59 protein-coding genes (1 of these 59 running past the window's edge) are annotated in these 57,671 nt (G+C 34.6%); 34 read left to right on the top strand and 25 right to left on the bottom strand.

The window, feature by feature from the left end; translation table 11 throughout:
* On the bottom strand, positions 1-471 hold the 5' portion of the coding sequence (gene ribH, locus WFZ85_RS05645) for a 6,7-dimethyl-8-ribityllumazine synthase (protein ID WP_342695312.1). Its footprint begins 12 nt before the window's first position; the window shows 471 of its 483 coding nt (coding positions 1-471); the start codon lies at positions 469-471; its stop codon lies off the left edge, out of view.
* An 80-nt stretch (positions 472-551) separates the two neighbouring features.
* Positions 552-1,340, bottom strand: a complete 789-nt coding sequence (locus WFZ85_RS05640; RefSeq protein ID WP_342695311.1) for a tetratricopeptide repeat protein — start codon at positions 1,338-1,340, stop codon at positions 552-554.
* A gap of 179 nt (positions 1,341-1,519) precedes the next feature.
* On the opposite strand from WFZ85_RS05640, the gene recF reads away from it, so the two are divergent.
* The 11 genes from recF (at position 1,520) to WFZ85_RS05585 (ending at position 12,737) form a co-directional block, all read left to right on the top strand.
* On the top strand, positions 1,520-2,599 hold the full coding sequence (gene recF / locus WFZ85_RS05635; protein ID WP_342695310.1) for a DNA replication/repair protein RecF: 1,080 nt from the start codon (positions 1,520-1,522) through the stop codon (positions 2,597-2,599).
* Between the two features lie 39 nt (positions 2,600-2,638).
* Positions 2,639-3,334 (top strand): rhodanese-like domain-containing protein, encoded by a 696-nt coding sequence (locus WFZ85_RS05630; protein ID WP_342695309.1) that lies wholly within the window; start codon positions 2,639-2,641, stop codon positions 3,332-3,334.
* Positions 3,335-4,009 carry a DUF2461 domain-containing protein gene (locus WFZ85_RS05625; protein ID WP_342695308.1) on the top strand — a complete coding sequence of 225 codons (675 nt, stop codon included), beginning with the start codon at positions 3,335-3,337 and terminating at the stop codon, positions 4,007-4,009.
* A gap of 7 nt (positions 4,010-4,016) precedes the next feature.
* Positions 4,017-5,081 (top strand): glycosyltransferase, encoded by a 1,065-nt coding sequence (locus WFZ85_RS05620; RefSeq protein ID WP_342695307.1) that lies wholly within the window; start codon positions 4,017-4,019, stop codon positions 5,079-5,081.
* Positions 5,082-5,084: 3 nt separating this feature from the next.
* A complete protein-coding gene (gene asnB, locus WFZ85_RS05615) occupies positions 5,085-6,932 on the top strand; it encodes an asparagine synthase (glutamine-hydrolyzing) (RefSeq protein WP_342695306.1) in 1,848 nt (615 codons plus the stop codon).
* Positions 6,933-6,970: 38 nt separating this feature from the next.
* Positions 6,971-7,984: a UDP-N-acetylmuramate dehydrogenase gene (murB, locus tag WFZ85_RS05610; RefSeq protein ID WP_342695305.1), complete on the top strand. Its 1,014-nt coding sequence runs from the start codon at positions 6,971-6,973 to the stop codon at positions 7,982-7,984.
* A gap of 95 nt (positions 7,985-8,079) precedes the next feature.
* Positions 8,080-8,688 carry an FMN-binding negative transcriptional regulator gene (locus WFZ85_RS05605; protein WP_342695304.1) on the top strand — a complete coding sequence of 203 codons (609 nt, stop codon included), beginning with the start codon at positions 8,080-8,082 and terminating at the stop codon, positions 8,686-8,688.
* Positions 8,689-8,766: 78 nt separating this feature from the next.
* On the top strand, positions 8,767-9,873 hold the full coding sequence (locus WFZ85_RS05600; RefSeq protein ID WP_342695303.1) for a glycosyltransferase: 1,107 nt from the start codon (positions 8,767-8,769) through the stop codon (positions 9,871-9,873).
* Positions 9,864-10,415: an RNA polymerase sigma factor gene (locus WFZ85_RS05595; protein WP_342695302.1), complete on the top strand. Its 552-nt coding sequence runs from the start codon at positions 9,864-9,866 to the stop codon at positions 10,413-10,415. The genes WFZ85_RS05600 and WFZ85_RS05595 overlap by 10 nt, the downstream gene beginning before the upstream one ends.
* Positions 10,416-10,586: 171 nt before the next feature.
* Positions 10,587-11,390, top strand: coding sequence for an energy transducer TonB (locus WFZ85_RS05590; RefSeq protein WP_342695301.1), 804 nt, complete (start codon positions 10,587-10,589; stop codon positions 11,388-11,390).
* 123 nt (positions 11,391-11,513) lie between these two features.
* Positions 11,514-12,737 carry a serine hydrolase domain-containing protein gene (locus WFZ85_RS05585; RefSeq protein WP_342695300.1) on the top strand — a complete coding sequence of 408 codons (1,224 nt, stop codon included), beginning with the start codon at positions 11,514-11,516 and terminating at the stop codon, positions 12,735-12,737.
* Here the strand turns inward: WFZ85_RS05585 and WFZ85_RS05580 are convergent, their stop codons facing one another.
* Positions 12,738-13,568 (bottom strand): CvfB family protein, encoded by an 831-nt coding sequence (locus WFZ85_RS05580; RefSeq protein WP_342695299.1) that lies wholly within the window; start codon positions 13,566-13,568, stop codon positions 12,738-12,740.
* A gap of 606 nt (positions 13,569-14,174) precedes the next feature.
* Between WFZ85_RS05580 and WFZ85_RS05575 the strand changes: the two genes are divergently transcribed.
* The 4 genes from WFZ85_RS05575 to WFZ85_RS05560 all read left to right on the top strand — a co-directional run bounded on the left by WFZ85_RS05575 (position 14,175) and on the right by WFZ85_RS05560 (position 17,108).
* On the top strand, positions 14,175-14,669 hold the full coding sequence (locus WFZ85_RS05575) for an RNA polymerase sigma factor (protein WP_342695298.1): 495 nt from the start codon (positions 14,175-14,177) through the stop codon (positions 14,667-14,669).
* A 5-nt stretch (positions 14,670-14,674) separates the two neighbouring features.
* Positions 14,675-15,313: a hypothetical protein gene (locus tag WFZ85_RS05570; protein WP_342695297.1), complete on the top strand. Its 639-nt coding sequence runs from the start codon at positions 14,675-14,677 to the stop codon at positions 15,311-15,313.
* 1 nt (position 15,314) lies between these two features.
* On the top strand, positions 15,315-16,169 hold the full coding sequence (locus WFZ85_RS05565; RefSeq protein WP_342695296.1) for a TraB/GumN family protein: 855 nt from the start codon (positions 15,315-15,317) through the stop codon (positions 16,167-16,169).
* Positions 16,170-16,739: 570 nt separating this feature from the next.
* Positions 16,740-17,108: a hypothetical protein gene (locus tag WFZ85_RS05560; protein ID WP_342695295.1), complete on the top strand. Its 369-nt coding sequence runs from the start codon at positions 16,740-16,742 to the stop codon at positions 17,106-17,108.
* 450 nt (positions 17,109-17,558) lie between these two features.
* On the opposite strand, the gene WFZ85_RS05555 is transcribed toward WFZ85_RS05560, so the two are convergent.
* The 3 genes from WFZ85_RS05555 to WFZ85_RS05545 all read right to left on the bottom strand — a co-directional run bounded on the left by WFZ85_RS05555 (position 17,559) and on the right by WFZ85_RS05545 (position 20,013).
* Complete coding sequence (locus WFZ85_RS05555; protein ID WP_342695294.1) at positions 17,559-17,951, bottom strand: hypothetical protein; 393 nt, start codon at positions 17,949-17,951, stop codon at positions 17,559-17,561.
* Between the two features lie 535 nt (positions 17,952-18,486).
* Complete coding sequence (locus tag WFZ85_RS05550) at positions 18,487-19,323, bottom strand: lysophospholipid acyltransferase family protein (RefSeq protein ID WP_342695293.1); 837 nt, start codon at positions 19,321-19,323, stop codon at positions 18,487-18,489.
* 45 nt (positions 19,324-19,368) lie between these two features.
* Positions 19,369-20,013 (bottom strand): NUDIX hydrolase, encoded by a 645-nt coding sequence (locus tag WFZ85_RS05545; protein ID WP_342695292.1) that lies wholly within the window; start codon positions 20,011-20,013, stop codon positions 19,369-19,371.
* 60 nt (positions 20,014-20,073) lie between these two features.
* Here WFZ85_RS05545 and WFZ85_RS05540 point away from each other — a divergent pair, with 60 nt between their 5' ends.
* Positions 20,074-20,517 (top strand): DUF4268 domain-containing protein, encoded by a 444-nt coding sequence (locus WFZ85_RS05540; RefSeq protein WP_342695291.1) that lies wholly within the window; start codon positions 20,074-20,076, stop codon positions 20,515-20,517.
* Here WFZ85_RS05540 and WFZ85_RS05535 read toward each other — a convergent pair.
* From WFZ85_RS05535 to WFZ85_RS05525, 3 genes are all read right to left on the bottom strand, one after another.
* The gene (locus tag WFZ85_RS05535) at positions 20,514-20,810 is read right to left on the bottom strand and encodes a DciA family protein (protein WP_342695290.1); all 297 of its coding nucleotides are present in this window, start codon (positions 20,808-20,810) and stop codon (positions 20,514-20,516) included. The genes WFZ85_RS05540 and WFZ85_RS05535 overlap by 4 nt on opposite strands.
* Positions 20,811-20,857: 47 nt before the next feature.
* Positions 20,858-21,274 (bottom strand): hypothetical protein, encoded by a 417-nt coding sequence (locus tag WFZ85_RS05530; protein ID WP_342695289.1) that lies wholly within the window; start codon positions 21,272-21,274, stop codon positions 20,858-20,860.
* A gap of 95 nt (positions 21,275-21,369) precedes the next feature.
* Positions 21,370-22,452 carry a site-specific DNA-methyltransferase gene (locus tag WFZ85_RS05525; RefSeq protein ID WP_342695288.1) on the bottom strand — a complete coding sequence of 361 codons (1,083 nt, stop codon included), beginning with the start codon at positions 22,450-22,452 and terminating at the stop codon, positions 21,370-21,372.
* A 122-nt stretch (positions 22,453-22,574) separates the two neighbouring features.
* Between WFZ85_RS05525 and WFZ85_RS05520 the strand changes: the two genes are divergently transcribed.
* Positions 22,575-23,648 carry a serine hydrolase domain-containing protein gene (locus WFZ85_RS05520; RefSeq protein WP_342695287.1) on the top strand — a complete coding sequence of 358 codons (1,074 nt, stop codon included), beginning with the start codon at positions 22,575-22,577 and terminating at the stop codon, positions 23,646-23,648.
* On the opposite strand, the gene WFZ85_RS05515 is transcribed toward WFZ85_RS05520, so the two are convergent.
* From WFZ85_RS05515 to WFZ85_RS05455, 13 genes are all read right to left on the bottom strand, one after another.
* Complete coding sequence (locus tag WFZ85_RS05515; RefSeq protein ID WP_342695286.1) at positions 23,649-23,828, bottom strand: hypothetical protein; 180 nt, start codon at positions 23,826-23,828, stop codon at positions 23,649-23,651.
* Between the two features lie 4 nt (positions 23,829-23,832).
* Entirely contained in the window at positions 23,833-25,080 is a 1,248-nt protein-coding gene (locus WFZ85_RS05510) for a hypothetical protein (RefSeq protein ID WP_342695285.1), read from the bottom strand.
* Positions 25,081-25,113: 33 nt separating this feature from the next.
* Entirely contained in the window at positions 25,114-26,067 is a 954-nt protein-coding gene (gene ftsY / locus WFZ85_RS05505) for a signal recognition particle-docking protein FtsY (RefSeq protein ID WP_342695284.1), read from the bottom strand.
* A 124-nt stretch (positions 26,068-26,191) separates the two neighbouring features.
* Complete coding sequence (locus WFZ85_RS05500) at positions 26,192-26,344, bottom strand: DUF4295 domain-containing protein (RefSeq protein WP_342695283.1); 153 nt, start codon at positions 26,342-26,344, stop codon at positions 26,192-26,194.
* Positions 26,345-26,412: 68 nt separating this feature from the next.
* Positions 26,413-26,595, bottom strand: a complete 183-nt coding sequence (rpmG, locus tag WFZ85_RS05495; protein ID WP_035126304.1) for a 50S ribosomal protein L33 — start codon at positions 26,593-26,595, stop codon at positions 26,413-26,415.
* Positions 26,596-26,620: 25 nt separating this feature from the next.
* Positions 26,621-26,857 carry a 50S ribosomal protein L28 gene (rpmB, locus tag WFZ85_RS05490; protein WP_121313180.1) on the bottom strand — a complete coding sequence of 79 codons (237 nt, stop codon included), beginning with the start codon at positions 26,855-26,857 and terminating at the stop codon, positions 26,621-26,623.
* A gap of 153 nt (positions 26,858-27,010) precedes the next feature.
* Positions 27,011-28,270 (bottom strand): CinA family nicotinamide mononucleotide deamidase-related protein, encoded by a 1,260-nt coding sequence (locus tag WFZ85_RS05485; RefSeq protein WP_342695282.1) that lies wholly within the window; start codon positions 28,268-28,270, stop codon positions 27,011-27,013.
* Between the two features lie 141 nt (positions 28,271-28,411).
* Entirely contained in the window at positions 28,412-28,756 is a 345-nt protein-coding gene (locus WFZ85_RS05480) for an Hpt domain-containing protein (RefSeq protein ID WP_342695281.1), read from the bottom strand.
* Positions 28,756-29,367 (bottom strand): fumarylacetoacetate hydrolase family protein, encoded by a 612-nt coding sequence (locus WFZ85_RS05475; protein ID WP_342695280.1) that lies wholly within the window; start codon positions 29,365-29,367, stop codon positions 28,756-28,758. Before WFZ85_RS05475 ends, WFZ85_RS05480 begins: the two co-directional genes overlap by 1 nt.
* A 65-nt stretch (positions 29,368-29,432) precedes the next feature.
* Positions 29,433-30,203, bottom strand: coding sequence for a 3'-5' exonuclease (locus tag WFZ85_RS05470; protein ID WP_342695279.1), 771 nt, complete (start codon positions 30,201-30,203; stop codon positions 29,433-29,435).
* Between the two features lie 126 nt (positions 30,204-30,329).
* On the bottom strand, positions 30,330-30,857 hold the full coding sequence (locus WFZ85_RS05465; protein WP_342695278.1) for a hypothetical protein: 528 nt from the start codon (positions 30,855-30,857) through the stop codon (positions 30,330-30,332).
* A gap of 209 nt (positions 30,858-31,066) precedes the next feature.
* A complete protein-coding gene (locus tag WFZ85_RS05460) occupies positions 31,067-32,377 on the bottom strand; it encodes a dihydrolipoamide acetyltransferase family protein (RefSeq protein WP_342695277.1) in 1,311 nt (436 codons plus the stop codon).
* 72 nt (positions 32,378-32,449) lie between these two features.
* Positions 32,450-33,580 (bottom strand): glycosyltransferase family 2 protein, encoded by a 1,131-nt coding sequence (locus WFZ85_RS05455; RefSeq protein ID WP_342695276.1) that lies wholly within the window; start codon positions 33,578-33,580, stop codon positions 32,450-32,452.
* Between the two features lie 94 nt (positions 33,581-33,674).
* On the opposite strand from WFZ85_RS05455, the gene WFZ85_RS05450 reads away from it, so the two are divergent.
* The 9 genes from WFZ85_RS05450 to WFZ85_RS05410 all read left to right on the top strand — a co-directional run bounded on the left by WFZ85_RS05450 (position 33,675) and on the right by WFZ85_RS05410 (position 44,817).
* The gene (locus WFZ85_RS05450) at positions 33,675-35,525 is read left to right on the top strand and encodes a CocE/NonD family hydrolase (RefSeq protein WP_342695275.1); all 1,851 of its coding nucleotides are present in this window, start codon (positions 33,675-33,677) and stop codon (positions 35,523-35,525) included.
* 99 nt (positions 35,526-35,624) lie between these two features.
* A complete protein-coding gene (locus tag WFZ85_RS05445; protein ID WP_342695274.1) occupies positions 35,625-37,493 on the top strand; it encodes an ABC-F family ATP-binding cassette domain-containing protein in 1,869 nt (622 codons plus the stop codon).
* A 70-nt stretch (positions 37,494-37,563) separates the two neighbouring features.
* Positions 37,564-38,340 (top strand): O-methyltransferase, encoded by a 777-nt coding sequence (locus WFZ85_RS05440; protein ID WP_342695273.1) that lies wholly within the window; start codon positions 37,564-37,566, stop codon positions 38,338-38,340.
* Between the two features lie 91 nt (positions 38,341-38,431).
* Positions 38,432-39,130 (top strand): ABC transporter ATP-binding protein, encoded by a 699-nt coding sequence (locus WFZ85_RS05435; protein ID WP_342695272.1) that lies wholly within the window; start codon positions 38,432-38,434, stop codon positions 39,128-39,130.
* Positions 39,131-39,150: 20 nt separating this feature from the next.
* Positions 39,151-39,720: a cob(I)yrinic acid a,c-diamide adenosyltransferase gene (locus tag WFZ85_RS05430; protein ID WP_342695271.1), complete on the top strand. Its 570-nt coding sequence runs from the start codon at positions 39,151-39,153 to the stop codon at positions 39,718-39,720.
* A gap of 198 nt (positions 39,721-39,918) precedes the next feature.
* Entirely contained in the window at positions 39,919-40,140 is a 222-nt protein-coding gene (locus tag WFZ85_RS05425; RefSeq protein WP_002986941.1) for a DUF2795 domain-containing protein, read from the top strand.
* A 102-nt stretch (positions 40,141-40,242) separates the two neighbouring features.
* On the top strand, positions 40,243-43,581 hold the full coding sequence (secA, locus tag WFZ85_RS05420; RefSeq protein WP_342695270.1) for a preprotein translocase subunit SecA: 3,339 nt from the start codon (positions 40,243-40,245) through the stop codon (positions 43,579-43,581).
* A gap of 151 nt (positions 43,582-43,732) precedes the next feature.
* Positions 43,733-44,185, top strand: coding sequence for a DUF4440 domain-containing protein (locus WFZ85_RS05415; RefSeq protein WP_342695269.1), 453 nt, complete (start codon positions 43,733-43,735; stop codon positions 44,183-44,185).
* Positions 44,186-44,235: 50 nt separating this feature from the next.
* On the top strand, positions 44,236-44,817 hold the full coding sequence (locus WFZ85_RS05410) for a hypothetical protein (protein WP_342695268.1): 582 nt from the start codon (positions 44,236-44,238) through the stop codon (positions 44,815-44,817).
* Positions 44,818-45,084: 267 nt separating this feature from the next.
* Here the strand turns inward: WFZ85_RS05410 and WFZ85_RS05405 are convergent, their stop codons facing one another.
* Positions 45,085-46,488 (bottom strand): FAD-binding oxidoreductase, encoded by a 1,404-nt coding sequence (locus WFZ85_RS05405; protein ID WP_342695267.1) that lies wholly within the window; start codon positions 46,486-46,488, stop codon positions 45,085-45,087.
* 232 nt (positions 46,489-46,720) lie between these two features.
* Positions 46,721-47,932, bottom strand: coding sequence for an MFS transporter (locus WFZ85_RS05400; RefSeq protein WP_413789731.1), 1,212 nt, complete (start codon positions 47,930-47,932; stop codon positions 46,721-46,723).
* Positions 47,933-48,034: 102 nt separating this feature from the next.
* On the opposite strand from WFZ85_RS05400, the gene meaB reads away from it, so the two are divergent.
* The 8 genes from meaB (at position 48,035) to WFZ85_RS05360 (ending at position 57,423) form a co-directional block, all read left to right on the top strand.
* Positions 48,035-49,117 (top strand): methylmalonyl Co-A mutase-associated GTPase MeaB, encoded by a 1,083-nt coding sequence (gene meaB / locus WFZ85_RS05395; RefSeq protein WP_413789727.1) that lies wholly within the window; start codon positions 48,035-48,037, stop codon positions 49,115-49,117.
* Between the two features lie 152 nt (positions 49,118-49,269).
* Positions 49,270-49,497 carry a helix-turn-helix transcriptional regulator gene (locus tag WFZ85_RS05390; RefSeq protein ID WP_342695264.1) on the top strand — a complete coding sequence of 76 codons (228 nt, stop codon included), beginning with the start codon at positions 49,270-49,272 and terminating at the stop codon, positions 49,495-49,497.
* Entirely contained in the window at positions 49,497-49,823 is a 327-nt protein-coding gene (locus WFZ85_RS05385; protein WP_342695263.1) for a HipA N-terminal domain-containing protein, read from the top strand. Before WFZ85_RS05390 ends, WFZ85_RS05385 begins: the two co-directional genes overlap by 1 nt.
* The gene (locus WFZ85_RS05380; RefSeq protein ID WP_342695262.1) at positions 49,810-50,835 is read left to right on the top strand and encodes a HipA domain-containing protein; all 1,026 of its coding nucleotides are present in this window, start codon (positions 49,810-49,812) and stop codon (positions 50,833-50,835) included. The genes WFZ85_RS05385 and WFZ85_RS05380 overlap by 14 nt, the downstream gene beginning before the upstream one ends.
* A 386-nt stretch (positions 50,836-51,221) precedes the next feature.
* Positions 51,222-51,590, top strand: coding sequence for a hypothetical protein (locus WFZ85_RS05375; protein ID WP_342695261.1), 369 nt, complete (start codon positions 51,222-51,224; stop codon positions 51,588-51,590).
* 98 nt (positions 51,591-51,688) lie between these two features.
* Positions 51,689-52,810: an efflux RND transporter periplasmic adaptor subunit gene (locus tag WFZ85_RS05370; RefSeq protein WP_342695260.1), complete on the top strand. Its 1,122-nt coding sequence runs from the start codon at positions 51,689-51,691 to the stop codon at positions 52,808-52,810.
* Between the two features lie 15 nt (positions 52,811-52,825).
* Positions 52,826-55,942, top strand: coding sequence for an efflux RND transporter permease subunit (locus WFZ85_RS05365; protein ID WP_342695259.1), 3,117 nt, complete (start codon positions 52,826-52,828; stop codon positions 55,940-55,942).
* Positions 55,943-55,989: 47 nt separating this feature from the next.
* Positions 55,990-57,423, top strand: coding sequence for a TolC family protein (locus tag WFZ85_RS05360; RefSeq protein WP_342695258.1), 1,434 nt, complete (start codon positions 55,990-55,992; stop codon positions 57,421-57,423).
* 156 nt (positions 57,424-57,579) lie between these two features.
* Here WFZ85_RS05360 and WFZ85_RS16460 read toward each other — a convergent pair.
* Positions 57,580-57,671, bottom strand: a 92-nt coding sequence (locus WFZ85_RS16460; RefSeq protein ID WP_413789730.1) for a fasciclin domain-containing protein, incomplete at its 5' end; no start/stop codon positions are given.

Raw genomic sequence — 57,671 nt, 5'->3', positions numbered from 1 at the left:
TGCCACCATTTTAATCGCCGCAATAGCAGCTTCGGTGCCTTTATTTCCGTGCTTTCCTCCACTTCTATCAATAGATTGTTGTTCCGTATTGTCAGTCAACACACAAAATATCACTGGAATTTCACCTTCTGCATTCAGTGCTGCAATGCCATTAGTAACACCTTGGCATACAAAATCAAAATGCATAGTTTCGCCTTTTATCACAGAACCAATGGTAATAATAACATCAAAATTGCCCGTTTTCATTAGTTGCTTGGCCCCAAAAATCAACTCAAAACTACCAGGAACATTTTGCCTCACAATATTTTGGGGTAAAGCACCACAATCCAATAATGCCGCTTCGGCACCGTGATACAAACCATCGGTAATATGACTATTCCAATCAGAAACAACAATCCCAAACCGAAAATCTCTCGCGTCTGGGATTGTATTTTTGTCGTAATTCGATAAATTTTTATTTGCCGTCGCCATGTTTAATAAGTCTCCAGTTACCAGTTGTTAATGTTCAGTAAGAATTTAACTGCCAACTCAACACTGAATACTGTTTGCTACTATTGTGCTAATCCAATCAAAGCATCAATTTGTTGCGCTTCAGGAGAACTATCAAAAGTTTCTTTTATTTCTGTAAAGTACTTAAGTGCATCTGCCTTGTTACCTAATGCTAAGGTTGTTTTTCCTGCCTTTAGTAAATATCTTGGTCTAGTAAAATTGTTTTGGCTTGCGTCAGCAGCTTTAACATAAAAGTCTAGTGCTTCCTTTGGTTTGTTTTGTTGCGAATAAGCATCACCTATTGCACCATTTGCTAATGTGCTTAGCATTACATCCTTTGACGAAAATTTTTCTAAACTAGTAATAGCTTCCGCATATTTTCCGGTATTTAAATAAGCAATTCCTGCATAATAATTGGCTAAGTTTCCTGCGTCAGTTCCTGAATATTCTTCGGCAATTTTAACTACGCCAAATTTTCCTTCTGAACCTTTAAGTACTAGATTATACAAAGAGTCCGCTTTATTAGAAGTATCATCAACCGCCTTTTGAAAATTTTGTTGTGCAACAAATAATTCTTCAGCAGCTTCTTGTTGTTTTGGTTCATTTATAAACTTGTCATAAGCAAAATAACCTACTACTATAACAACTACAGCAGACAATGCTCCTAAGATATATTTTTGGTTTTTAGCAATGAAATCCTCCGCTTTAGAAGCTGTTTGGTCTAAAGCATCAAAGGCTTTTGCGGTTGCACTATCTTTTTCATCTACATTTACATCTTCAATAAAATTGTTGTCTTGCTTTTCTGCTTTTTCTTTTGGTGCTTTATATCCTCTTTTGTTAAAAGTTGCCATCTATTTTTAATTTAGTGTGCGCAAAAATAAAATTTTATTCCTATTTAAAAGCTATTTTTGTGGATATTTTTGAATATTTTGCACCTTCTATTTTCGGAAATTTAGGTTTAATCTTGATGAATATCTTTTTTTCTGCGTAAATATCAATATCAAATCATTAATTGTAAAAGAATACTACTTTGTTTTTAAAACGAATTTATATACTTAATTATAAAAATTTTTCGGATTCTACTTTTGAATTTGATACAAAAATCAATTGTTTCGTTGGCAAAAACGGAATTGGAAAAACAAATATAATTGATGCTATTTACCATTTAGCCAATGGGAAAAGCTATTTCAATCCATCTGCGGTGCAAAACATCAAACATGGTGAGGAGTTTTTTTTTATTGATGGTGAATTTCAAATAAAAAATAGAGTTGAACAAATTATTTGTAGTTTAAAAAAAGGACAAAAGAAAACACTAAAAAGAAACAATAAGCAATATGAAAAGTTTTCTGAACACATAGGTTTAATTCCTCTTGTGATTATTTCACCTGCTGATAGAGACTTGATAATTGAAGGAAGTGAAACGCGAAGAAAATTTATAGACAATGTTATTTCACAGCTAGACTCTACTTATCTACAAAAACTCATTCATTACCAAAAAATCATTAATCAACGTAATGCTTTATTGAAGTATTTCGCATTGAACCACGTTTTTGATAAAGAAACACTTACCATATATAATGAGCAGTTAAATTCTTTGGGTGACATTATTTTTCAAAAAAGGAAAAATTTTTTAGTCGATTTCATTCCCATTTTTAATCAATATCATCACATTATAACAAATTCATCAGAAACAGTACAAATAGTATATCAGAGCGATTTATTTGAAAAAGACACGTTAACGTTATTGGAAGATAATATACAAAAAGACAGGGCTTTACAGTATACTTCTGTGGGAGTTCACAAAGATGATTTATCATTTGAAATAGATAACCACCCAATAAAAAAATTTGGTTCTCAAGGACAACAGAAATCATTCTTAATCGCCCTAAAACTAGCCCAATTTGAATTTGTTAAAAAGAAAAGTGGCGAGAAACCTATCTTGCTTTTTGATGATATATTTGATAAGCTAGATGAGTTTAGAGTAAGTAAAATTATTGAAATGGTAAATAACGCGGAATTTGGTCAATTATTTATTTCAGATACACATCCTGAGCGAACAGAAAACATAGTAAAATCAACACATCAGAGTTATAAAATATTTAATCTATAATGTGCTACTTATTTGTAATTTTACAAAAAAATTCAACCCATGAAATCAAAAATATTTTTATTGTTTAGTATCAGCTTTTTGTTTTTTAGCTGTCAAGGACAACAATCGGATACAATTCAAACTGTAGATGTTAAAACTTTTGCAGAAAAATTAAAAACTACAGAAAACCCACAACTTGTGGATGTAAGAACACCCGAAGAATATAGTGGTGAACATATTGAAAATGCAACAAATGTGAATTGGAATGGAAGTGATTTTACAACAAAAGTTGCAAAATATGATAAATCAAAACCTATTTTTGTCTATTGTAAGGTCGGTGGAAGAAGTTCGCAAGCAGCAAATAAGTTAGCTGAGTTAGGTTTTAAAGAAATCTACAACCTCGATGGTGGGATTATGAAATGGTCGGCAGCTGGAAATTTAAAACCAATCGAAAAAACTGTCGGTATAAACCAGCAAGAATATACAAAGCTGACTCAATCAAGTGACCGCGTAATGATTGACTTTAATGCTAAATGGTGTGCACCTTGCAAAAAAATGAATCCTTATATTTTAAAATTTCAAAGCGAAATGGCTGATAAAATAAAAATTGTTCAGTTAGATGCTGATAAAAATAAAACGATTGTTGAGCAGTTAAAATTAGATGGTTTGCCAGTCCTTATTATTTATGAAAAAGGAAAGGAAGTTTGGAGAAACGTTGGATATATTTCAGAAGAAGACTTAAAAAAACATTTGTAAATGATTTCTGCAGAAGCACTTCAATTTCTTGAAGATTTAGTAGCCAATAACAATACCGATTGGATGCATGCCAATAAAAAAAGATATGAAAACTATAAGAAAGATTATCACAGTTTTATTGCGTCAATCTTGGCCGAAATGAAACCCTTAGACCAATCATTGGAACCATTGGAAATAAAAAACTGTACCTTTCGCATCAATCGTGATATTCGCTTTTCGAAAGATAAATCGCCCTATAAAACCAATATGGGTGTTTGGCTCACGCAAAATAAATTCCGAAAAAACAGTTCTGGTTATTATATTCATTTTGAAAAAGGAAACTCATTTATTGCCGGTGGAGTTTGGTGTCCAGAGGTTAATGAATTAAAAAAAATCAGAAAAGAAATTTCATTTTTCTACGATGACCTAAATGAAATTTTATCCAATAAAACATTTAAATCCATTTTCGGGGAATTAACAAGAGAAGAAGCAAATACGTTAAAAAAAGCACCAAAAGATTTTGACCCTAATCATCCCGCTATTGAATTTTTGAAATTAAAAAGCTTTACTGCATCGCAAAAAATTGATGAAAAACTTTTTACAGATAAAGATTTTAGTAAAATTATTTCACAAAAATTAATTGCACTAAAACCATTGAACGATTTTTTAAATCGTGCTTTAGAAACTGAAGACTAACGTTCCAATGAAAAAAAGAAGAATTCTGTTTCTTGGCGAAACCTATCGCGCTGATGCTATCACTTGGATGAAAGGACTCGAGGAATTTGGCGACTTTGAAATCGTCAGTTGGGAATTAAAAAATAGCAACAACGGAATAAATCGATTTAGTAGGCTACTAGAATTGGCAAAAGCATTTTTAACTATAAAAAGTATTGCGAAAAAATTCAATCCAGATATGGTTATTGCTGAGCGAACCACAAGTTATGGTTTTTTAGCAGTGTTATCTGGTGTAAAACCAACCGCAATTGCACAACAAGGTATTACTGACTTGTGGCCTGAAAATGCTCCTTCCTACAGATTTAAAAAAATAATTCAACACTATGCCTTTAAAAAAGCGGATCTAATTCACGCATGGGGAAATGCCATGGCTATTCAAATGGAGAAAAATGGCGCTGATATGTCAAAGGTAATGGTGTTACCCAAAGGTATAAATTTATCTCTATTCCAGTATAATGAAGATAAAAACGATGAAGCAATACACGCTATCGTAACACGTTCTCTCTACCCAGAATATAAGCAAGATGTTATCTTAAGAGCTTTTGCAAAAATTAAATTAGAAAAAATACCATTTTCGCTGACGCTAGTCGGCGACGGTCCAGAATTAAACTCTTTAAGAAAATTAGCTAGTGAACTCAATATTGAAAAAGAGGTCTTTTTTTTAGGAAAAATTGACAATAACGAAATTTCAAATTATTTACAAAAAGCTAACTTCTACATCAGTATGCCTGTAACTGAAGGAGTGTCAGCCTCACTTTTTGAAGCAATGGCTTGTGGGTGTTTTCCCATAATTAGTGATTTAATTGGCAATAGACATTGGATACAACAAAAAGTAAACGGAATACTTGTAGAATCAGAAAATGAAAGTAAATTAGCCGAAGAAATTCAATGGGCATTTCACAATTTACATTTCACAAAAAAGGCGATTAAAGAAAACAGAAAATTTGTGGAAGAAAATGCCAACTATGAAAAAAACATGAAAATAATTGCCCAAACTTATCATGAATTAATAACCAAATCGATTACTTCGTAATTCATGTGCGGCATTAACGGAATTTTTCATTTAAACTTCAAACAAGTTGATCAAAATCAACTTGAAAAAATGCGAGATATTCTGGAACATCGCGGTCCAGATGATAAAGGCATTTTCCTGAATAACAATATCGGATTAGGCCATAGAAGATTGTCTATAATTGACACAACCTCGGGCGGACATCAACCCTTTATTTCAGAAAATGGTCGATACACCATCGTTTTCAATGGAGAAATCTATAATTATCAGTCTTTTTATCCAGAACTAAAAGGCAAAGGAATTTCCTTAAAAACTAGCTCAGACACCGAAGTTTTACTCAAGTTATACGAACTCTATGGCATGGAAATGCTTGGTAGACTAAACGGAATGTTTGCTTTTGCGATTTGGGATGATGTTGAAAAAAAATTAATACTTTGTAGAGACAGAATGGGTGTAAAACCCTTGTATTATGCCATTTATAAAGACACATTGTTTTTTGCCTCAGAACAAAAAGCACTATTTACCGCCGGAGTTCCACTTGAGATTTCTAACGATGGCATGGAAGAATATATTTTCAATCGATTTGTTGCCGGAGAAAATACTTTGTACAATCAGGTAAAAAAAGTTTTACCTGGACATTACCTAATCATTGATGAAAAAGGAAAAATTACAACCACAAGATGGTGGAATTTAAAAGAAGAAATACAAAATCATCCAAAGATCAGCAACCCTAAAAAATGGTTTGAAGAAACTTTTTTTGAGTCAGTAAAGCTCAGAATGGTTAGTGATGTTCCTGTTGGTGTTTTGCTAAGCGGAGGTTTAGACTCATGCTCTATTTTATCATCTTTATACCATCAAAATTTTAAAAATATTGAGACTTTTAATATTAGTTTTTCCGAAACAGAACACAATGAATATCATCTTGCAAAAAAAATTACCCAAGAATACCAATACCATTTCAATCATACACAGCTAGATAACGATACTTTGTATCAAAATCTTATTGAGACGTCCTATTTTCAAGATGAACCCATAATGCATCTTAATGAGCCACATCTTTTAGCCATTGCAAAATTAGCAAAACCAAAGGTAAAAGTACTACTTTCTGGCGAAGGCGCCGATGAATTAATGGGTGGATATGTTCGCTACAAAGCTTTGAAAAGTCCGTCTTTATTAAAGATAATTTCTTTTCTTTCAAAATTAGAAACTTTCAATAAAAAACCCCGTTTTGACAAACTATTTCGGTATTCTAAAATTAATAGCGATAGTGATTTGGTCATATTTAACGGTTCCAATGTGTATCCTGAAGATATTAATTTGTTTTATGGAAATATCAAAAAACCCGTGAACGAATATCGTCATCAAATCCTAAAAGAAGCACAAGAACTTTATCCAAAAAATTTGCAGCGGCAAGCGTTGTATTTTGACCAACACACATACATGTGTTCGCTTCTAGACAGAAATGATCGATGTACTATGGGAACTTCAATAGAATGTAGAGAACCTTTTTTAGACCAACGTTTGATTGCAGGATTGGGCACACTCGATAACAAATGGATGTTTACAGGCAAAAAAGGAAAATTTATTCTCAAATCAACAATGGAAAATATGCTTCCAAAAGAAATTTTAGATTTTAGAAAAATAGGATTAAGCGCACCATGGGGAAGTTATTTACTAAGTTTTCCCAAGTTTAAAGATGAGCTAGAAATTTTTGCAACAAGCGATATTTTTAACATGCCAATTCTCGAAAACATAGACGGAAGAAAACTAGTTACTGAGATACAAAAAGGAAATACTAAAATTTTACCCTACGTAATGCCACTATTCATGCTTCACAAATGGCAAAAAAATTATTACACTAAATTCGTTTAAAAAGTTTACTACTTTTGTCAGTAAATCAAAAAGTAAACATGAAAATCCAACACGATTTTTCTTTAAAAAATTACAATACGTTTGGAATCGAAGCCAAAGCCAAGCAATTTATTGCAGTACATTCAATAGAGGAACTAAAAACTGTCTTGGCAGAAAACCAAAACCAAAAAAAGTTTATTTTGGGTGGCGGAAGCAATATGTTGTTGACAAAAGATATTGATGCGCTGGTAATTCATATTGATTTGAAAGGAAAAAAAATCCTGAATGAAGACGACGATTTTGTTTGGGTTGAAAGCATGGCAGGTGAAAATTGGCACGAATTTGTACTTTGGACCATTGACCAAAACTTTGGTGGACTAGAAAACATGTCGCTTATTCCAGGAAATGTTGGAACAACACCAGTTCAAAATATTGGTGCTTATGGTGCTGAAATAAAAGATACTTTTGTTTCCTGTGATGCTGTTACTATTGTATCCAATGAAATAAAAACATTTACCAATAGCGAATGTAAATTTGGCTACCGAGAAAGTATTTTCAAACACGAAGTAAAAGACAAATACATCATAACTTCGGTTACTTTTAAGCTGAAGAAGCACCATCATGACATAAATATTGGTTATGGTGATATTCAAGCAGAATTGGCGAAAAACGAAATTACAAATCCAACTATAAAAGACGTTTCTAATGCCGTAATTGCCATTAGAAATACCAAATTACCCAATCCAAAAGAACTAGGAAACAGCGGCAGTTTTTTTAAAAATCCAATAATTTCACGTGAACTTTTCTTAAAAGTACAAGCAAATTTTCCTGACATCAAACATTTTGATGTTTCACCAACGCAAGTAAAAGTGCCAGCAGGTTGGCTTATTGAAAAAGCGGGTTTCAAAGGAAAACGTTTTGGTGATGCCGGAATTCATAAAAACCAAGCGCTGGTTTTAGTCAACTATGGTAATGCCACGGGACAAGAAATTTTGAATGTTTCAAAGGATATTCAAGCCACAATTTTAAAGGAATTTGGCATTGCTATTGAAGCAGAAGTAAATGTGATTTAGAAAGACGAAAAAGGGATTAGAGAAAAGGGATAAGTTCTCTAAAAACCACATATTAAACTTGTGCCTTATCCCTATTAACTTATCACTTAAACAAAATGTACATCCCAGAACTCTACAAAAACGAAAACCAAGAGGAAATTCAAAGTTTCATTTATCAAAATGGGTTTGGGATTTTAGTCAATCAAACTAATGGTAAGCTCTGGGCTACTCATATTCCGTTGCTGTTGGAAGAAAAAGACGGAAAGCAAATTCTTGTAGGACACATTTCGAAAGCCAATCCACAAGCCGATAGTTTCAAATCTAATGATGACGTTCTGGCAATATTTCACGGTGCACATTCTTATATTTCATCTTCTTGGTATGACCACGAAAATGTGCCTACTTGGAACTATTTGGCGGTTCACGTGTATGGAAAACTAGCAGTTTACAATCATGAACAAGCAGTTGATTCTTTAAAAAGATTAGTGGATAAATACGAAGTAAAATCAAAAAATCCTATTCGAGTAGAGGATTTATCCGAAAAAACAATGCGAGAAGCAAAAGGCATCATTGCTTTTGAAATTGAAGTCACCGCAATTGAAGCGCAGAAAAAATTATCTCAAAATCGCGACGATAAAAACTACAAAAATATCATTTCAGAACTAGAAAAAACCAATGACAATCACTCGATTGCTATTGCCCATGAAATGAAAAAAAACCGATAGGAATTTGTTAAAAATACCTTGTCATTTGCCCTCAGAATAACTACATTTGCAAACCTTTTTAAAAGCTAAAAGCGTCTTATGTTAGTATCTATTTTCTTCATATTCATTGCTGTAATAATCATTCAATTTTTATATTATGTTGTGATTTTTGGAAAATTTTCATTTGCCAAACTACAACCTGCTACGCCAAAAAGAATTCCAATTTCAGTGATTGTATGTGCTAAAAATGAGGAAGAAAATGTAAAAAAGTTTATTCCTTTACTTGCCGAACAAAACTATCCACAATTTGAAATAGTGCTAATAGATGACGCCTCGAGTGATAATACGCTAGAAATATTTGAAGAATTTGAAAAACTTTATTCAAATATTAAATTAGTCAAAGTCGAGAATAATGAAGCTTTTTGGGGTAACAAAAAATTTGCCTTGACACTTGGTATTAAAGCAGCAAAATATGAGTATTTACTCTTTACTGATGCCGATTGCTATCCAAATTCAAAAGAATGGATTACCACTATGAGTTCGCAGTTTACGGCTAAAAAAACTATCGTTTTAGGTTATGGTGCATATGAAAAAATAGCCAGCTCGTTTCTAAATAAAATCATTCGCTACGAGACGTTGATGACAGCGACACAATATTTTTCGTGGGCAAAAATAGGAAAACCCTACATGGGCGTTGGCCGAAATATGGCTTATAAACGTGAAGAATTTTTTAAAGTTCGTGGTTTTATGGATCACATGAAAATACGTTCAGGCGACGATGACTTGTTTATCAATCAAGCGGCAAATAAATCGAATACTACGATTTGCTTTTCACCTGAAAGCTTCACTTATTCGCAACCAAAAACTTCGTTCAAAGATTGGTTTACCCAAAAAAGACGTCATGTTTCAACGGCTAATCATTATAAACTATTTGATAAAAACCAATTGAGCGTTTTTTACGTCAGTCAGCTATTGTTTTTCATTTTATCTATTGTTTTATTACTCTTTCAATTTCAATGGATTGCTGTAGTTAGTATAATTGGTTTCCGTTATTTATTTGCTTGGATTGCGATGGGATTTGCCGCAGGAAAACTCAAAGAAAAAGATGTCATGTACTGGTTTCCAATAATAGAATTAGTGCTAACCTTGACCCAATTAAATGTTTTTATTACCAATACATTTTCAAAACCAGTACATTGGAAATAATTAATTACATAGAAAAAGCCAAAACGGGAGATCAAGCTGCTTTCACCTTTTTACTCGACCATTATTGGAACGATGTATACGGTTTTATGCTTAAACGCACCGAGAACGAAACCGACTCAGAAGATATTACCATAGAAACATTCTCTAAAGCTTTTGATAAAATTGCTACTTACAATCCTGACTTTCAATTTAACACGTGGTTAATTGCCATTGCAAAAAATGTACATGTTGACCTACTTCGTAAAAAAAAATCCACTGTTTTTGTAGAAATTACTGATGAAGAAGATCAGCAGGCATACAATATTGCCGACAGTTCACCATCAGCAGAAGATGTTCTAATTACGGAACAAAATTTATCCCGACTTTTACAATTTATAAAAGAATTAAAACCTCACTATCAGGAAGTGATACAACTTCGTTATTTTCAAGAATTAAGTTATCAAGAAATTGCAGAGCAACTAAATGAGCCATTGAGCAACGTAAAGATTAAACTACTTCGTGCCAAAAAACTATTGGCAGAAATCATAAAAAACACCAACTAGTTTTCATTTCTTTTTAAAAAATTCATCAATAAACCCAATAGTTTAGTGATACCTTATACTTTTTATTAAAATATCCTATTTTTTACATACTGATTCTGTTTTTCTTGCGTTATGTTTAAAAAAACAATTGGCTTATGTAATATAAATACTTAACTCTAAAAACAAGTAATTATGTCAAATGTTAGTATTCATGAAAAAAACTGGATTGATCTAGTTTTTGAAGGTAAAAACAAAAATTATGGTGCGTATCAGTTACGCCAAGATAATTCACGAACCACTTTAGTCTCTTTTTTCATTGGTGTCGTATTTCTTTTATCAGTCTCAGGATTAGGTTTATTAGTTTCATCATTTAGCGATGATACTATTATTCATCCCACAATTCCGCTAGGTCCAACAATTACACCAGTTGACTTAACCGAAATTCCTACCGTTCAACCAATTCAAAAGGAATTACCACGACAAAACCCCAATCCGGTTGAGCCAACAAATCTTTCAAACATGGTTGTTGCGCCAACGATACAAGCGGTTGTTGCCGTTCCTACCAATACGCAACTGACAAGCGAACCCATAGCATCCACAGGAACAATTGGCGGAACTGGACTAGAACCAAATACAACGGGAAACAATGGCAGTCCAACTACAAATGGTATTGAAAATAGTCCAACGCCTGCAGTATTATTAGATAAATTACCTGCTTATCCTGGCGGAATTAATAAATTTTATCAATATGTTGGTAATAATTTTGAAAGACCATCCATCGAAGAGCGAACAATAATTACGGTGTTAGTTTCCTTTGTTATCGAAATTGATGGCAGCATTACCGACATCAAAATATTACGAAATCCAGGATATGGCATGGGTGATGAAGCTATCAGAGTTCTAAAATCTTTGAAAACAAAATGGTCGCCAGGAATAATGAATGGCGAAAAAGTGAGAACGCTGTATACACTGCCGATAAAAGTACAATCAGAGTAAAAATCAAGCCACTTTATGAGTGGCTTTTTTGTTCATTTATCCCTTGATAACTTTGTGAATTATTGGGAAAACAAAATTTTAATTTCAATTTAATATTGGTATTATTGTAATCATTTTACAATTATGAAGATTACCCTAATCACCTTTTTTTTATCAGCGTTATTTTATATTTCTAGTCCAAAAGCGGTACTTTCCGACGTATTTTCAACTTCTAGAATAACGGAAGATAGTTTGACGATAAAAATACCTTTTCCATTAAAACTTGGTGCTGTATCAGATACATACATCAATGAAAAGCGAGTAAAAATAGATTCCTTTTATAATAAAAACATCAACTCTCCTTATTATAGCGGTTCATTCATTGTGGCAAAAAACGGCCATATAATTTATGAAGATTATAAAGGATATGCTAACGTAAAAACCGGAAAAAAAATTGATGCAGCAACACCCATTCATCTGGCTTCTATAAGTAAAGTGTTGACTGCTACTGCTATTTTAAGATTAGTACAACAAGACAATATTACCTTGGACCAAAAAGTAACAGATTGGCTTCCCAAATTTCCCTACAAAAGCACCACTATTAGAACCTTACTTAATCACCGAAGCGGTTTGCCACATTATGCCAATTTTCCTGCGTTGATGAAAAAAAGTTGGAACCGAAAAAAAGTACTGACTAATCAGGAGGTTTATGAAATTTTAGCCCAAAAAAAATTGAAATTACTTTCAGCAAATGATACTCGTTTTGACTACTGCAATACCAATTATGTGATTTTGGCTCTCATTATTGAAAAAGCAACGGGATTAAATTATCGAAAAGCGATGCAAGAGCTAATTTTTAAACCTTTAGGTATGAATAATTCGTATGTTTTTAATTTTGATACGGATAAAGAAACAGCATCACAATCCTATAGAGGAAATACTATTTTCCCGTGGGATCAATTTGATAATTTGTATGGCGATAAAAATATTTATTCCACACCGCGAGATTTGGTCAAATTTGATTTAGGCACTTATTCCCCTGAATTTATTAATCAAGAACTTTTGCAAGAAGCCTATTTTGGTTACAGTGCAGGCAATGTGAAAAATGCGGTGAAAGATTACGGATTAGGAATGCGGATGCGTTTTTTACCGCCAACGGGAGAAAAAATGGTTTACCACAATGGTTGGTGGCATGGCAACAATACTTCATTTATTCCCGTAAAAAAAGATACGGTCACCGTAATTTGCTTAGGAAATAAATATTCAAACAGACCATATGCTACTTTAAGCATGGCAAGCAGCTTGTTTTATAAAAAGGAAACCGCCATAGAAAAACCGCTGCCGCCAGAAACGGAATGTGAGGAATAATTAAGAAGTAATCAAATAAATCCCGTCGTCTTTAATCTCGATAAGCTTGTCTTTATAGAGCGAACCAATCGCTTTTTTAAACGTTTTTTTGCTCATTTTCAGAACGGTTTTTATATCCTCGGGATGACTGTTATCGTTTAATCTCAGAAAACCCCTACTCGCTTTTAGTTCATCAAGAATTTTTTCGGCATTGGGTTCCACATTTCTGTAACCAAATTTGTGCAGCGTAACATCTATTTTATTATCGGGACGAATCGCTTTGATGTAACCCGTCATTCTATCGCCCGTTCTGATTTCGTCATACACTTGATCTTTGTATAACAGTCCTTTATGAATATTGTTGATAATCACATTAATTCCCACTTCGGTGATGTGTGAAATAATTAAATCTACTTCATCGCCCACAGCTACACTCAAATTTTCGTTATTCAAAAACTGATTGGTTTTACTCGAAGCCACTATTCTATTGGTCTTTTCATCAATATAGGCAAATACTAAATAGCGCTTACCTTTTTCCATCGGTCGGGCTTGTTCTTTAAACGGAACGAACAAATCTTTTTCTAAACCCCAATCTAAGAAAGCACCAAATTTGTTGACATAATTTACTCGAAGTAACCCAAATTCATCCATCAAAATATAGGGTTCCAAAGTAGTAGCAACTGGTCGTTCTTCGTGGTCAAGATAGACAAATACAATTATTTCATCGCCAACGGTGTATTCTTTGGGAACATATTTTACAGGAAGCAAAACATCTGTTTTGCCATCGGTTAAAAAAAGTCCCACTTTGGTTTCGCGAGCTATCGTTAGCGTATTGTAATGTCCTAGTTTCATTTTAGTAAGCATTTTTGAAGCGCAAAGGTAAAAAATAGTAAGCAGTAGCAGTCAGCAGTGGGCAGATTTTATGATTTAAAAATTTACCACATAGAAACATAAAAAAAAGTGAAATAAACCAGCACGTGGTTCTCATAGCTATGAATTACTAGAGTGAAGTGAAACGCCTTTTTCGCTGCAATAAAATCTATGTCTCTATGTGGTTAAAATTAACACTTTAGAACTAAAAATTAAACACATAATAACATAGAAAAAAAGAGTTGGATAGACCAATTCTTGGTTCTCATAGCTATGGTTTACTGATATTATTTAGTTAAAAGATAATTCACCTCATATTGTCATTCCGAGGAACGAGGAATCTTTGTAAACACTAAAATATATGAGATTCCTCCTTCGTCGGAATGACAAAAAAACGCTTAATTTAATAACATTAATCGCTCATATGTTGACTTCACACAGCTATGATTTACTATTCTAAAGTGAAACGCCTATTATAAATTATAAAAACCTATGTATCTATGTGTTTAAAAAGACCATCATCCCGCAAACTAAAATTTGTACTTTTGAAAATGTAACAAAACCTGCATTCCTTATACTAACGAAAACATGAGTGACCACTTAGAACAATCATTTGTAAAGCAGCTTAAGGATAATCAAAACATTATCCATAAAATATGCCGATTGTATACAACCGGACAAGACGCACATAACGATTTGTTTCAAGAAATCACCATACAGCTCTGGAAAGCATTCCCAAAGTTTAGAGGCGATTCTAAGTTTTCAACATGGGCTTATCGCGTGGCACTAAACACGGCTATTACTTTATATAGAAAAAGTACCCGAAGTGTTTCCACCATCTCCTTCGAAGGGCAGTATCACTTTATTAATCCAGAGGATTACAACCACGAAGAAGAAGAACAAATCAAACTGATGTATCAAGCGGTGCAGCAGCTCAACGACATCGAGAAAGCCCTAGTTTTCTTATATCTAGAAGATAAAGATTATACCGAAATATCAGAAACACTGGGAATAAGCGAAGTCAATGCCAGAGTGAAAATGAACAGAATAAAAGGAAAATTAAAAAAAATATTAAATCCCTGAGGATTATGGAAGAGTTGGATTTACTAAAAAAAGCTTGGAAAAAAGAAAACCATTCTTTTGAACAAGTATCTGAAAAAGAAATTTATAAAATGCTACATAAAAAATCATCGTCTATTGTAAAATGGATTTTGATTATAAGCATTTTAGAAATTATTTTATGGTCGGGAATTGGCATCCTTTTTAATACCGATGATGCCATAAAAAGCCTACATGCGGAAGATTTTTTAATCTATTTAAAAATATTAACCTATGTAAACTATCTTGTTGTTGGCGGATTTATTTATCTTTTCTATAAAAATTATACCAAAATTTCTACCATCACTTCCACCAAACAGTTGATGTCTGATATTTTAAAAACCCGAAAAACGGTGCAAAACTACGTATGGTATAACTTAAGTATGATTTTTTTCTGCACACTGCTAGGTTTTGCCATCGGTTTTCTGTACAACCCCGACATGAGTGCGCTGAAAGAAAAGATGGCTCACGACCAAAGCCATTGGATTTTGATTAAAGTAATTTTGATTTTAGGCTTTGCACTTGTGATATTAATTAGTGCCTTTTGGCTATTTTACCGACTACTCTACGGCATTTTACTGAGAAAACTCAATGCCAATTACAAAGAACTTAAAAAAATAGATTTATAAAATGACAAAAGTAGCACTTCTTATCGCAGCAGTAATCGTCAATCTGACGAATGCCCAAAACAATAACAATTCGTTGTTGTGGAAAATTTCTGGAAACGGACTTTCAAAACCCTCCTATTTGTTTGGAACCATCCACATTACTTGTGATGCCGCTCTATCCGACAAAGTAAAAAAAGCACTAGACAATACAGAACAGCTATGTTTAGAACTAGACATGGATGATGCCAACATGCAAGCCCAGATGATGCAAGGAATGATGATGAAAGACGGTGTAACCATGAAATCCTTAGCGCCTGCCGATGATTTTAAAATTGTGGATGATTTTCTGAAAGCACAATTGGGTTACTCCGCAGAGATGTTAACTACCCTAAAGCCATTTATGGTATCGGCCATGTTATATCCAAAAATGTTGCCTTGCGAAGCCCAATCAGTGGAAACAGAATTAATGAAAATTGGGAAAGCCCAAAACGAAGAGGTTATTGGTTTAGAAACCATAGCCGAGCAGATGAATGTTTTTGACGCCATATCCTATCAAGACCAAATGGACGAGCTAGTGAAAACCGCCAAAAGCAATTTAAAAAGAGACATTGCAGAAATAAACGACATGTTGGCGCTCTACAAAACCGAAGATATTGAAGCCATATATGATTTTACCCAAAAATCAGAAAACGTAATGACGTCAAAATATACCGATGTGATGCTGAACGACCGCAATAAAAACTGGATTAGCCGAATTGATAAAATTGCGAAAGAAAAACCAACCTTTTTTGGAGTGGGTGCAGCCCATCTCGGCGGCGAACAAGGAGTTGTTAAACTACTGCGAAAAGCAGGATATACAATAGAACCAGTAAAATAAGTAACAAGTAAGCCCCAAGAGATTGGGGCTTTTTATTTCATTAAGGAAAGATTTCGCTTAATTGAAAAGGGAAATTATTAACTACATTCGAAAAATAAAGTGAAACAAAACTATGTTGTTTGAGTATGAAATAATTTCAAAATCAAATCGTGAATTAAAATTATGAATTACACATTTCCCTGACAGTATGTATGACAAAAATTAAACTAACAGAAACAGAACTTGAAAACGTTAGAAAAAAGGGTTCAACTTTAATTAAAAAGTCAAACCCCATTATTTTTTAACTTACACACTTTGCGGGATAGTGTCATTATTTTGAAAATAAGTCGCTTTTTTTACAAACTGAAAGGGATTTTTTTGTTTTGCACATCTTGCAGCATCGTGTCAAAAAGTTAACCGATCACTGCTTAAATTAAGCTTTTATTCCTTAAATTAAGCTTTAAGTCGTTAAATTAAGCTTTTACTCCTTAAATTAAGGGTCACTACTCTTAATAACAGGCTTTTTGCTTCTTCGAAGAGGTTTTTTGCTTCTTCGAAGAGGTTATTTGCTTCTTCGAAGAGGCTTTTTGCTTGTTCGAAGAGGTTTTTTGCTTCCTCGACGAGGTTATCTACTTCCTCGAGGAGGTTATTTACTTCCTCGAAGAGGTTATTAACTTCCTCGAAGAGGTTATTAACTTCGCCAGCGGAGTTTTGAGGAGCAACTTTGAAGTTATTTACTTCCTCGAAGAGGTTATTTACTTCCTCGACGAGGTTATTTACTTCCTCGAAGAGGTTATTAACTTTCTCGAAGAGGTTATTAACTTCGCCAGCGGAGTTTTGAGGAGCAACTTTGAAGTTATTTACTTCCTCGAGAGACTGGACAGAATTTTGTGTAAACTCAAAAAATGCTTAATGTTTTATTTTGCATCTATTACCAAATATAATCAAAAACTGGTTTAAAATTAAACCTCAAGGTCACGAGACTTTGTGCAACAATGCAACCCAAACAACCTTTGGTGCAACTCGAATAACCCAATCGCACAGATTTGTAATACATGTCCAAAAACAAAATAAAAAAGTAATATACGAAGTTCGCAACTGACGAGAATCGGCTGAACGTTGGCGGTAACTCTAAAACGAAAGCAGAAAATTAGAACATTTTTTTAACAATTATCATCTATCCACTTGTACAGATAGTCAATAGTTAAACCCATACTAAACAGGTTAGTTCTTAGATGCAAAGAAGGTATATCTTTGTCTTTTTCACGATGAGTGATTGTACGCATACATCCTGGACATTTATAATGGTCATGAGATGCTTTTGTTCGCAGATACTTGCAGTCATGAGCTTTAAGGAATGCAACCCAATCCTTTGTTTTTACTGGTCTATTATTACCCATTCACAAAAAATTAGCAAGCAACTTTGTATTGCTTATTTTTTTTAATGGTTACGTTCTGTAGACCTTGTATTAGGCCATTTTCATCAACGTACAATTTGGAGAAATTTTTAGTGTGATAAGGAACTTGTGAAAATCCAAGTTTAGTCAATTCTGATTTTCTTTGTTCATGGTTCAATTTCATGAAATCTTCACAAAATGTTTCTATATTTTCGTCTAAAGAATCCATAGCTTCTTGTTCTGTAGAGCCATATCCACTTATCATCAGAGATGGTAAAATAGATACAAAATGATCTCCATCTTTTCCACTAATCACTGTTGCTTCAACAATTAAAACGGTACCTTTGATTCGTACTGTATCTTCTTCTGGTTGATTCTCAAGAGGAGTTTTTGTTAATTTAGACATAAATTAAAATATATAGTTGCATGAACATTTACTCTACAAATATAATTAAAAGTAGAAAATTAAAATTATTTATTCAAGAATCTTAACTTTTAAAAAAGAAGCCCGATAGCGCGGATTTGCAATCCGTGCCCATAAACAAAAATAAAAGCCCATTATGGAAATATAAAATTGTGCAAAAAAACACCTCCAACACAATTGATTTTTACTCAACCACGGGCGTAGTTGGGTTGTTTTGTATTCTTTTCTACTCAACCACGGGCGTAGTTGGGTTGTTTTGAATTCTTTTTTACTCAACCACGGGCGTAGTTGGGTTGTTTTGTATTCTTTTCTACTAAACCACGGGCGTAGTTGGGTTGTTTTGTATTCTTTTCTACTCAACCACGGGCGTAGTTGGGTTGTTTTGTATTCTTTTTTACCCCAGCTGCGCAAAGTCCCCCGACTTTGAGCAAGAATAAATAAAACAGAAAATAAACTGTTTGAACAGCTTTACCATCCACACCCACAAAAAAATCCCTCTTATATAGGGATTTATTCGTTACTGCTCTTTATCAATGTCTTCTTTATCCACTTGCCATTTTCTCAGTTTGTGCAGGCGTTCTTTCTCGGCAATTTCCTCGGCAGGAATTACCTTCAGGAACGATGGATGTTGCTCTATAGCATACTCTAGCTTTTCAACAATTTGTTCTATCGTTTCGTTGTCATAATCTATCTCTAGTGGTTCTTTGATAATAAACGATTGCAGGATATTTTTCTTCTTTAGTCGCAATCCTTTTTTGTCAAACGAACGACGAAAACCGTCAATAACTATAGGTACTACAATAGGTTTATGCTGTTTAATAATGTGTGCGGTTCCTTTTCTAACGGGTTTAAAAGACTTAGTCGTTCCTTGCGGAAAAGTAATCACCCAGCCGTCTTCGAGCGCCATTTTAATATTTTCGGTATCATTTGGGTTTACTTCTTTTTTTTCCGTAACGTCTTTTCCACCGGCACGCCACGTTCGTTCTACAGTAATCGCGCCTACATAAGCCATAATTCTAGGTAATATACCCGCCTTCATGGTCTCGCTAGCCGCTACATAATAAATATTCATCTTGGGTTGCCATAAATAACCAATGTTTTTTATACTGTCCTGCCTTCCCGAAAGACTAGCATTAAACACATGAAACATGGCTACAACATCGGCAAAATAGGTTTGATGATTGGATATAAACAACACGTTTTTTTCGGGCAACGTTTTAATGATTTCTGAACCATCAATTTGCAATTCGTTAAATCCACGATAACGTCGGTGTGTGATTACACCAAAAACTCGGATTAACCATTTTTTTACAAAAAGTATATGACCAAAAGGATTTCTCTTTACTAAACCCATACTATCTATATGTATTTAAGGACAGCAAATTTAAACAGTAAAACGTTATAAAACTAATTTCAAAGACTCTTTCAATTCGCTCATCATCATGGCGGTGGCACCCCAAATAAAATGCTCATTTACTTTAAATCCGGGCACTTCAATCGCACCAGCATAGGAAGTTTCCATCGTAACATGCTTTACAAGAGTGTCATCCAAAAAATCAGTGATAGGCAATTCTACAATACCCGCTACTTCCTCTTCTTGCAAAGTAAAATGGAGTTCGTTTTTGCTATAGCCCATAAAAGGATAGACCATAAAATTGCTTGGCGGAATATACACTTCGGTAAAAGGACGAACCACCACAATATGATTGGGATGAATGCCAATTTCTTCGTGTGTTTCTCTCACCGCGGTAAACTGAAGATTAACATCGTCATCTTCAACCTTGCCACCAGGAAAAGCAATTTGCGAAGAATGAACACCGTTATACGAGGTGCGCACTATCAACGCCAAATGGGTCAGACTTTTTTTGGGATAAAAAAGCATTAAAACAGCGGCTTTTCTTGGAGTTATCAATTCAAAATTGATGTTCTTCAACAAATCCAATCGATTAGCAGGTGCCATTTTTGCATGAGCTTTTGCTGCTGGTAGGGCAACATTTAATATTTTTGGCGCATGTTCTAAAAAGACATCAAAGTGCATGTTCATCAGTTTTGAACCATAAAGTTACTTTAAAAATAGAAAGCAATCCCATTTTACACCTATTAAATGTATAGCAAAGAAGAAACACTGCAAATTAAAAAAGAATTTTGGACGGCTTTCGCAGCCGCATATCCCAAAAAATGGTTGCTTTATGATACTAAAATTAAAGATGTTACTTTCAAGTTTTTTATTGATAACAAAAAAGCCCAAGTACTGTTAGACATTGAGCCCAAAGAGGAAGAAAAACGAAAAATATACTTCGAAAAAATAGAGTCGCTCAAAACCATTCTAATAGAAGACTATCTTCCCGAAGCTATTTTAGAACGCAATTTTTACCTCGAAACAGGAAAGGTAATCAGCAGAATTTGGGTAGAAAAAGGAGAAGTAAGTTTGAATAACAGAAAGTATTGGCCCGAGATTTTCGATTTCTTCAACGAAACGATGACACAATTTGAACTCTTCTTTTACGAATATGAGGATTACATTAAAGATTTAGAAACCAATACTTAACGCAGCACAACAGCGGTTACTACTTCTTTGCGCAACTCATCATTAATCATTTTGATGATTTTTTCTTTGCCAAAACTTAGTTCTTCTCTTAACACTGCCGATGTTAGCGACACATATAGCGTCGAACCTTTCAGCACGACCTCTTTGGTATAACTATTTACACCATTACCCATCAATGATTTCCAAGCCGCTTCTACATCAATTTTGTCCATGCCGCTTTGAAGTTTATTCGTTTGGATAAACTCTTTTAAAACATCGCCAATTGCGCTTTCGTTACTTAGTCTTTTTGCCATTTTGTTGCATTTATTTACTGCGTCAGTTCGCCACGCTCATATCAGTTTTATTTCAATGAAAATGGTTTGTATCTTTTATACGTATATTCCAAATTTGCTTTATTCTTCAATACCAAAGTAGAGTCGGCAATTTCAAGAATTTCTTCCTGCCATTTACCATAAGTCGTGTTATATTCTATAAAAAAAGCTTTATCTTTTCTAACAACTTTGATTAATTCTTTGATACCATTAGTGCTATAGGTTCCATTAAACTGTGGCATCAGTTTTTGACGAAAACCAGCGTTGTTCTTAAGTTCAAAAAAATCAATCGTTTCATTGATTTTGTAATCCTTGGTTTCGCCATTAGCCATTTCTACCTCTTTAATTTCCCAATAGCCGTTAATTTTTACCAAGTCTTCTTTTTTCACTTCAGATTGACAGGAAATCAGCAGAATTGTGAGCAGTAATAATCCAATTTTTTTCATTAGTCGCTTTTATTTGTTTTTTAAAGTCATATGCAATCGCCTTTTAATTATTGAAATTTGTTTTCAACAAACTAATTTTTAGTGGCGATGTCATTTTATCTTAAATATTGATTAGCAAATGCTTCTCTTAAATCATCAATAGAAATCAATTTTCCTTGTTGTTTTACATACCAAAACGTCCATCCATTGTTACTTTCTTTGCCCAAAACATGAGCACTTACCTTATGAATAGAACCGGCAAAACCATTACTTTCAATAGACGAATCGGCTTGAACTTGAGCAGTATGTTTTTCGTCTTTAGAAAAAAGAAAATCGCCGACCTTTATAAACTCTTTATCGATTAAATTGATGAAAGGTACTTTTGGTTTTTTGACTTCTACTTTATATTCCAATAAACTATCTTTTATAGGAATTATTTCCTTCAAACGATTATTGGCCACATCGATATAAAATGGTTCTCTTTCGAAAGCTATAAAATTTCTGCCTAGTTTTTTAGCAACCGCTGCCGTTGTACCGCTTCCAGAAAATGGATCGAGAACAATATCGCCCACATTGGAACTCGATAAAATTACCCGATATAACAGTTCCTCTGGTTTTTGAGTGGAATGAGCTTTTTGTCCGTTTACTTTCAAACGCTCTTCTCCTTGACAAATAGGAATGAACCAATCACTTCTCATCTGCAAATCGTCGTTCATTGTTTTCATGGAATGGTAGTGAAAAGTGTACTTCGATTTTTCTGATTTGGCTGCCCAAAGCATGGTTTCATGTGCATTATTAAATCGCGTTCCTTTAAAATTGGGCATCGGATTGGTCTTTATCCAAACGACGTCATTCAACATCCAAAAACCTAAATCTTGCAATGAAGCACCCACTCGAAAAATATTATGATAGGTTCCAATAACCCAAATACTGCCTGTATTTTTCAAAACTCTATGACATTCTTTTAACCAATCAGTGGTAAAGGCATCATAGATTTCCATGCTAGCAAACTTGTCCCATTCATCATCTACCGCATCGACTTTAGTTTGATTGGGTCTGGTTAATTCGCCATTCAATTGTAAATTATAGGGTGGATCAGCAAAAATTAAATCGACTGAATTGTCTGGAATTTGTTTTAACAAAGCAACACAATCGCCCTGATGAATGGAGTTTAAAGCTAATGAACCGATGGTTGACATGAAATTTACTTATTTCACAAATTTAAATTTTTAACTCCATAAAATCTCAAGAAATGAAATTAATGTTATCAACATTAAACTATTTTATACATTTAGGGTCTTACGACAAATAAAACACTGTTATGAAAAATATATTCCTTCTTTCGCTATTGGTAGTTTCTCTTTTTAGTTGTAGTTCTGACAGTTCTTCAACTCCCGAAGAACAAATGTATTTTCCACCCAATGATGGAAGTGCAACTTGGGAAACCAAAACCATAGCTGATTTGGGCTGGAACCAAAACGCGGTGCAACCACTTTTGAATTATTTGAATGAAACCAATACAAAATCATTCATTGTTTTAGTAAATGGAAGAATTGTCATGGAAAACTATTTCAACGGTCACAATGCAAGTTCGCCATGGTATTGGGCAAGCGCGGGAAAAACCTTGACAACAGCTGTCACGGGAATTGCTCAAGACGAAGGATTACTGAACATAAACAACAAAGTTTCAGATTATTTAGGAACAGGTTGGACCAGCGCACCGTTAGCAAAGGAAAATTTAATAACCGTTAAAAACCTGCTGTCGATGAATTCAGGGTTAAACGATGCACTAGGTGATAATGTTTCTCCAGCCAATTTACAATATGTAGCTGATGCAGGAACTCGCTGGGCTTATCATAACGTATACGTAAAATTACAAGATATTGTAGCAACCACTAGCGGACAAACTTGGCCCAATTATTTCAATACAAAATTAAGAGATAAAATAGGAATGACTGGCGGTGCGTGGCTCAATAGTGGTGAAGATTTGAGCGTTTATTGGAGTAATAGCAGAAGCATGGCTCGTTTTGGATTGTTATCTTTAAACAGAGGAAAATGGAATGGAACGACAATTGTAAATGAGAATTATTTTAACCAAGCAACCACAACTTCACAAACATTAAATCAAGCGTATGGTTATATGTGGTGGATAAACGGTACTTCTAGCTTTAGATTGCCTCAAACACAGTTCCAATTTTCGGGAGAAATAATACCAAATGCCCCAGCGGATATGTATGCGGCCTTAGGCAAAAATGATCAAAAGATATATGTTGTCCCAAGCAAAAAATTGGTCATCATTAGAATGGGTGAAGTAGCCAACCCATCCAACCCAACATTTGGATTATCTGGATTTGATAATGAATTATGGTCTAAGATTAATGACTTGTTCGAATAGCTATTTTCTATCTATTAATCGAATTACACCATAAACGAGAAGAATAAAAGCCAATAATCGCAAGCCCATAAAAATATTTGGGAAAGGTTTTTGTAAAAAATGACTAATTCCCACAAAACCTAAGGCTATTAAAATTAGTTTTATAGGAGAACCTTTTATAATATCTAAAACTTTGTTCATACTTCTATTTATTTAACGTATAAGTGAAAATCAAATTTAAACTTGAAAAACCTCCATTCTGCAAAGGCCCATACTGATTAAGGTAGTTTTTAGGAAAAGAGTATTCTAAGTTTATTGAATATCTATTATTCATAGTATAACCGCAACCTACAGTAAAAAAAAGTTGTAAACTAAAATCTTCAATAATACCTTCTCCTATAAGGATTTGATCACGATTGAATGTCTTTATATTTACCTCACCGTTAATTATTGATGACAAGCCCATAGAACCATCAACAAAAAATTTATTTCTTTCCGTTTTAAAGAAGGCGTGTCGATAACCTGCACTTAAGTTTAAGGAACTAAAATTTGAGGACATATCAATATCGGGGAAAAAAAAAGGTGGAGTGGTAGTAAATTCTGAAAAAATCGACGCCTGTTGATAAAAAAGTCTACCAAATATTTCAGCACGCTTGGAATTTGTACCAAGAACATTGCTCAATTCAAAACCAATCATAGGATTCACGAAATTATTATCTGATTTTAAATCAAATCTATTGTTAAAACCATACGTCGAAGTAAATGAGCTTGTTCCTATTAAAACTTTATAGTAAAACTTGTTTTTTTCACGATTGATATCAATATTTTGTTCGACCAATGAATTATTATTTTTATTGTATTTAATAAAAACAGGAACTAAACTTTTTTCATCATATTTTAACTTGAATACATCATTCATAGAAATAATATCTGATTCCATTTTTTCAAACAATGTTTTTCTGTACGCATTATTTTCTCTAATTTTATTTTCAAGGTTATACTTTCTGTATACTAACAATTCAGGTTTTACGTCATTTTCGCCCTTGATGTAATAAAAAACTTCGTCATCGATAGTTGCTTTGTAAAGCGAAATTTTTCCTTCAACTAAAACCTTTAGTAAAACTGACTTTGATTTCAAATTTGGTTCAGCACCAAAAATAGTTAAGGCATCTCGCTCTGCGGTCTGGTCGTAATCGTACTCAACATCATATCTTACGTATTTATAATCAGAACTAATTTTAAATTCTTTAATATTAGCTATCAAAACCTCGCCACTTGGACTATCAAACGAAGTTTTAAAAAAAATGCGGACCGGATTATTACTTGGAACCCTGTCCTCGATAAAACCTTCATTTTTAACATTATTTTGATCAATGTAGTAACCTGGAGAAAATTTTTTTTGTGAAAAAACAAAAAACGGAACTACAAGAAAAAAGAGAGAGAACATTCTCATAATTGAGCTTATTAAAATTAAAAAATCATATTATTATTTAAAAAAAGAGTCAACAAACTCGTGTTTATTAAACACTTGCAAATCTTCAATACCTTCTCCTACTCCAATATATTTTACTGGAATTTGAAACTGGTCTGAAATACCTATTACAACGCCACCTTTTGCAGTGCCATCTAATTTAGTTACAGCAAGGCAGGTTACCTCGGTTGCTGCGGTAAACTGTTTGGCTTGCTCAAAAGCATTTTGACCTGTTGAACCATCCAAAACTAATAACACATCGTGTGGCGCATCGATAACCACTTTTTGCATCACACGTTTTACTTTGGTTAACTCAGCCATCAAATTTACTTTGTTATGTAAACGCCCAGCTGTATCAATAATTACGACATCGGCATTTTGGTTAACCGCACTCTGCAATGTATCAAAAGCTACAGAAGCTGGATCGCTTCCCATTTGTTGTTTAACCAATGGAACTCCTACTCTATCGGCCCAAATTTGTAATTGGTCAATTGCTGCAGCACGAAAAGTATCAGCTGCACCAAGTACAACTTTGTATCCTGCTTTATTAAATTGATGGGCTAATTTACCTATTGTAGTTGTTTTTCCCACACCATTTACGCCCACGACCATTATAACATAGGGCTTTTTGTTTAGCGGAATGGTAAACTCAGTATCTTCACCTGATTTGGTTTCAGAGAGCAAACCAGCTATTTCTTCACGAAGAATGGCATTTAATTCGTCTGTTCCAAGATATTTGTCTCGTGAAACACGTTCTTCAATTCTTTCTATTATTTTTAACGTAGTATTCACGCCAACATCGGATGATACTAGAACTTCTTCCAGATTATCTAAAACTTCATCGTCAACTTTCGATTTTCCTGCAACGGCTTTAGTTAATTTAGAAAAAAATGAAGTCTTGGTTTGTTCCAAGCCTTTATCTAAGGTCTCTTTTTTTTCTGTTGAAAATATTCTTTTGAAAAAACTCATTGGTTATCGATTGAAAATTCTAAAATGTAACTTACCTGAGCGATCGTAATCAGGCGAAGCAAATATATAAAATAAAAAAGCTACTCTCGTTTGAAAGTAGCTTTGTTATAGAGAGTTGTTTAAATTATTTCTTATTAAGGAAACTATCAACTTCTTCGGGCGTCATGATGCTTTCTTGAAAAATGTATGCGCCTGTTTTTGGAGACTTAACCATTTTAATAGCTTTGGTTAATCTTTTTGAAGCTGTTTGTAACGATGCAACGGTTTTCTTTGCCATGTCTAATGAGTATTTACAATTTTATCAATCCCGAGAAAAATCAAACGAGAATGTATTAAAATTTTTAATTATTTAATTTCTTTATGAACAGTCATTCTCTTTAAGATTGGATTAAACTTTTTAATCTCTAGTCTATCTGGAGTATTTTTTTTGTTTTTGTTTGTGATGTAACGAGAAGTTCCAGGAAGACCTGTTCCTTTGTGCTCAGTACACTCTAAAATAACTTGTATTCTATTACCTTTCTTTGCCATCTTGCTTTATTTTTGTAGGAGTAGATTATTTAATAAATCCTTCGACCTTTGCTTTTTTCAAAACTGCAGCCAGTCCATTTTTATTTATTGTTTTAATAGTAGATGCGGCTACTCTTAGCGTAATCCATCTGTCTTCTTCAGCAAGATAGAAACGTTTTTTAACTAAGTTTACAGAAAATTTTCTCTTAGTTTTGTTCATAGCGTGAGAAACATTATTTCCTACCATCGCTCTTTTACCCGTAAGGTCACAAACTCTTGACATTATGTTTTCTTTTATCGTTATTCAATTCGAGGGTGCAAACTTAAGTAAAATAAATCAGTGTAACAAAAATATTATCGTAGATTTTTTCCTTTTTTTTAATTTGATTTTTATTGACAAATAAGTGAACCTTTTGTAAACAATTTTATTAACAATTTAATTTTGGTGTATTTCTATATTCAAAATTGCAGACTGAAGCATTTCTAATGCTTTATTTACGGTTCTATCAATGACTTTAACGCGTGGTTGGCCAAAATTAAATTCGGCAACAATAATATCATCGGGTGTTGCTATTGCAATAAAAACAGTTCCTAATTCTGATTTCCCATCTTCTTTACTTGGACCAGCATTTCCTGTTGTTGCAATGGCGTAATCAGTTTTCATCAATTTTTGAATGCCAATTGCCATTTCTTGGGCAACTTCGGCACTTACAACTGAATATTTATCGATTGTAGTTTGAGATACACTAAGTATGGAAACTTTGGTATCTGTTGCATAACTAACCACACTTCCTCTAAAATAATTTGATGCTCCTGCTACTGAAGTTAGTATTTGAGCAATTTTTCCACCTGTACAACTTTCTGCTGTGGAAATACTTTTGCCTTGTTCTTTTAACATTCTTCCCACAACGACTTCAATGGTTTCATCTTCATCAAATCCTACGATTATATCACCAATAATTTTTGATAATGTTTGAACCATTTCTTGAATGGTATTTTCTAGAATTTCTTTGTTTTCACCTCGAGCTGTCATCCTTAGTCGAACTCTTCCTGGACTTGGCAAATAGGCCAGTTTTATAAAGTCTGGAAGGTTGTTTTCCCATTGTTCTATTCGTTCTGCAATGATGCTTTCGCCTTGACCATAGGTCATAATTGTTTTATGAATAATATATGGTCTTTTGAATTCAGATGCAATTTTGGGAATGAGTTGCTCGCTTACAATTCCCCTCATTTCATAAGGAACGCCAGGCATTGAAACAAAAACGGTCTTTCCTTTTTTCATCCACATTCCGGCAGCAGTTCCGTAATTATTCATTAAAACTTGGGCTTTCGAAGGCAATAGCGCTTGGTCTTTATTAACTTGTGTTGGCGTAAAATTTAGCTTGTTAAATAATGCAACAATATGATTTTCTACTTCTTGATTTCTGACGTAAACATCTTCAAAATAATCGCAAAATGTTTTTTTTGTGATATCATCTTTGGTTGGACCTAAACCACCAGTAATTATTACCAATTCAACTCTGTCTTGCAAGGAAATAAAAGTGTCTATAATGTGATTTTTATCGTCGGAAATAGAAAGCATTTCGATGGTTTGCACACCTATTTTATCTAATTCTTTGGCAATAAAACTCGAATTTGTATCAATAATTTGTCCGATAAGGATTTCGTCTCCAATGGTGACTATAGCTGCTTTCATTAGTTAAAATGTAACTGATTTTAGAATATGTTTATAAAAATTCAAGTTGATGGTTCAATAGCCCCGATTGTAGTGGCACGAAGTAAAACGAAAAGCGGGAATTACTATTATTGATAATTCCCGAACCTTTTGCTTCAAATTTTATATTTCGAAATCTTTTTTAATTTCTTTAACCGCTTTTTCTACTTGATTTTGAATACTTTCAAAAGTGTCGACAATTTCTCTACGTTTGCCTTCTCTTTTTGTCCAAGCTTCTACTTGCAGAATTTCCTCAAATGCCACAGACATTCCTAATAAATCCAAACTTGGTTTTATTTTATGTGCATAGGAATAAGCTAGTTTGTGGTCTTTGTTTTTAATGCCTAAATCAATTTGCTTTATGTCCTCGGGAACTTCGGTTACAAATAACGTAATGATTTGCATAACAAATTCAGGATCGTTGTCTGAAAGTGCATATACTTTTGCTAAGTTGTAGTTTATTGCCATTATTTAATATGTAATCTTAATACTCTTTTATTTTCTATAAATCCTTCTAGATAATCATTTGGTGCTACTTTCGCAACGCCTTCAGGTGTACCTGTGAAAATAATATCTCCTTTTTTTAATGTAAAATATTGTGATACATAAGAAACTATATCATCAATTTTCCACAACATGTGACTTGTGTTTCCTTTTTGAACGGTCTTTCCATTATTAGTCAATTCAAAAGTAATATTTTCTAATGAACAAAAGTCAATTTTTGGAAAAAAGTCTCCAATTATTGCTGAACCGTCAAATGCTTTAGCTTTTTCCCACGGCAACCCTTTTTCTTTTAATTTGTTTTGAACATCTCTTGCCGTAAAATCAATTCCTAGTCCAATTTCGTCGTAATACTTATGAGCAAACTTAGTGTCAATATATTTTCCAACTTTATTTATTTTGACCAACACCTCAATTTCATGGTGAATTTCGTTACTAAATTCTGGTATAACAAATGGTGTTTTCTTGGGTAAAATTGCTGTATCGGGCTTTAAAAAAATGACAGGTTCTGCTGGTCGCTCATTGTTAAGCTCAGCAATGTGATTTACATAATTTCTTCCGATGCAAATTATTTTCATTTCTAAAGTGTTCAGTAATCAGTTTTTAGTTATCAGTCTGTTTACTGAACACTAATTACTGAATACTATTTTGTGTTTAACTTTCTCAATTTGATTCCGGTCAGTACTTTTTTGGTGTATAAAGGAAAATCCGCATTTTGTATCCATCCAAAATAACCTGGTTCTTTATCTAAAACATCGTCAACTAAAGCGCCTTTATGTTTTCCAAAGGTAAAGATTTCTTTTCCTTCGGCATTCAAAGCAATAAAACCAGCAAAATCGACTGATTTTTTACGAGTAGTAAATTCGGCGAGCGATTTCATATCGTTTTCTAAATCATCATATCGGTCTAACTGTGCTTTTAATATTTCGTAGGTTGCCATAGTATCGGCTTCGGCACTATGGGCATTTTCTAATGTCGTACCACAATAGAATTTTAATGCTGCGCTTAAAGTTCGCTCTTCTTTTTTATGAAAAATAGTTTGTACGTCTACCGACACTCTATTTTTCATGTCAAAATCTACTTCTGCTCGGAGTAATTCTTCTGCTAAAAGTGGAATATCAAATCTGTCTGAATTAAAACCCGCTAGATCTGAGTCTTTAATCATATTGTAAATTTGTCCTGCCAATTCTCTGAAAGTTGGTTCATTAGCTACTTTTTCGTTGGTAATACCATGAACTGCTGTAACTTGTGGAGGAATAGGAATTGTCGGATTTACAAGCCATGTTTTACTTTCTTTATTCCCATTAGGAAATACTTTGAAAATGGAAATTTCTACAATTCTATCTTTAGCTACATCAATACCAGTGGTTTCCAAATCAAAAAAGCAAATAGGACGTGTAAGTTTTAATTCCATTATAAATTATTAAGTCGGCAAATATAAAATATTGCACTTACCGATGGTTAATTTTATGATTATTTTACAAAAAAAATCCGATGCAAGCATCGGATTTTTCTGGTTAGTAAAGTAAAACGCAGTATATTAATTTGCTGTCGAAAGGTTAGCAATATCCTCTTCTATCTCTTTGACTTTGAGTTGCTTTTTTGTAAGATCCAACTCGAACTTACTTTTTTCAACAGGGGTTAAATTTCCTCTTAATTGTGCTCTTTCAAATTTTGATTGCGCTTTTACTAAATTTTTGTTGGCTTTAATTAATCTTTCATTTAATTTTATTTCCGTACTGTTAGCTTTGTTCAAATCTCGATTAGTGTTTTCAATAGCTCGATTTTCACTTTGCACTTCTCTTTGGTCTTTTTTAAGTTGTTTTTGTTTCTTTGCTAACTCTTTTCTCTCCATAGTCGACTTTTTGTCCGCTCTATTTTGTTCAAATCGAATGTCCTTTTGATCTTTTTTATCCGCTTTTAATTGTGCTTTTCTATCCTCTATAATTGATTTGCTGGCATCCATTTTTACCTGAGCAGAGTCTACCACAATAGTAGTTTTAATTTCTTGTGCATACGAGATAGAAAAGACTAGTAAGGAAATGGTGTAAATAATTGCATTTTTCATGATTTTACTTTTTAAATTATGAGCAAAGTTATAACAGATATCCTTGCGCAGTGTTACACAATTTCACTTGAAATTTGTACAATTAGCGTCGCTATATTTATTAGTATGTAAAAGGTACTAAAGACAGTCTATTTGCTATTTTATAGATATAAAAAGCCCCAAAAAGACTTTAACTATTTGGGGCATATCAATTATGCGGATTTACTAGTTTAATATTCTCTGTTCACATCAAAAGCTTCAAGATAATCGGCTACTCTCTTTACAAAGCTTCCACCAAGCGCACCGTCAACAACTCTGTGGTCATAACTGTGTGATAAAAACATTTTTTGACGAATGCCTATGAAATCACCTTCTGGAGTTTCGATAACAGCAGGTACTTTTCTAATGGCACCAAGGGCTAAAATCCCAACCTGCGGTTGATTAATGATTGGAGTACCGAATACAGAACCAAAAGTTCCCACATTTGTTACCGTATATGTTCCACCTTGCGTATCGTCTGGTTTTAATTTTCCGGCTTTCGCACGATTTCCTAAATCATTCACTGCTTTTGCCATGCCAACAAGATTTAATTGATCCGCATTTTTTATGACGGGAACAATTAGGTTGCCATTTGGCAAAGCCGCAGCCATTCCAAGGTTAATATTTTTCTTTTTAATAATATAATCACCATCAACAGAAATATTCATTCCTGGGAAATCTTTTAAAGCTCGAGCAACTGCTTCCATGAAAATTGGTGTGAAGGTCAATTTTTCGCCTTCACGTTTTTCAAAAGCACCTTTCACTTTATCTCTCCATTTCACGATATTTGTAACATCTACTTCAATAAAAGATTGCACGTGAGCCGATGTTTGTACAGAAGCAACCATGTAACCTGAAATCAGTTTACGCATTCGGTCCATTTCAATAATTTCGTCACCACCATTTACGGAAACTGGAACAGCTTGCGCTGCAGGCTGCAAGTTGAGAGTTTCGGGTTGTGAAACTGGTGCTGAAACAACAACCGGTTGACTTCCTACTTTCAACTTCCTACTTTCTATAAATTTCAAAATATCCTCTTTAGTAACTCTTCCTTCTTTTCCAGAACCTGCAATATTTTCTAACTCTGCAATAGTAACACCTTCTTGTTGAGCAATATTTTTTACTAACGGAGAAAAGAATTTTTCCGACGATTTAAAATCGGCTACCGCTACAATTTCTTTGGCAACGTGGATAGTTTTCTCAATTTCAGCAATAATTGGCGTAGCAACATCAACACTTTTCGATGCTTCATTACTTGCGCCTTCGGTTTCAATAATTGCAATCGTTTGACCTACTTTCACCACATCATCTTTACCAAAAAGCTGTTCCACCAAAATTCCCGAAACTTCACTAGGCACTTCGCTATCTACTTTATCAGTAGCAATTTCCAAAACAGCTTCATCCATTGCAATGTTATCGCCGACATTTTTAAGCCAATTAGTTATTGTTGCTTCCGCAACGCTTTCACCCATTTTAGGTAATTTCAATTCAAACTTTGCCATATATGTAAACTAATGTTGTGTGGTTTTATTTTTGTTGCAAAAATAGTAATTGTTTTAAGCAAACACTACGAATTATGCAATTTTTGATAAATTTATAATTTCACCTATATCGTTTGCGTTGTTGCTACCAATAAGGTAATTATTTTTGGATAGATACATTTTAAAAACAATATTTTTAGCTTTTAATCTTTGCATAGCATCAATAATTTCCACAAAACTATATGAATTTAAATCAAAGACAAGTTGATAACTATTTGTGGAACTTAATTTGAATTCGTTCAAATCAAAATAATGTTTGACGCCCATGAAATCAGATAATTCAGTAATTTCTTTTGAAAATAAAATGGTTTCATCAATGGAAATCGTTTTATTTTTTTGTTGGCTTTTTTTAACCAAACTGAACATAAAACTTCCAATTTTCATAAAAACAGTAAAGAAAAAAGAGGGATTGAAATGCTTTTTATAGAAAAAATTCATGGCTTCTTGAAAACGCTTCATATACGTTCCATCTCGAACCGTACTTTCGCCTTTATAATGAATAATTGTTGTTTCATGAAAATAATAGTTGCCTTTTCCTCTTTGTAACACCATATAACTCAAATCAATATCATCGGAATACATGAAACATTTTTCATCAAAGCCACCTATTTCAGTATACAATTCGCGTTTCATAACCATGAAAGCTCCAACAAGAATATCCACTTTACCCGTTTGGTTTTGGGTTAAATGCTCCGCATAATATTTTCCGAAACTTTTTGAAATTTTATACAATCCAAAGATTTTGGTGAAAGCAACCCAAGGTGTAGGAACTCCTCGTTTGCTTTCAGGCAAGAAGTTTCCTGTTCCGTCAATAAGTTTGCATCCAACAATTCCTAAATTTACTTTGCTTTTGGCGAAAGCCAATACTTTTTCAAATGTATCTTCGGCAACGACTGTATCGGGATTTAATATGCAAATATATTCTCCTTTGGCCTGAGCCACGCCAATGTTATTGCCTTTTGGAAATCCTAAATTTGCTGTGTTTTGAATTAGCGTAACATTGGGAAAACAACGGCTCATCATTGCACAACTTTCATCAGAAGAATTATTGTCGACAACTATAATTTCGGCATCGACATTTTGTATGGCTTTTTGCACACTCAAAATGCAGAGTTCGAGAAAATAACGTACGTTATAATTTAGGATTATTACCGATAGTTGCATGATGCGAATATAATTAAAACTTTAATTTTAACAGTCCTCAATGTTTATTTATAGAAAAACATAGTATCTTCGAAATTCAAAAAATAATTTAAAAATGAAAATTTTAACAACAACCGTTTTACTTTTAATATCCATTGTTGTGTTCTCGCAAGAAGACATTAAAAAAAATTTTGATAAAAAAGAAGTTTATATTGAAATGCGCGATGGAACAAAATTATTTACGGCAATTTACTCGCCAAAAGACATTTCTGAAGAGAAAAAATATCCCATTTTAATGCAAAGAACATGTTATAGTATTGCACCGTATGGAGAAGAAAATTTCAAAAAATCATTAGGACCAAATCAATATTTGCTAAAAGATAAATACATATATGTTTACCAAGATGTTAGAGGAAGATATATGAGCGAAGGCATTTTTACAAACATGACACCACAAGTAGCCCACAAAACAAAGAAAGATATTGATGAAAGTACTGATACTTATGACACTGTAGAATGGTTAATTAAAAACATAAAATACAATAACGGAAAAGTAGGTCAATATGGCACATCTTATCCCGGATTTTATGCCGCAGTTGGTGCTTTAGCCAATCATCCGGCTTTGGTTGCTTCTTCTCCACAAGCGCCAATTTCTGATTTCTTTTTTGATGATTTTCATCATAATGGTGCATTTTTGATGGGCTATTTTAAAACTTTCCCTGTTTTTGGCGTACAAAAAACAAAAGCAGAAAACAAAGCATGGTATACTGATCAATCCATAAAAACTACTTCCAGAGATGGTTCTATTTTTTATAACGAAATGGGAACGCTAAAAGAAGGTGTTGACAAATACTATAAAGACAATTTTTTCATGCAAGAAATTGTTAGTCATCCTAACTATGATGAATTTTGGCAATCGCGAAATTTACTTCCGCATTTAAAAGGTATTAATCATGCCGTGATGACCGTTGGTGGTTGGTTTGACGCCGAAGATTTAGCCGGACCATTAAATATTTACAAAACCATTGAAAAAAATAACCCAAAAGCAAAAAACACCTTAGTTATGGGACCATTTTCTCACGGCGGTTGGTCTAGAGAAAACGGAAAACATTTTCATAACGATATTTATTTTGGCGATAGTATTGCAACGTATTATCAAAAAAATATCGAATACAAATTCTTCAATCATTACCTCAAAGAAAAATCAAAAGATGCTGCGAAACTTCCGGAAGCTTTTATGTTTGATACGGGAAAAAAAGCATGGAATGAATTTGCATCTTGGCCACCAAAAGAAAGTGTCAAAATCAAGTTCTATTGCAGTGCCAATGGTAAATTAGAAACTAATAAATCTGCCAGCAACAAGCATACAGAATATTATAGCGACCCGAACAAACCTGTTCCAAGTAGTATTAATTATGCAGAATATAATGGTTTTACGCCCAGAAATTACATGTCAGAAGACCAACGTTTTGCCCTAAGCAGACCTGATGTAGTCACTTTTACAACTGATTATTTGACCGATGATATTACGCTCGCTGGCGAAATATTGGCAAAACTTAAAATAGAAACCACTTCCACTGATGCGGATTTTATTGTAAAACTAATTGATATTTATCCTGCTGACGAACCTCAGAATAGCGATAAAGCAAATGTACTTTATGCTAATTATCATCAAATGGTAAGAAGTGAAGTAATGCCAGCGCGTTTTCGAACGAGTTTTGAAAAACCAGAACCACTGACACCAAATAACCTTACAGAAGTTAACTTTAGATTGCAAGATGTTTTACACACATTCAAAAAAGGACATAAAATTCAAGTACAAATTCAGAGTACATGGTATCCATTAATTGCTGTAAATGCACAAAAATTTGTTGAAAATCCATATTTAGTTACCAAAGAAGATTATACCAAAGCCTTTATAAAAGTTTTTGACGATAGTCATTTGGAAGTTGATGTTCTCAAATAAATAACGATAAGCTGTCAGTAATGGCAGCTTTTTTATTTAGCGATAAACATTGTTTCCTCGCTAACATTAAACTATTTTTGCAGTCTTAAAAAAATAGTTGTGAATTACCTTTCAGTAGAAAATATATCGAAATCTTTTGGCGAAAGAACGCTGTTTCAGGACATATCATTTGGTATAAATAAAGACCAAAAAATTGCTTTTATTGCCAAAAATGGTTCGGGAAAAACCCAAATTATGCGCATGATTAATGGTGACGATGAACCTGATACTGGACAAATTATCATTAGAAAAGGGATAAAAATGGCGTTTTTGTCGCAGAATAATAATTTACAAGACGAACTGACTATTGAGGAAAGTATTTTTGCTAGTGATCACGATGTTTTAAAGGTGATTGAACGCTATGAAAAAGCGTTGGAAAACCCTGAAGATGAGGAAAAATACCAATTGGCTTTTGATGAAATGGATCGTCATAATGCTTGGGATTTTGAAACGCAGTTCAAGCAAATTTTGTCCAAACTGAAATTGGACGATTTGAAACTGAAAGTGAAATCGCTTTCGGGTGGACAAAAAAAGCGTTTGTCTTTGGCAATTATTTTGATTAATCGTCCAGATTTGTTGATTTTGGATGAACCAACGAACCATTTGGATTTGGAAATGATTGAATGGTTGGAAAGTTATTTTGCTAAAGAAAACATTACGCTTTTCATGGTTACGCACGATCGATTTTTCTTAGAACGTGTTTGTAACGAAATTATTGAACTTGATAACGGAAAATTGTATTCGTACAAAGGCAATTACTCCTACTATTTACAGAAAAAAGAAGAGCGAATTGCGATGGAAAATTCATCGATAGACAAAGCGCAAAACTTGTTTGTAAAAGAATTGGCTTGGATGCGAAGACAACCTAAGGCTAGAACAACTAAATCGAAATCACGTCAGGATGATTTTTATAAAATCAAAGAAGTTGCCGAAAGCCGCAGAAAGGAAAATGTGGTGGAATTGGAAATCAATATGGAACGAATGGGAAGCAAAATTATTGAGCTTCACAAATTGTTTAAAAAATTCAAAGACAAAGTTATTCTCGACAATTTTACGTATGATTTTCAACGTGGTGAACGCATTGGAATTATTGGTAAAAACGGAACAGGAAAATCGACGTTTCTAAATATTTTAACCAAAACAATGGTTCCAGATAGTGGAAAAGTTGTTATTGGCGAAACGATTAAAGTGGGTTATTACACCCAAAGCGGCATTAACCCAAAACCAGGACAAAAAGTAATCGACATTATCAAAGAATATGGCGAGTTCATTCCGCTGACGAAAGGGAAAATTATTTCGGCTTCGCAATTATTGGAACGTTTTCTTTTTGACGCTAAAAAACAATATGATTTTGTTGAAAAATTAAGCGGTGGCGAATTGAAACGATTGTATTTGTGTACGGTATTAATCCAAAATCCCAACTTTCTTATTCTGGATGAACCAACGAATGATTTGGATATTGTTACGCTAAATGTTTTGGAAAGTTTCCTTTTGGATTATCCTGGATGTTTGCTTGTAGTGTCGCACGATAGATATTTTATGGACAAAATTGTGGATCATTTATTCATTTTCCGTGGCGAAGGACAAATTGAAGATTTCCCAGGAAATTATTCCGATTTTAGAGCGTATGAAGACAGTTCGGAACCAACCAAAAAAGAATTAAATTCGGTTAATACGGAGAAAAATAGCTGGAAACAAAACAACTCGACTGCTGCTGGTTTAAATTTCAACGAGCAAAAGGAATTCAACAAGATTGAGCGTGAAATAAAAGATTTGGAATATGAAAAAAAACAAATCGAAAATCTTTTTGCCGAAGGAAAAGTTGCTGATGAAGATATTACCAATAAAGCCAACGAATTGGAAAAAATCATTAAAAAACTAGAAGAAAAAGAAGAACGTTGGTTTGAACTTTCTTCTAAAATGGAGTAATAAAAAAGTTTTCAGTCTCAGTCTCAGTTCACAGACTGAAAACTGTGACTGAAAACCGTGACTGAAAATTGTGCTACAACAAATAAAATCATATCTAAAATTCCTCTACAACTCCAAGAATCAGCACGGAGTTCATTCGCCGTTTGTTTTTGATTTGGTGACGAAATGCTTTTATGACAAAACTAAACATCCCGAAAATTCCATTCTAAAAAACTACCGGAAATCACTTTTAACAAACAAAAACTTCATTGAAGTAACGGATTTTGGCGCAGGTTCACGAGTTTTTAAATCCAACAAAAGACAAATCTCAAAAATTGCCAAAACCGCTGGAATTTCTCCAAAAAGAGCTGAATTATTATACCGAATAGTTCGCTATTTTCAACCAGAAACCATTCTAGAAATTGGCACATCATTAGGATTAGCTACTTCGGCTTTGTCGCTTGGAAATAAAAATTCCAAAGTAAAAACACTAGAAGGTTGTCCACAAACAATGGCAATTGCAAAAAATCAATGTCAATTACAAAATTTAAATAATATCAAATTTGTAAATACTGAATTTTCAGGTTATTTGAAAACTGCAACTGAAAATTGCGACTGGAAACTAATCTATTTCGACGGAAACCATTCCAAACAAGCAACACTTAAGTATTTTGAACTTTTATTGCCAACTAGTACTAACGAAAGCGTATGGATTTTTGACGATATTCATTGGAGTTTAGAAATGGAAGAAGCTTGGGAAACCATAAAAAATCATCCCAAAGTTACCGTAACTATCGATACCTTTCAATGGGGAATTGTATTCTTTAGAGCCGAACAAAAAAAAGAACATTTTATTATTAGAGTGTAATTTTGTAACAACTAAGTTTAAAATTATACTTATCTTTAACTCTGAAATCAATCCCGAAAATTCGGGACGCTAATCGACAATCAAAAATCTTATGGCAAATCCATTAATCAACATAACTCAAATCAAAAGAGATTTCCAACTTGGCAACGAAACCATAAACGTTTTAAAAGGTATTGATTTACAAATAAATAAAGGTGAATATGTAGCATTAATGGGACCATCAGGTTCTGGTAAATCCACGCTAATGAACCTTTTAGGCTGTTTAGACACGCCAACTTCTGGAAGCTATATTCTTAATGGAAAAGACGTTTCTCAAATGCAAGACGATGATTTAGCGGAAATTAGAAACAAAGAAATTGGCTTCGTTTTCCAAACCTTTAATTTATTACCTAGAACTACGGCTTTAGATAATGTTGCTCTACCAATGATTTACGCAGGTTATTCAAAATCAGACAGAAACATACGTGCAACTGAAGTATTAACACAAGTAGGATTATCAGACAGAATGGATCACCAGCCCAACCAGCTTTCAGGCGGACAAAGACAGAGAGTTGCCGTGGCGCGTGCATTAGTTAATAAACCTTCTATCATTTTGGCAGATGAACCTACAGGTAACTTAGATAGTAAAACTTCGGTCGAAATCATGAATTTGTTTAATGAAATTCATAAAAATGGAAATACAGTAATTCTTGTAACCCACGAAGAAGACATTGCCAAATATGCTCACAGAATAATTCGCCTTCGCGACGGATTAATCGAAAGCGATGCCGAAAACAAAGACCATTTATAGTCGCCACCAATCACTCAAAAATGAAAGTTTATACCAAAACAGGAGATACAGGAACAACAGCGCTTTTTGGCGGAACACGTGTCCCAAAACACCACATCAGAATAGAAAGTTACGGAACTGTTGATGAACTCAATTCCCACATCGGATTAATTCGTGACCAAAACATCAATATATTGTATAAAAATGTTTTGATAGAAGTACAAGACCGGTTATTTACAGTTGGCGCTATTTTAGCAACACCACCAGAAAAAGAAATTAAAAAAAACGGCGAAAAACGACTTAAAAACCTAGGAATTCTCGAAACCGATATCGAATTTCTTGAAAAAGAAATTGATTTAATGGAAGATAGTTTACCACCTATGACACATTTTGTACTTCCTGGAGGACACACTACTGTGTCATATTGTCACATTGCACGCTGCGTTTGCCGCAGAGCAGAGCGCATAGCCGTTCATTTGCACGAAATAGAGCCTACAGACGAAAAGGTCATTAAATACTTAAACCGTCTTTCTGACTACCTTTTTGTCTTGGCACGAAAGTTGTCCTTCGATCTCCAAGCCGAGGAAGTAAAATGGATACCGAGGAAGTAGTATTCAGTTTTCAGTTAACAGTATTCAGAAATATTTAAGTAAATAATTCTTTTTTTTTTTAAGAAGTAACTGAACACTAAAAACTGAACACTGAACACTTGAAATAACACGTTCTTAAACATATAAAAAATAAATCAAAAAAAACTTGACTTTTTCAGTTTAAAATTTATTTTTGCATAAACTAAAAATTGATAGAAGATGTATTGGACACTAGAATTAGCATCCTATTTGAGTGATGCGCCTTGGCCAGCGACCAAAGATGAACTTATCGACTATGCTATACGAACTGGTGCTCCACTAGAAGTAGTGGAAAATTTACAGTCCATAGAGGATGAAGGCGAAATATACGAGTCAATGGAAGAAATTTGGCCCGACTATCCGACAGATGAAGATTATCTTTGGAACGAGGATGAATACTAAAAAATAATAATCACAAGAAGAAAAGTCCTTTAAGGGCTTTTTTTTTGTTTAAATTTGCACTCCTTTATTAGGGGATTTTAAAAAATAAAATATAAACCCATTATGAGTTTCATTAATAGTATTATCAAATTATTTGTAGGCGATAAATCTCAAAAAGATGTAAAAGCCACACAACATTATATCACAAAAATAAAAGCTTTAGAGCCAGAACTTGCCAAATTATCAAATGATGATTTAAGAGCAAAAACAGCTGAATTTAAAGAGAAAATTAAGCAAGCGCGATCAAAACAAGACACTGAAATCGAAGCTAAAAAAATTGAGGCCGAAAACACCTCTGACATTGATTTAAGAGAAGATATTTACAATGCTATTGATGCTTTGGAAAAAGAAGCTTACGAAATTTCAGAAAAAGTTTTAAATGAAATACTTCCTGAAGCCTTCGCAGTAATCAAAGAAACTGCTCGTCGTTTTAAAGAAAACACCAGTTTAACTGTTACAGCTACTGCTAAAGACAGAGAACTCTCTGCCACAAAAAGCTACATCACACTTGATGGCGAGAAAGCCGTTTGGGCAAACCAATGGAATGCTGCTGGTAAACAAATCACATGGGATATGATACACTATGATGTTCAGCTGATTGGCGGTATTGTATTGCACGAAGGAAAAATTGCCGAAATGCAAACGGGTGAAGGAAAAACTTTGGTGGCAACGCTTCCACTCTATCTAAATGCGTTGACAGGAAATGGTGTTCATTTGGTGACAGTAAACGACTATTTGGCCAAACGTGATAGTACATGGAAAGCGCCACTATTTGAATTTCATGGACTAACTGTTGATTGTATTGATAATCATTCTCCTAACTCAGACGCAAGACGAAAAGCCTACGAAGCAGACATCACATATGGAACCAACAATGAATTTGGTTTTGATTACTTGCGTGATAATATGGCCCATTCACCAGAAGATTTAGTGCAAAGAAAACACAACTATGCCATTGTGGATGAGGTTGACTCGGTATTAATTGATGATGCTCGTACGCCATTAATTATTTCAGGTCCAGTTCCTGATGGTGATAGACATGAGTTCAACGAACTGAAACCAAAAATCGAAAATCTGTACAATTTACAACGTCAATTGGCTAACGGATTTTTAACCGAAGCTAAACGATTGATTAAAGAAGGAAACACTAAAGACGGTGGATTTCAATTATTAAGAGCTTATCGTTCGTTGCCAAAAAACAAAGCATTAATCAAGTTTTTAAGTGAAGAAGGTATTAAAGCCCTTTTACAAAAAACCGAAAACGAATGCATGCAAGACAACAATCGCAGAATGCCAGAAGTGGACGAAGCCATGTATTTTGTTATCGAAGAAAAAAATAATCAAGTAGAATTGACCGATAACGGTATCAAATTCCTTTCTAAAGATACTGATGAAAGTTTCTTCATCTTACCCGATATTGGAACTGAAATTGCCAACATCGAAAAACAGAATTTAGAAAAAGATAAAGAAGCCGAAGCCAAAGAAAAATTATTCCAAGATTTCGGCATCAAATCAGAAAGAATTCACACGCTTACACAGTTATTGAAAGCATATACCCTTTTTGAAAAAGATGTAGAATACGTTATCATGGACAACAAAATTTTGATTGTTGATGAGCAAACAGGTCGTATCATGGATGGTCGTCGTTATTCTGACGGATTACACCAAGCTATTGAAGCGAAAGAGCAAGTTACTATTGAAGCAGCAACCCAAACTTTTGCTACCATTACTTTACAAAATTATTTCCGTATGTACAGCAAATTAGCTGGTATGACGGGAACTGCTGTTACAGAAGCTGGCGAATTATGGGAAATTTACAAATTAGATGTGGTAGAAATCCCAACTAATCGCGGCATGTCTAGAATCGATAAAGAAGATTTAATATATCGCTCTGTTCGTGAAAAATTCAATGCCGTTATTGAAGATGTAACGCAGTTATCGCAAGCGGGAAGACCTGTTTTAATTGGAACAACGTCGGTTGAAATTTCAGAATTATTGAGCCGAATGTTGAAAATACGAGGTGTTGCACACAACGTTTTGAATGCAAAAATGCATAAACAAGAAGCGCAGATCGTAGAAGAAGCAGGAAAACCAGGTGTGGTAACCATTGCAACCAATATGGCTGGTCGTGGAACCGATATTAAGCTAACTCCAGAAGTAAAAGCTGCTGGAGGATTAGCAATTATTGGTACAGAACGTCATGACTCCCGTCGAGTTGACCGTCAGTTACGTGGTCGTGCTGGTCGTCAAGGTGATCCTGGAAGTTCACAGTTTTATGTATCGTTAGAAGATAATTTGATGCGTTTATTTGGTTCTGATAGAGTGGCAAAAATCATGGATAGAATGGGGTTGAAAGAAGGCGAAGTTATCCAACATTCAATGATGACCAAATCTATTGAACGTGCACAGAAAAAAGTAGAGGAAAACAACTTTGGAACTCGTAAACGTTTGCTGGAATATGATGACGTGATGAATGCACAAAGAGAAGTAGTTTACAAACGCCGTCGTCATGCTTTGCATGGAGAGCGTTTGAAATTGGATATCGCCAATATGATGTATGATACATCTGAATCAATTGTTAGCGAAAATAAGGGTAGAAACGATTTCAAAAACTTTGAATTCGAATTAATCCGTTACTTTTCTATCACTTCTCCCATTTCGTTAAGTGAATTTGATAAATTATCCGAAACAGAAATTACTGGTAAAGTATATAAAGCTGCCATGGCTTATTACAGCGAAAAAACCGAAAGAAGCGCACGTGAAGCTTTCCCAATTATAGCTGATGTATATCAAAAAGAAGGGAATACTTTTGAACGCATCATCGTGCCATTTTCTGATGGAATCAAGACTTTGAATGTCGTAACCGATTTGAAGAAAGCATTTGATAGTAATGGCGCACAATTGGTTGCTGATTTTGAGAAAAACATCACTCTAGCCATTGTCGATGAAGCTTGGAAAAAACACCTTCGCAAAATGGACGAATTGAAACAATCGGTACAATTAGCGGTTCACGAACAAAAAGACCCTTTACTCATTTATAAATTAGAAGCCTTTAAATTATTTAGTGGCATGTTAGATGGCGTAAATAAAGAAGTAATTTCGTTCTTGTTTAAAGGTGATTTACCACAGCAAAATCAAAATATTCAAGAAGCCAGACAAGTGCGCCAAAAACAAAATTACACGGAAAGTAAAGACGATTTACAATCTATTGAGAATGTTAACAAAGAAGCAAGTCAAACGCAACAACGTCCGCAGGTGACAGAAACAATAGTCCGTGAAACGCCAAAAATTAATCGTAATGACACCGTTACTATTAAACACGTGATGAGTGGCAAAACTGAAACGATGAAATATAAAAAAGCCGAGGGTATGCTAGCGACAGGCGAATGGGTTTTGATTTAGTGCTCAGTTTTCAGTCGAAGTATCTAATTTAAAACTATTGGCGGATAAATACAATCCTCAACGATGATAAATTGTTGGGGATTTTTTAATATTTTTACTGTGTTAGAATTCTTATCAATGTCGTCTCAAACTAAGTTTAAAGTACCTTTTTATGAAAAATTATATCACCTTACTTGCATTATTTATAGCGACAACTTCTTTCAGTCAAGTTTCCATCGAGAAACAAAAAATGGAACTTCGAAATCTAATACAAAACTCTTTTGATGAAATCTGGAGTGATTTAAATGCTTCTGCTATTAAAAAATATTATACCGAAGACTTTTTACTATTAGAACATGGCGAAATTTGGAACAATGACACCATTGCCAACTACTTAAACAAAGCCAAACTCAAACTTCCAAAACCCAAAAGAACCAATACTATCGAAGTTATAGATGTAAAGATAAATGGCTCAACCGCTTGGATTGCTTATCATAACTATGCCACATTTACTGTTGGTAACGAGACTACCCGAAAAGCCTACTGGCTCGAAAGTGCTACCGCTATATTAACAGAAAATGGTTGGCGACTCGATATGCTGCACTCCACAAGAGTTAAAAGATAGTAAATCGCTAGTAATTTTGGTTGTTTCTAATTAATAAAAATCCAATAGTTATGAAATCAAAACTCATCACAGTAATTTTAGTCTTTTCCTCTGTTACCACTTTTTCTCAATCTATAGAGAGTTTGAAAGTGGCTACAAAAAAATTGTATGAAGCCAATTATCTGATGGATTTTCAAGCAATTGTTTCGTTATCCTATCCAAAAATGGTGGAGACTGTTGGTGCAGATCTATTACTTGAAAAAATAGAAAAACACTACGAAAACGAGGAATATCGCTTGCGCGAACAGCTAGAAATCTTACCATTTCAATATGGAATAATAAAGAAAGTTGCCGAAAAAACATTTTGCGTTATTACTTTTAGAAATCCAATGCGGTACTTTTTCGAAAACAAACTCACTCCTGAAATATCAACCCAAAAGAAAGCGTGGTTACAAGAAATTAATGCTACTAAAGATGTTACTTTTGAACCTACAAGAAACAGTTTTAACGTGCGAAAAACGTCTACCTATGTAGCCATAGCCGATGAAACTACCAGCAATGAATGGCGATTTTTTAATTTAGACGATAGCAATCAATTGACTAGTTTCAAATCATTAATTGATGAAAACATACGAAAAGAATTAGGGTTGTAATCAAAATATTGGCTACCTTTACTTCACTCTACAATTAATCTATTTTAAAATTATATCATGGCAAAAGGAAAAGACGTACAGAAAGCCGCAAAAAAAGAACCTTTGAAAACGGCTAAAGAAAAAAAAGCGGAGAAACGTGAAAAGAAGAATACACCTAAACGGGATTAGTTTAACCACGAAGGACACAAGGTATAAAAACCACGACGCTCACAAAGAAAATACTCCTTGTGAGCTTTGTGCCTTCATAATGAAGTTTATGGTTGTAAATTACAATTCATCGGGGAAAACTTTTCCAGGATTTAGAATATTATTAGGGTCAAAAACATGTTTGATACGTTCCATCAGTTCCAAATGCACTTTGGAAAAAGCAATATCCATAAAGTTTTTTTGAACAAACCCAATACCGTGTTCGCCGGAAAGTGTGCCTTTCATGGAAACGGTTAGTTCAAATATTTCGCGAATACCAACTGGTACTTGCGTTTGCCAATTGTCATCAGTCATATCGCCTTTGATGATATTCACATGTAAATTTCCGTCGCCAGCATGACCATAGCAAACGGATTTAAAACCATACTTTGCTCCTATTCGTTTAATGCCATTCAGCAACTCAGGTAACATATACCGCGGTACTACAGTGTCTTCTTCTTTGTAAATTGAGTTCGCTTTTACTGCTTCTCCCACAGCGCGACGCATTTTCCACAAAGCATTTTTCTGTTTTTCGGTGTCGGCAAAAAGTACTTCATCAATTTCAAACTGTTCTACCACGGCTAAAATTCGCTCGGCTTCTTGCATTAAGATATCGGGATAATTACCATCAACTTCTATCAATAAATGTGCTTGATGTTCGGGTTTTACTGTTACACTTATTCCTTTTACATATTGAATCGTCCAGTCAATGGCATCGCGCTCCATAAACTCTAAAGCACTTGGTGAAATACCCGCACGAAAAATAGCCGAAACCGCTTCGCAAGCTTCATGTGCTTTAAAAAAAGGAACTAACAGTAAAACGTTGTAATTATTTTTTGGAATTAGTTTTAAAACCGCTTTAGTAATGACACCCAATGTTCCTTCGCTTCCCACCATCAATTGTGTCAAATTATAACCCGTTGAATTTTTTAGCGTATTGGCTCCAGTCCAAATAATTTCACCATTGGGTAATACCACTTCTAAATTTAAAACATAATCTTTCGTCACTCCATATTTTACGGCTCTTGCACCACCCGAATTTTCAGCAATGTTACCTCCAATCCAACAACTACCCATACTACTTGGATCAACGGGATAAAACAATCCTTTCTCGGCAACGGTTTCGCGCAGTACTTGGGTTATAACGGCGGGTTCTACTGTAACTTGGAGGTTCTGCTCGTCAATTTCAAGGATTTTATTCAGGCGTTCCATGGATAGTCCGATGCCTTGATAAATAGATAAAGCACCACCGCTTAAACCAGTTCGTGCGCCTATAGGTGTGGTGGGAATTTTAAAATCGTTGGCTAGTTTTAAAATAGCAGAAATCTCTTGTGCATTGGCAGGTTTTACTACTACACTAGGTGGAAAAACATAATCTTCGGTTTCGTCGTGACCATAATTATTTCGGGTTTCGATATCAGAGAAAATGTGGTTTTCGCCTACTATTTGAGTTAATTTTGTTAGAATTTCGGGACTGAGTGACATTATTTTATATTTTGTAGAGTAAAAGTAATAAAAAAAGTTGGGAGTTGGGAGTTGGCAGCAGTGCTATGTTTTTAGTGAAATGTGATTTAGCAAAAGACGTTTGCTTTTAGCCCCGATTGCAGTGGAAATCCTTTTTCTTTTTTTCATACTTAGCTTGTCGAAGAACAAAAAAGAAAAAGATTGTAACGGAAAGCGGGAAAATGGTTTGTAAAAATGCCCAAGCGACTCGCTTCTATTTCTTCTTTAAATTGGGTAAAAAATGACAAATAATTCCCATTAGCGGGAGAAAAGAGCATACCTGATAAACGTATTGTATGGAAGTTGCATCGGCTAGTTTCCCCAACAACGCCGAACCCAAAGCGCCCATTCCGAAGGCGAAACCATAGAAAAGTCCGGAGACCATTCCGAGTTTTTTGGGCAGTAATTCTTGGGCATAAACAATAATGGCTGGAAAAGCTGAAGAAATAATAATACCAATTACAACCATCAAAACATCGGTATAAAAAAGATTGACATGCGGCAAGAGTAAGGCAAAAGGTGCCGCACCAAATACAGAAAACCAAATCACATATTTACGTCCGAATTTATCGCCTAATGGCCCGCCAATAATTGTGCCAACTACAATAGCAAAAAGGTACAAAAACATATGAAACTGGGCTTGTTGTATCGAAAGATTGAACTTATCCATGATGTAAAAAGTGTAGTAAGTAGATAGACTTGCAGAGTAAAAAAACTTGGAGAATATCAAGATTAAAAGTAGAGCAATGGCCCATTTTACCTTACTCTTAGAAAGGGCATGAAAATTAACAAATTCGCCTTTTTTGTTATTCCGCATAACCAAATGATCGCGGTACCAAAAGGCAATTTTAGTGATAATCGCTAACCCGATGAAAGCCGCAACTACAAACCATAAAATATATTTTTGAGCATTGGGCACTACAATCAGCGCCACTAATAATGGTCCGAGTGCAGTGCCTAAATTGCCACCTACTTGAAAAATAGACTGCGCTAAACCGCGTTTTCCGCCCGAAGCTAAATTGGATATCCGCGACGACTCGGGGTGAAAAATAGCCGAGCCAGTACCTATTAATATCACTGAAATCACAATCCAATTAAAAGTATTGGCATAGGACAACGATACTATTCCTGCTAAGGAAAACAACATGCCGTATACCTGCGAAAAAGGTTTTGGGTGTTTATCTGTATAATAGCCCACAAAGGGTTGCAAAATTGAGGCTGAAAACTGAAAAGCAAACGTGATTAAACCGATTTGTGAAAAAGTTAGCTTGTAATTTTGCTTTAAAATAGGATATACCGACGGAATTATTGCCTGAATTAAATCGTTGAGCAAATGCGCAAAACTGATTGAAAACAGTATCGAAAAAACGGTTTTGTGAACCAATCCAGGATTTTTTGATAAGGGTGATGCGGTAGAATTCAAAATGGTACTTTTATGGGTGCAAAAGTAAGTCTTTGCAACGAAAAATGATTAAAAAAACGGCGACTAACTGATGAGCCAATATTTTTTATAAATTTGTTTATGGCTATGAAACAACTTGAATCAAAATCGGCGCTATCAGAAAAAGAAGGAATTCCTCAGCCTGAGAGTTTTAGCCAATCGGCTTTGGAAAAAATTGTAACCAACCGCAAACACCAACCTTCCGCAGAAGATTTAATTACTGGAATTTTAAAAGGTGACAAAGTAGCACTTAGCCGCGCTATTACTGTTGTCGAGAGCACTAACCCTGCTCATACTTCCAAAGTCAATGACATTATCCATGCCTGCTTACCACATGCTAATAATTCTATTCGAATAGGTATCACAGGTGTTCCTGGCGTGGGCAAAAGTACGTTTATTGAAGCTTTTGGCACTTACCTCACCTCGATAGGCAAAAAAGTAGCTGTTTTGACGGTTGACCCTAGTTCTACTATCAGTCACGGGAGTATTTTAGGCGATAAAACCCGAATGGAAGAACTTGTAAAAGACGAAAATGCTTTTATACGTCCAGCAGCTTCGGGAGAAACTTTGGGAGGCGTGGCACGAAAAACGCGGGAAACTATTATTCTCTGTGAAGCGGCGGGCTTTGACACCATAATAATTGAAACTGTTGGCGTTGGACAGAGTGAAACTGCCGTTCATAGCATGGTAGATTTCTTTTTATTGCTCAAAATTTCGGGTGCTGGCGATGAACTACAAGGCATTAAACGTGGCATCATGGAAATGGCAGATAGTATTGTAATTAATAAAGCTGATGGCGATAATGTGGCTAAAGCTAAATTGGCCAAAACCGAATTTAACCGTGCGTTGCATTTATTTCCAGCAAAATCTTCGGGTTGGATACCTCAAGTAACCACTTGCAGTGCTTATGAGAAAACAGGGATTGATACCATTTGGAAGATTATATCGGACTATTTTGAATTGGTCAAAGCCAATCATTATTTTGACCAAAAACGCCAAGACCAAAACCAATTTTGGATGCTCGAAACCATTAATGAGCAATTGAAATCTAATTTTTATAATAATCCAGAAATAGTAAAACTTTTGGAAGAAAATAAATTAGCCGTTGCTTCCAATAAAAAATCACCATTTTTAGCTGCCTTAGAATTATTATCTAGCTATTTTAAATAAATCCCATATTTATACCCTATCTAGTTTAATTATTACAAAAAACTTACTTTTATATCACAAAAGGTATAAAATATAGAAAAAATTAAAAAATATACTATTTTAGGTATAAAAATTCAAAAAAATTATATATTTGTGCTCTAAAAGGTATAAAAATGAAAGAAAATCTAAACAATATAAGTGTTTACGTTAAGGCAAAACGTAAGCAAAATAAACTAACACAACCCGAATTAGCACTAAAAGCAGGAGTTGGTTTGCGATTTGTAAGAGATTTAGAACAAGGAAAAAACACCTTGCGAATGGATAAAGTGAATGACGTATTACGGTTATTTGGAGAAGAATTAGGTGTAGTTCAAATGAACAGAGAAAAATTATTGAAGTAATGAACAGAAGCGGAAATGTATATGTGAAAAATGTTTTTTGTGGCGTTGTTAGCGAAACAGACGCAGGATATTCTTTTGAATATAATAAAGACTATTTGCAGGACAACCAATCCCAAGCCGTGAGTTTAACATTACCATTAACCGAAAAACCCTATCAAAGTAAAACATTATTTGCTTTTTTTGATGGACTAATTCCTGAAGGTTGGCTTTTAGATTTAGCCGAAAAAAATTGGAAAATAAATTATAAAGACCGCATGGGTTTGCTCCTAACCTGCTGTAAAGATTGCATTGGAGCCGTAAGTGTTGTGAAAAATGAAGAATTATAAAAAGAAATATTTCGCTCAATTAGAGAAATCTACCAAAGAAGTACAAGAAAAAAGTACGTTCTATGGTAACCGTTGTTTGTATTGTTATGAACCTCTATTGAATAGCTCATCCGATTTTCATGAAGCATGCAACAAACGTTTTTTTGGACAATTAAAAACACCTCAACTTGCCTATAGTTTGGAAAATTTGCAAGAACTAGCAACACAAGTGATCCAAAGTCAAATGGCCGTTACAGGAGTTCAAGCGAAAGTATCCATAAGTCTATATAGAAAACAAGAAAAAAATGTAACCAAAAAACTCACCATAGTAGGACTGTATGGCGATTATATCTTAAAACCGCCGTCGGACCACTATGAACAATTGCCCGAATTAGAAAGTGCCACCATGCACATGGCAGCAGTTTGTGGTATAAATGTTGTGCCAAATAGTTTGGTAAAATTACAAGATGAAACCCTATGCTACATCACAAAGCGAGTGGATAGAACGCGAAAAGGAAAGCTACAAATGGAAGATATGTGCCAATTAAGTGAACGACTTACCGAAGATAAATACAAAGGAAGTCATGAGCAAGTGGCTAAGTTGGTTCTGAAATATTCTAGTTCGCCGTTGTTGGATGTGAGTAATTTTTATGAGCAAGTATTGTTTAGTTTTTTTACAGGAAATAGCGATATGCATTTGAAAAACTTTTCGCTTTTGGAAAATGATAATGCTGGTTTTAGCTTATGTCCTGCTTACGATTTGGTACCTACAGCATTGGTTAACGAAGCAGATACAGAGGAACTTGCACTTACTTTAAATGCAAAAAAAAGAAAATTGAAATACAATGACTTCTTAGTCGCTTTTGAAAATTGTGGTTTAAACAAAAAGGTATTAGACAATACACTAGAGCTTTTTGTATATGCAAAACCCGAAATGGTAGCTGTTTTAGAAAAAAGTTTTGTAAGTGATGACTATAAAATGAAATACGTGAACTTAATGGATAGAAGGTATAAACAGTTAGGTTTGACATAAATAATGAGCAATAACAGCTTGGAACCGCCATTCTATACAAAACACATTTCACAAAAAAATGCACATGCCCTAATAGTTAGACACTAGTTGGGGCATTTTTTATGGAAAGAGAAGTTAAATATGATGATGCATATATGTTCAACTAGATTGTACACTATTACTGCCACAACATAAATTAACTTTTTGAACGTAGTAATTTGAATTTGAATAAATACTTTTATTTAAAATCTATCTTCCTGTTTTCGTTTACATACTCTAAAATCAAAAAAAATATTGAAAAAATCTTGCTAATAAAACTATCAAAAATTAACAGCTATTAAAAAATACTTAAAGTTTTAACAATTGGGTTTTGAAAGTTTTTCATTATTATATATTTGCATCCGAAAATGAAAAAGAAAAATACATATATCACTTTTTTGTTACTCGGGTTAATGTTACCTGGGTTGGTTTTTGGAGCTAGTTTTTCAGTGAATACAAGCAGCTTATTTGGGGTAGCCAATAACTTCACATTGGCTAACGACAACTTTTATATCACACAAGCACTACCTTTTCAAAGCGAGGTTCCTATTGATAATTCTGACGAAAACCAACTATTTACAATAGATATCGAAGAGATTGTTGCGCCTTGCGACGTAAAATATTATATGGTAATCACTAATTGTGTATGCTATTTTAAAAAAGTAATTTCTAGATACAAAGAACAAGGTAATCTACAATTCCAACCTGATATTGTTCCTCCACCTCCGAAGAAGTAAATAAATTTTAATTAGTGTGTTTGTGTTGTTTTTCTACTCGATGAAAAGCAAACCGAATGAAATATTATCCATTTAAAATTTATTTAATATTCTTAAAAATGAACAAAATTATTTTGATCGTTGGTCTTTTTATATTGACAAGCGTTACTATCTCTTGCGACAACAAAAAGTTAGAAAACGGCATTCCCGAAACCTATCAAATTACAAAACCTATAGTGGTTGACACGACTTTCACTATTGACCATGTTGCCGAAATTCAATCGGTGCAAAATGTGGAAATTCGCACTAAAATAAACGGTTATATTGAAAAAATCCATGTTGATGAAGGTAAGCCAGTGAAAGCAGGACAGCTATTGTTTAGCATCAATAGTCAAACTTTGGAAAAAGAACTCTTAAAAGCCAAAGCTTTGGTCAAAAATGCTTACGCGGAAGCTAAAAATGCCGAATTAAATCTGCAAAATATAAAACTACTTGCCGAAAAAAATATCGTTTCAAAAACAGAATATGAAAAATCTCAGGCAGCTTATACCGCTGCTCTTGCGCGCATTGACGAGCAAAGAGCCAATCAATCGAGTGCCGAAATTATGTTATCAATGACAAAAATTAAAGCGCCTTTTGATGGAATTATTAATCGCATTCCATTTAAAATTGGTAGTCTTATCAATGAAGGAACGCTACTGACGACTATTTCAAACAATCAATCGGTTTATGCCTATTTTAATGTATCTGAAAAAGAATATTTACAATTTAAGGAGCAAAATACGGTCAACAAACCAGCCGAAATCACCTTACTTTTAGCCAATGGTAAACCACATGAATACAAAGGAACCATTGAAACCATTGAAGGCGAATTTGACCAAAACACAGGGAATATAGCCTTTAGAGCAAAATTTCCAAACCCCGAATTGTTATTAAAACACGGTTCTAGTGGAAAAATTCAATTGACTAATAGTATCAAAGGAGCTATTATCATCCCTCAAAAAACCACATTTGAAATTCAAGACAAGCAATATGTTTATGTTGTTGATAAAAACAACACGGTTAGAGCGCAAAACATTGAAGTAAAACAACGGCTACAGCATCTTTATGTACTTGAAAAAGGATTAAGCCCAACGGATCAAATCATTTATGAAGGCATTCAAAACCTGAAAGATGGTGATAAGATTACGGCAAAGGTAATTCCGATGAAACAAATAATTGCTACACTAAAAAAAGGCTAAATAACACAACAAATCATGTACTCAAATTTTATTCATAGACCCGTTCTATCAATTGTTATTTCATTAATGATTGTGCTATTAGGCGCATTGGCATTGACCCAATTACCAATGACTCAATTTCCCGATATTGCACCACCCGAAGTTACCGTTACCACCAAATATACTGGTGCGAATGCCGAAGCTTGTGTGAAAGCGGTGGTTACCACTCTTGAACGCGCCGTTAACGGTGTTCCAGGCATGGCTTATATGTCTTCTGTCTCTGGAAATGATGGAACCAGTGTGATCAATATTATTTTTAAAGCAGGAACCGATCCCGAAATTGCGGCGGTAAATGTGCAAAACCGTGTTTCCTCTGTTCTTGACGAGTTACCAGAGGAAGTAATCAAATCGGGGGTTATTGTTGAAAAAGTACAGAACAGTATGCTTTTGTATTTAAACATATTGAGCGCTGACCCTACTTTGGACGAAAAATTCCTATTCAACTTTGCTGATATTAATATTATTCCCGAGCTTAAACGTATTGATGGTGTGGGCTTTGCCGATATTATGGGACAACGAGAATATGCAATGCGTGTTTGGTTAAATCCGGTAAAAATGGCGGCTTACAATATTTCTACCGAAGACGTTATTCAAAGCCTAAAACAACAAAACATAGAAGCAGCTCCTGGAAAAGTAGGTGAAAGTTCGGGTAAAATTGAACAGTCCCTGCAATATGTGGTGAAATATACCGGAAAATATAATACCAAAGAGCAATACGAGAATGTAGTTATCAAACGTGATTTTCAAGGCGAACTGTTGCGTTTAAAAGACATAGCCGATGTGGAATTTGGCTCTCTAGATTATGATGTACTTTCAAAAGAAAACGGAAAACCATCGGCAGCTATTGTTTTAAAACAACGTCCGGGAAGTAATGCTAGTGATGTGATTGCCAATATCAAAAGTAAGATGGACGAACTAAAACAATCGTTTCCAGCAGGAATTACTTATACTTACAGTTACGATGTCTCCAGCTTTTTGAACGCTTCTGTTGAAGGCGTTATCTACACATTAATAGAAGCATTTTTATTAGTAGCATTGGTTGTATTTATCTTCCTTGGCGATTTCCGTTCTACTATAATTCCAGCTATTGCAGTGCCGGTTTCGCTCATCGGAACTTTCTTCTTTATGCAATTATTTGGCTTTTCTATCAACTTGATTACCTTATTTGCCTTGGTTTTAGCCATCGGTATTGTGGTGGATAATGCCATTGTGGTGGTCGAAGCTGTGCATGCTAAAATGGAAGAAGAACATCTCGACCCCAAAACCGCAACCGAACGCGCCATGGAGGAAATAGGCGGTGCTATTATTGCCATCACGTTAGTAATGTCGGCTGTGTTTATTCCTGTGGCGTTTCTTCCTGGACCTGTGGGTGTTTTCTTCCGTCAATTTTCGGTAACCATGGCTATTTCAATTGTGCTTTCGGGGATCATAGCATTAACATTAACGCCCGCTTTGTGTGCCATGTTATTAAAAAATACACACGGACAAATACGCAAGAAAACAATAATCAATCGTTTTATTGATGCCTTTAATACGCAATACAATAAAATAGCACAACGTTATCGACGCATTTTAGAGTTGATTGTAAACAGACGTTCGGTAACGATTATTAGTTTGTTGGTTTTTTGTTTCCTCACCTTTGGATTGGGAAAAATACTTCCGGGCGGATTTATACCTAATGAAGACCAAGGAACTATCTACGCCAGTATCACCACACCATCTGGAGCTACATTAGAGCGTTCAGAAAATGCAGTCGATGCTATTCAAGAAGTAGCGATGAAAAACGAAGGTGTAGCCTCTGTATCTACCTTGGCTGGATATAATTTTTTAACCGATGGAACTGGAGCTTCGTTTGGAATGAACTTAATTAGTTTAAAAAGTTGGGACGACCGAAAAGGGGTAACCGATCAAGATATTATTCAGGATTTAAAAGAAAAAACTAAGTTTATTAAAGACGCCAAAATCGAATTCTTTACACCACCACCTGTTCCTGGCTATGGAAATTCTAGTGGTTTTGAACTTCGCATTTTAGATAAAACGGGTAAAAGCGATTTAAAAAAACTAGAAGAAGTAGCCACTAATTTTGCTGTTGAACTCAATAAAAATGAAGCCATAAAAAATGCGTTTTCCTCTTTTGATGCGAGTTTCCCGCAGTATTTGGTCAATATCGATAATACTAAAGCGGCACAAAAAGGCGTAGCTATAAACGAGATTTTAAACACCTTGCAAACCTATTTAGGTAGTGAATATGCAACCAATTTTATTCGTTTTAATCAAATGTATAAAGTAATGGTGCAATCATCGCCCGAATATCGCACCAAACCGGATGATATTTTAAAACTCTATGCTAAAAACGCTGAGGGCGAAATGGTAGCCATGTCTTCCTTTTTATCCATCGAAAAAGTATATGGCCCTGAACAAATCACGCGATATAATATGTATCCTGCGGCCATGTTAAACGGTGAACCCAGAGAAGGTTTTAGCTCGGGACAAGCCATTGAAGCGGTAAAAACTATTGCTGCCGAAAAACTACCCAAAGGATATGGCTTTGATTGGGGCGGTTCCTCTCGCGAGCAAGCCAATGCGGGCAACGAAGCTGTGATTATCTTCTTAATCTGTTTGTTGTTTATTTACTTTATTTTATCGGCACAATACGAAAGCTTTTTGCTGCCATTACCAGTGATACTGTCGTTACCTACAGGAGTTATGGGTGCCTTTTTTCTACTAGCCGCGCTAGGACTTGAGAATAACATTTATGCACAAGTAGCTATGGTTATGCTTATTGGACTGTTAGGAAAAAATGCGGTGCTTATCATTGAGTTTGCTATTTTAAAACAAAAAGAAGGTCTCACGCCATTACAAGCGGCTATCGAAGGAGCATCGGCACGTTTACGACCTATTTTGATGACTTCCTTTGCCTTTATTGCCGGACTTATTCCGCTGATGATAGCTACTGGCGCAGGTGCTATTGGGAATAGAACGATAGGCACCGCCGCTGCGGGTGGAATGCTCTTTGGAACCCTTTTTGGTGTTCTTATCATTCCGGGCTTGTACTTCATTTTTGCTTCCTTGGGTACTAAAAAAAACAACTAAAACACAACTGAAATTCCGTTAATTGAAACATCACACTCCTAAAAGATATGTTACAAATAAATAAAACACTACTGTTTATTGCCTTACTTGTTTTTAGCACCAGTTGCAAAACACCCTCTATAACGAGTAGTACTTCCAATGATAGTCAGCCTTTACCTGATTCCTTCGTCAACTCAAAAGATACGGTTACGATAGCCCATGTAAAATGGGAACTTTTTTATAAGGATACCGATTTGAAGTATTTGATTGAAACGGCTTTAAAAAATAATTATGATTTGCAATTAGCGGTTCAAAAAGTAGCGATTGCTACCAATAACGTTAAATTACGAAAAGGAGAACTACTGCCTATTTTAAACGCAGGCGTAAGCGCAGGTCAACGTCGCTTTGGACTTTTCACTATGGATGGTGCCGGAAATGCCAGTACTGATATTTTACCGGGACAAGTGGTACCCGAAAATCTACCCGATTTCTTCGCAGGATTTAACGCCAGTTGGGAAGCAGACGTTTGGGGCAAACTACGCAGTAATAAAAAAGCCGCCATTGCCCGATTTAGCGCCACGATAGAAGGGAAAAACGCCATTCAAACCGCTTTGATAGCCTCGGTGGCGGGTACTTACTATGAATTGCTCGCACTAGATAACGAACTGGATATCATTAGAGAAACAATCGATTTACAGCAAGACGCTCTAGACATTATTCGGGTAAAAAAACAAGCAGGCGTTGTTAATGAACTAGCCGTAAAACAATTTGAAGGTCAGGTGGCGAACTCCAAAGGATTTGAATATGAAATTTTACAGCAGATTGCGCTCACCGAAAACCAATTGCACTTTTTGTGTGGACAATTTCCTAAACCGATAGTGCGCGACAAATCCAAGTTTGCTGCTTTAGATAGTTCGCTACTCAGCGCAGGTATTCCGTCGCAACTGTTAAAAAATCGTCCCGATATCAGACAGGCGGAACTGGAAGTAGCGGCATCCAAATTTGATGTAAAATCAGCTAAAGCGGCGTTTTATCCGTCGTTTATGATTACAGGAAGTGTGGGTTATCAAGCGTTTAGTACTGCCTTATGGTTTCAATCGCCCGAGTCGTTGGCTTATGCCTTGCTTGGAAATTTAACCGCTCCGTTATTAAACCGAAGTGCCATAAAAGCACGATTTAACACTGCCAAAGCCAATCAAACCGAAGCTTTATTGCACTATCAAAAAAATATTCTAAACGGTTATGTCGAAGTGGCTAACGAGCTAGCTACCCTTAAAAACTTGGAACAACTCTATGCCGAAAAGGACAAAGAAGTAGCATCCTATCAGCAATCTACGGTTATAGCGAATAATTTGTTTGAAACCGGAAGAGCAACTTATCTCGAAGTACTGATGGCGCAACGCACCGCTCTAGATTCCAAAATTCAGTTGATTGTTACCAAAAAATTACAGCACCAAGCCCGCATCAATTTGTATAGAGCACTTGGTGGTGGATGGCAATAACAGCTAGCTACAACTAAGTAGCTTGCTGCCACTCGGCCTGCCTTGATTTGGTTAGTAGCAGTGCAAGCGTTACGTTTGCACTGGCAAAAGTAGGCTAGCAAAAAAAACCGTCTCTGCTAAAGAGACGGCTTCTTTCTTTACAGAAATCATTATTTATTATAACACAGGTTTCAATACTTTATTTACTCCATGGATTACACCGTTTGAAGCTTGAATATCAGCTTGGAAAACTCGAGATAAATTATTTG

This window comes from Flavobacterium aureirubrum, assembly GCF_038739835.1.
Lineage (GTDB): Bacteria > Bacteroidota > Bacteroidia > Flavobacteriales > Flavobacteriaceae > Flavobacterium > Flavobacterium aureirubrum.
This window is presented reverse-complemented; position numbering and strand designations above follow the sequence as displayed.

What these genes read in the sequence shown, in the direction of transcription:
- WFZ85_RS05640 (WP_342695311.1), bottom strand. Translation starts at nt 1,340, where the DNA reads ATGGCAACTTTTAACAAAAGAGGATATAAAGCACCAAAAGAAAAAGCA.
- WFZ85_RS05630 (WP_342695309.1), top strand. Translation starts at nt 2,639, where the DNA reads ATGAAATCAAAAATATTTTTATTGTTTAGTATCAGCTTTTTGTTTTTT.
- WFZ85_RS05625 (WP_342695308.1), top strand. Translation starts at nt 3,335, where the DNA reads ATGATTTCTGCAGAAGCACTTCAATTTCTTGAAGATTTAGTAGCCAAT.
- WFZ85_RS05620 (WP_342695307.1), top strand. Translation starts at nt 4,017, where the DNA reads ATGAAAAAAAGAAGAATTCTGTTTCTTGGCGAAACCTATCGCGCTGAT.
- asnB (WP_342695306.1), top strand. Translation starts at nt 5,085, where the DNA reads ATGTGCGGCATTAACGGAATTTTTCATTTAAACTTCAAACAAGTTGAT.
- murB (WP_342695305.1), top strand. Translation starts at nt 6,971, where the DNA reads ATGAAAATCCAACACGATTTTTCTTTAAAAAATTACAATACGTTTGGA.
- WFZ85_RS05605 (WP_342695304.1), top strand. Translation starts at nt 8,080, where the DNA reads ATGTACATCCCAGAACTCTACAAAAACGAAAACCAAGAGGAAATTCAA.
- WFZ85_RS05600 (WP_342695303.1), top strand. Translation starts at nt 8,767, where the DNA reads ATGTTAGTATCTATTTTCTTCATATTCATTGCTGTAATAATCATTCAA.
- WFZ85_RS05590 (WP_342695301.1), top strand. Translation starts at nt 10,587, where the DNA reads ATGTCAAATGTTAGTATTCATGAAAAAAACTGGATTGATCTAGTTTTT.
- WFZ85_RS05585 (WP_342695300.1), top strand. Translation starts at nt 11,514, where the DNA reads ATGAAGATTACCCTAATCACCTTTTTTTTATCAGCGTTATTTTATATT.
- WFZ85_RS05580 (WP_342695299.1), bottom strand. Translation starts at nt 13,568, where the DNA reads ATGAAACTAGGACATTACAATACGCTAACGATAGCTCGCGAAACCAAA.
- WFZ85_RS05575 (WP_342695298.1), top strand. Translation starts at nt 14,175, where the DNA reads ATGAGTGACCACTTAGAACAATCATTTGTAAAGCAGCTTAAGGATAAT.
- WFZ85_RS05570 (WP_342695297.1), top strand. Translation starts at nt 14,675, where the DNA reads ATGGAAGAGTTGGATTTACTAAAAAAAGCTTGGAAAAAAGAAAACCAT.
- WFZ85_RS05565 (WP_342695296.1), top strand. Translation starts at nt 15,315, where the DNA reads ATGACAAAAGTAGCACTTCTTATCGCAGCAGTAATCGTCAATCTGACG.
- WFZ85_RS05555 (WP_342695294.1), bottom strand. Translation starts at nt 17,951, where the DNA reads ATGTCTAAATTAACAAAAACTCCTCTTGAGAATCAACCAGAAGAAGAT.
- WFZ85_RS05550 (WP_342695293.1), bottom strand. Translation starts at nt 19,323, where the DNA reads ATGGGTTTAGTAAAGAGAAATCCTTTTGGTCATATACTTTTTGTAAAA.
- WFZ85_RS05545 (WP_342695292.1), bottom strand. Translation starts at nt 20,013, where the DNA reads ATGAACATGCACTTTGATGTCTTTTTAGAACATGCGCCAAAAATATTA.
- WFZ85_RS05540 (WP_342695291.1), top strand. Translation starts at nt 20,074, where the DNA reads ATGTATAGCAAAGAAGAAACACTGCAAATTAAAAAAGAATTTTGGACG.
- WFZ85_RS05535 (WP_342695290.1), bottom strand. Translation starts at nt 20,810, where the DNA reads ATGGCAAAAAGACTAAGTAACGAAAGCGCAATTGGCGATGTTTTAAAA.
- WFZ85_RS05530 (WP_342695289.1), bottom strand. Translation starts at nt 21,274, where the DNA reads ATGAAAAAAATTGGATTATTACTGCTCACAATTCTGCTGATTTCCTGT.
- WFZ85_RS05525 (WP_342695288.1), bottom strand. Translation starts at nt 22,452, where the DNA reads ATGTCAACCATCGGTTCATTAGCTTTAAACTCCATTCATCAGGGCGAT.
- WFZ85_RS05520 (WP_342695287.1), top strand. Translation starts at nt 22,575, where the DNA reads ATGAAAAATATATTCCTTCTTTCGCTATTGGTAGTTTCTCTTTTTAGT.
- WFZ85_RS05515 (WP_342695286.1), bottom strand. Translation starts at nt 23,828, where the DNA reads ATGAACAAAGTTTTAGATATTATAAAAGGTTCTCCTATAAAACTAATT.
- WFZ85_RS05510 (WP_342695285.1), bottom strand. Translation starts at nt 25,080, where the DNA reads ATGAGAATGTTCTCTCTCTTTTTTCTTGTAGTTCCGTTTTTTGTTTTT.
- ftsY (WP_342695284.1), bottom strand. Translation starts at nt 26,067, where the DNA reads ATGAGTTTTTTCAAAAGAATATTTTCAACAGAAAAAAAAGAGACCTTA.
- WFZ85_RS05500 (WP_342695283.1), bottom strand. Translation starts at nt 26,344, where the DNA reads ATGGCAAAGAAAACCGTTGCATCGTTACAAACAGCTTCAAAAAGATTA.
- rpmG (WP_035126304.1), bottom strand. Translation starts at nt 26,595, where the DNA reads ATGGCAAAGAAAGGTAATAGAATACAAGTTATTTTAGAGTGTACTGAG.
- rpmB (WP_121313180.1), bottom strand. Translation starts at nt 26,857, where the DNA reads ATGTCAAGAGTTTGTGACCTTACGGGTAAAAGAGCGATGGTAGGAAAT.
- WFZ85_RS05485 (WP_342695282.1), bottom strand. Translation starts at nt 28,270, where the DNA reads ATGAAAGCAGCTATAGTCACCATTGGAGACGAAATCCTTATCGGACAA.
- WFZ85_RS05480 (WP_342695281.1), bottom strand. Translation starts at nt 28,756, where the DNA reads ATGGCAATAAACTACAACTTAGCAAAAGTATATGCACTTTCAGACAAC.
- WFZ85_RS05475 (WP_342695280.1), bottom strand. Translation starts at nt 29,367, where the DNA reads ATGAAAATAATTTGCATCGGAAGAAATTATGTAAATCACATTGCTGAG.
- WFZ85_RS05470 (WP_342695279.1), bottom strand. Translation starts at nt 30,203, where the DNA reads ATGGAATTAAAACTTACACGTCCTATTTGCTTTTTTGATTTGGAAACC.
- WFZ85_RS05465 (WP_342695278.1), bottom strand. Translation starts at nt 30,857, where the DNA reads ATGAAAAATGCAATTATTTACACCATTTCCTTACTAGTCTTTTCTATC.
- WFZ85_RS05460 (WP_342695277.1), bottom strand. Translation starts at nt 32,377, where the DNA reads ATGGCAAAGTTTGAATTGAAATTACCTAAAATGGGTGAAAGCGTTGCG.
- WFZ85_RS05455 (WP_342695276.1), bottom strand. Translation starts at nt 33,580, where the DNA reads ATGCAACTATCGGTAATAATCCTAAATTATAACGTACGTTATTTTCTC.
- WFZ85_RS05450 (WP_342695275.1), top strand. Translation starts at nt 33,675, where the DNA reads ATGAAAATTTTAACAACAACCGTTTTACTTTTAATATCCATTGTTGTG.
- WFZ85_RS05435 (WP_342695272.1), top strand. Translation starts at nt 38,432, where the DNA reads ATGGCAAATCCATTAATCAACATAACTCAAATCAAAAGAGATTTCCAA.
- WFZ85_RS05430 (WP_342695271.1), top strand. Translation starts at nt 39,151, where the DNA reads ATGAAAGTTTATACCAAAACAGGAGATACAGGAACAACAGCGCTTTTT.
- WFZ85_RS05425 (WP_002986941.1), top strand. Translation starts at nt 39,919, where the DNA reads ATGTATTGGACACTAGAATTAGCATCCTATTTGAGTGATGCGCCTTGG.
- secA (WP_342695270.1), top strand. Translation starts at nt 40,243, where the DNA reads ATGAGTTTCATTAATAGTATTATCAAATTATTTGTAGGCGATAAATCT.
- WFZ85_RS05415 (WP_342695269.1), top strand. Translation starts at nt 43,733, where the DNA reads ATGAAAAATTATATCACCTTACTTGCATTATTTATAGCGACAACTTCT.
- WFZ85_RS05410 (WP_342695268.1), top strand. Translation starts at nt 44,236, where the DNA reads ATGAAATCAAAACTCATCACAGTAATTTTAGTCTTTTCCTCTGTTACC.
- WFZ85_RS05405 (WP_342695267.1), bottom strand. Translation starts at nt 46,488, where the DNA reads ATGTCACTCAGTCCCGAAATTCTAACAAAATTAACTCAAATAGTAGGC.
- meaB (WP_413789727.1), top strand. Translation starts at nt 48,035, where the DNA reads ATGAAACAACTTGAATCAAAATCGGCGCTATCAGAAAAAGAAGGAATT.
- WFZ85_RS05390 (WP_342695264.1), top strand. Translation starts at nt 49,270, where the DNA reads ATGAAAGAAAATCTAAACAATATAAGTGTTTACGTTAAGGCAAAACGT.
- WFZ85_RS05385 (WP_342695263.1), top strand. Translation starts at nt 49,497, where the DNA reads ATGAACAGAAGCGGAAATGTATATGTGAAAAATGTTTTTTGTGGCGTT.
- WFZ85_RS05380 (WP_342695262.1), top strand. Translation starts at nt 49,810, where the DNA reads ATGAAGAATTATAAAAAGAAATATTTCGCTCAATTAGAGAAATCTACC.
- WFZ85_RS05375 (WP_342695261.1), top strand. Translation starts at nt 51,222, where the DNA reads ATGAAAAAGAAAAATACATATATCACTTTTTTGTTACTCGGGTTAATG.
- WFZ85_RS05370 (WP_342695260.1), top strand. Translation starts at nt 51,689, where the DNA reads ATGAACAAAATTATTTTGATCGTTGGTCTTTTTATATTGACAAGCGTT.
- WFZ85_RS05365 (WP_342695259.1), top strand. Translation starts at nt 52,826, where the DNA reads ATGTACTCAAATTTTATTCATAGACCCGTTCTATCAATTGTTATTTCA.
- WFZ85_RS05360 (WP_342695258.1), top strand. Translation starts at nt 55,990, where the DNA reads ATGTTACAAATAAATAAAACACTACTGTTTATTGCCTTACTTGTTTTT.